Annotated in this window: 50 protein-coding genes, 1 tRNA gene and 1 pseudogene (1 of these 52 running past the window's edge); 32 read left to right on the top strand and 20 right to left on the bottom strand. The window is 65.1% G+C overall.

The features are described from left to right. From FXB38_RS29650 to FXB38_RS29640, 3 genes are all read left to right on the top strand, one after another. Window positions 1-731: the 3' portion of a 2'-deoxycytidine 5'-triphosphate deaminase gene (locus tag FXB38_RS29650; RefSeq protein WP_148754499.1), read on the top strand. It extends 406 nt beyond the left edge of the window; 731 of the gene's 1,137 nt are visible here — the last part of the coding sequence; its start codon lies beyond the left edge, outside the window; its stop codon occupies window positions 729-731. A gap of 197 nt (window positions 732-928) precedes the next feature. Beyond that, window positions 929-1,981, top strand: coding sequence for a hypothetical protein (locus tag FXB38_RS29645; RefSeq protein WP_148754497.1), 1,053 nt, complete (start codon window positions 929-931; stop codon window positions 1,979-1,981). Between the two features lie 166 nt (window positions 1,982-2,147). Continuing rightward, window positions 2,148-3,590 carry an MATE family efflux transporter gene (locus FXB38_RS29640; RefSeq protein ID WP_148754495.1) on the top strand — a complete coding sequence of 481 codons (1,443 nt, stop codon included), beginning with the start codon at window positions 2,148-2,150 and terminating at the stop codon, window positions 3,588-3,590. Here FXB38_RS29640 and FXB38_RS29635 read toward each other — a convergent pair. From FXB38_RS29635 to FXB38_RS29615, 5 genes are all read right to left on the bottom strand, one after another. Then, a complete protein-coding gene (locus FXB38_RS29635) occupies window positions 3,587-4,024 on the bottom strand; it encodes a hypothetical protein (RefSeq protein WP_187435228.1) in 438 nt (145 codons plus the stop codon). The two genes, FXB38_RS29640 and FXB38_RS29635, sit on opposite strands and share 4 nt — an antisense overlap. Window positions 4,025-4,124: 100 nt before the next feature. Further along, on the bottom strand, window positions 4,125-4,520 hold the full coding sequence (locus tag FXB38_RS29630) for an SRPBCC family protein (protein WP_148754491.1): 396 nt from the start codon (window positions 4,518-4,520) through the stop codon (window positions 4,125-4,127). Window positions 4,521-4,658: 138 nt separating this feature from the next. Continuing rightward, window positions 4,659-5,018 carry a VOC family protein gene (locus tag FXB38_RS29625; protein ID WP_187435227.1) on the bottom strand — a complete coding sequence of 120 codons (360 nt, stop codon included), beginning with the start codon at window positions 5,016-5,018 and terminating at the stop codon, window positions 4,659-4,661. Between the two features lie 56 nt (window positions 5,019-5,074). Next, window positions 5,075-5,914, bottom strand: a complete 840-nt coding sequence (locus FXB38_RS29620) for a helix-turn-helix transcriptional regulator (protein ID WP_148754488.1) — start codon at window positions 5,912-5,914, stop codon at window positions 5,075-5,077. A 9-nt stretch (window positions 5,915-5,923) separates the two neighbouring features. Beyond that, the gene (locus FXB38_RS29615) at window positions 5,924-6,502 is read right to left on the bottom strand and encodes a methylated-DNA--[protein]-cysteine S-methyltransferase (protein WP_148754486.1); all 579 of its coding nucleotides are present in this window, start codon (window positions 6,500-6,502) and stop codon (window positions 5,924-5,926) included. Window positions 6,503-6,677: 175 nt separating this feature from the next. On the opposite strand from FXB38_RS29615, the gene FXB38_RS29610 reads away from it, so the two are divergent. From FXB38_RS29610 to FXB38_RS29555, 12 genes and pseudogenes are all read left to right on the top strand, one after another. Next, window positions 6,678-6,751 (top strand) — tRNA-Gly (locus tag FXB38_RS29610). Window positions 6,752-7,148: 397 nt separating this feature from the next. Further along, window positions 7,149-10,259, top strand: coding sequence for a VCBS domain-containing protein (locus tag FXB38_RS29605; protein ID WP_148754484.1), 3,111 nt, complete (start codon window positions 7,149-7,151; stop codon window positions 10,257-10,259). Between the two features lie 163 nt (window positions 10,260-10,422). After that, the gene (locus FXB38_RS29600) at window positions 10,423-11,004 is read left to right on the top strand and encodes a helix-turn-helix domain-containing protein (RefSeq protein WP_148754482.1); all 582 of its coding nucleotides are present in this window, start codon (window positions 10,423-10,425) and stop codon (window positions 11,002-11,004) included. A gap of 10 nt (window positions 11,005-11,014) precedes the next feature. Continuing rightward, window positions 11,015-11,479, top strand: a pseudogene (locus FXB38_RS29595) (GNAT family N-acetyltransferase). An 87-nt stretch (window positions 11,480-11,566) separates the two neighbouring features. Further along, window positions 11,567-12,610, top strand: a complete 1,044-nt coding sequence (locus FXB38_RS29590; protein ID WP_148754480.1) for a LacI family DNA-binding transcriptional regulator — start codon at window positions 11,567-11,569, stop codon at window positions 12,608-12,610. 125 nt (window positions 12,611-12,735) lie between these two features. Continuing rightward, window positions 12,736-14,190, top strand: a complete 1,455-nt coding sequence (gene xylB, locus FXB38_RS29585; protein ID WP_148754478.1) for a xylulokinase — start codon at window positions 12,736-12,738, stop codon at window positions 14,188-14,190. Next, a complete protein-coding gene (gene xylA, locus FXB38_RS29580) occupies window positions 14,191-15,513 on the top strand; it encodes a xylose isomerase (RefSeq protein ID WP_148754477.1) in 1,323 nt (440 codons plus the stop codon). 8 nt (window positions 15,514-15,521) lie between these two features. Next, on the top strand, window positions 15,522-16,280 hold the full coding sequence (locus tag FXB38_RS29575; RefSeq protein ID WP_148754475.1) for an ATP-binding cassette domain-containing protein: 759 nt from the start codon (window positions 15,522-15,524) through the stop codon (window positions 16,278-16,280). Then, window positions 16,280-17,350 carry an ABC transporter permease gene (locus FXB38_RS29570; RefSeq protein WP_187435226.1) on the top strand — a complete coding sequence of 357 codons (1,071 nt, stop codon included), beginning with the start codon at window positions 16,280-16,282 and terminating at the stop codon, window positions 17,348-17,350. The genes FXB38_RS29575 and FXB38_RS29570 overlap by 1 nt, the downstream gene beginning before the upstream one ends. A 93-nt stretch (window positions 17,351-17,443) precedes the next feature. Next, the gene (locus tag FXB38_RS29565) at window positions 17,444-18,376 is read left to right on the top strand and encodes a sugar-binding protein (RefSeq protein ID WP_148754471.1); all 933 of its coding nucleotides are present in this window, start codon (window positions 17,444-17,446) and stop codon (window positions 18,374-18,376) included. A gap of 88 nt (window positions 18,377-18,464) precedes the next feature. Next, window positions 18,465-19,442, top strand: a complete 978-nt coding sequence (locus tag FXB38_RS29560) for an aldo/keto reductase (protein WP_148754469.1) — start codon at window positions 18,465-18,467, stop codon at window positions 19,440-19,442. A 3-nt stretch (window positions 19,443-19,445) separates the two neighbouring features. Beyond that, entirely contained in the window at window positions 19,446-20,294 is an 849-nt protein-coding gene (locus tag FXB38_RS29555) for an amidohydrolase family protein (protein ID WP_148754467.1), read from the top strand. A 176-nt stretch (window positions 20,295-20,470) separates the two neighbouring features. Here FXB38_RS29555 and FXB38_RS29550 read toward each other — a convergent pair whose 3' ends face one another. The 3 genes from FXB38_RS29550 to FXB38_RS29540 form a co-directional block, all read right to left on the bottom strand. Further along, window positions 20,471-20,836 carry a nuclear transport factor 2 family protein gene (locus FXB38_RS29550; protein ID WP_148754466.1) on the bottom strand — a complete coding sequence of 122 codons (366 nt, stop codon included), beginning with the start codon at window positions 20,834-20,836 and terminating at the stop codon, window positions 20,471-20,473. A gap of 154 nt (window positions 20,837-20,990) precedes the next feature. Next, window positions 20,991-21,341 (bottom strand): RidA family protein, encoded by a 351-nt coding sequence (locus FXB38_RS29545; RefSeq protein ID WP_148754464.1) that lies wholly within the window; start codon window positions 21,339-21,341, stop codon window positions 20,991-20,993. Between the two features lie 99 nt (window positions 21,342-21,440). After that, a complete protein-coding gene (locus tag FXB38_RS29540) occupies window positions 21,441-23,114 on the bottom strand; it encodes an FAD-binding dehydrogenase (RefSeq protein WP_148754462.1) in 1,674 nt (557 codons plus the stop codon). 251 nt (window positions 23,115-23,365) lie between these two features. Here FXB38_RS29540 and FXB38_RS29535 point away from each other — a divergent pair, with 251 nt between their 5' ends. The 5 genes from FXB38_RS29535 (at window position 23,366) to FXB38_RS29515 (ending at window position 27,749) form a co-directional block, all read left to right on the top strand. Then, window positions 23,366-23,887: a Clp protease/crotonase-like domain-containing protein gene (locus FXB38_RS29535; protein WP_187435225.1), complete on the top strand. Its 522-nt coding sequence runs from the start codon at window positions 23,366-23,368 to the stop codon at window positions 23,885-23,887. 106 nt (window positions 23,888-23,993) lie between these two features. Further along, complete coding sequence (locus FXB38_RS29530) at window positions 23,994-24,188, top strand: hypothetical protein (RefSeq protein ID WP_148754458.1); 195 nt, start codon at window positions 23,994-23,996, stop codon at window positions 24,186-24,188. Between the two features lie 24 nt (window positions 24,189-24,212). Beyond that, window positions 24,213-24,803, top strand: a complete 591-nt coding sequence (locus FXB38_RS29525; protein ID WP_148754456.1) for an SCO family protein — start codon at window positions 24,213-24,215, stop codon at window positions 24,801-24,803. A 205-nt stretch (window positions 24,804-25,008) separates the two neighbouring features. Beyond that, complete coding sequence (locus tag FXB38_RS29520) at window positions 25,009-25,920, top strand: ABC transporter substrate-binding protein (protein WP_148754515.1); 912 nt, start codon at window positions 25,009-25,011, stop codon at window positions 25,918-25,920. A gap of 185 nt (window positions 25,921-26,105) precedes the next feature. Next, complete coding sequence (locus FXB38_RS29515; RefSeq protein ID WP_148754455.1) at window positions 26,106-27,749, top strand: lysine--tRNA ligase; 1,644 nt, start codon at window positions 26,106-26,108, stop codon at window positions 27,747-27,749. Window positions 27,750-27,893: 144 nt separating this feature from the next. On the opposite strand, the gene FXB38_RS29510 is transcribed toward FXB38_RS29515, so the two are convergent. Further along, window positions 27,894-28,547, bottom strand: coding sequence for a S24 family peptidase (locus FXB38_RS29510; RefSeq protein WP_148754453.1), 654 nt, complete (start codon window positions 28,545-28,547; stop codon window positions 27,894-27,896). A gap of 282 nt (window positions 28,548-28,829) precedes the next feature. Here FXB38_RS29510 and FXB38_RS29505 point away from each other — a divergent pair, with 282 nt between their 5' ends. After that, on the top strand, window positions 28,830-29,174 hold the full coding sequence (locus FXB38_RS29505; protein ID WP_148754451.1) for a DUF952 domain-containing protein: 345 nt from the start codon (window positions 28,830-28,832) through the stop codon (window positions 29,172-29,174). Beyond that, entirely contained in the window at window positions 29,171-30,268 is a 1,098-nt protein-coding gene (locus FXB38_RS29500; protein ID WP_148754449.1) for a quinone-dependent dihydroorotate dehydrogenase, read from the top strand. Before FXB38_RS29505 ends, FXB38_RS29500 begins: the two co-directional genes overlap by 4 nt. A 130-nt stretch (window positions 30,269-30,398) precedes the next feature. Here FXB38_RS29500 and FXB38_RS29495 read toward each other — a convergent pair whose 3' ends face one another. The 5 genes from FXB38_RS29495 to FXB38_RS29475 form a co-directional block, all read right to left on the bottom strand. Further along, window positions 30,399-31,724, bottom strand: a complete 1,326-nt coding sequence (locus FXB38_RS29495; RefSeq protein WP_148754447.1) for an MATE family efflux transporter — start codon at window positions 31,722-31,724, stop codon at window positions 30,399-30,401. 1 nt (window position 31,725) lies between these two features. Further along, a complete protein-coding gene (locus FXB38_RS29490; protein ID WP_148754445.1) occupies window positions 31,726-32,460 on the bottom strand; it encodes an MBL fold metallo-hydrolase in 735 nt (244 codons plus the stop codon). Between the two features lie 78 nt (window positions 32,461-32,538). After that, the gene (locus FXB38_RS29485; RefSeq protein ID WP_148754443.1) at window positions 32,539-32,841 is read right to left on the bottom strand and encodes a DUF6460 domain-containing protein; all 303 of its coding nucleotides are present in this window, start codon (window positions 32,839-32,841) and stop codon (window positions 32,539-32,541) included. Window positions 32,842-32,916: 75 nt separating this feature from the next. Continuing rightward, entirely contained in the window at window positions 32,917-34,605 is a 1,689-nt protein-coding gene (locus FXB38_RS29480) for a cisplatin damage response ATP-dependent DNA ligase (protein ID WP_148754441.1), read from the bottom strand. After that, entirely contained in the window at window positions 34,602-35,639 is a 1,038-nt protein-coding gene (locus tag FXB38_RS29475) for a ligase-associated DNA damage response exonuclease (protein WP_148754513.1), read from the bottom strand. Before FXB38_RS29475 ends, FXB38_RS29480 begins: the two co-directional genes overlap by 4 nt. 64 nt (window positions 35,640-35,703) lie before the next feature. Here FXB38_RS29475 and FXB38_RS29470 point away from each other — a divergent pair, with 64 nt between their 5' ends. From FXB38_RS29470 to pdeM, 4 genes are all read left to right on the top strand, one after another. Next, complete coding sequence (locus FXB38_RS29470; RefSeq protein ID WP_148754440.1) at window positions 35,704-36,630, top strand: class I SAM-dependent DNA methyltransferase; 927 nt, start codon at window positions 35,704-35,706, stop codon at window positions 36,628-36,630. A gap of 118 nt (window positions 36,631-36,748) precedes the next feature. Next, window positions 36,749-37,978 carry an ABC transporter substrate-binding protein gene (locus FXB38_RS29465; RefSeq protein WP_148754438.1) on the top strand — a complete coding sequence of 410 codons (1,230 nt, stop codon included), beginning with the start codon at window positions 36,749-36,751 and terminating at the stop codon, window positions 37,976-37,978. A gap of 50 nt (window positions 37,979-38,028) precedes the next feature. After that, entirely contained in the window at window positions 38,029-40,593 is a 2,565-nt protein-coding gene (locus FXB38_RS29460; protein ID WP_148754436.1) for a ligase-associated DNA damage response DEXH box helicase, read from the top strand. 151 nt (window positions 40,594-40,744) lie between these two features. Then, complete coding sequence (gene pdeM, locus FXB38_RS29450) at window positions 40,745-41,443, top strand: ligase-associated DNA damage response endonuclease PdeM (RefSeq protein ID WP_148754434.1); 699 nt, start codon at window positions 40,745-40,747, stop codon at window positions 41,441-41,443. A 113-nt stretch (window positions 41,444-41,556) separates the two neighbouring features. On the opposite strand, the gene FXB38_RS29445 is transcribed toward pdeM, so the two are convergent. Beyond that, complete coding sequence (locus tag FXB38_RS29445; protein ID WP_187435224.1) at window positions 41,557-42,417, bottom strand: LysR family transcriptional regulator; 861 nt, start codon at window positions 42,415-42,417, stop codon at window positions 41,557-41,559. 98 nt (window positions 42,418-42,515) lie between these two features. Between FXB38_RS29445 and FXB38_RS29440 the strand changes: the two genes are divergently transcribed. Next, the gene (locus FXB38_RS29440; protein WP_148754430.1) at window positions 42,516-43,424 is read left to right on the top strand and encodes a DMT family transporter; all 909 of its coding nucleotides are present in this window, start codon (window positions 42,516-42,518) and stop codon (window positions 43,422-43,424) included. Between the two features lie 13 nt (window positions 43,425-43,437). Then, a complete protein-coding gene (locus FXB38_RS29435) occupies window positions 43,438-44,211 on the top strand; it encodes an MBL fold metallo-hydrolase (RefSeq protein WP_148754429.1) in 774 nt (257 codons plus the stop codon). Between the two features lie 140 nt (window positions 44,212-44,351). Here the strand turns inward: FXB38_RS29435 and FXB38_RS29430 are convergent, their stop codons facing one another. From FXB38_RS29430 to FXB38_RS29415, 4 genes are all read right to left on the bottom strand, one after another. Next, window positions 44,352-45,122: a TIGR02186 family protein gene (locus FXB38_RS29430; RefSeq protein WP_148754427.1), complete on the bottom strand. Its 771-nt coding sequence runs from the start codon at window positions 45,120-45,122 to the stop codon at window positions 44,352-44,354. After that, window positions 45,119-46,036, bottom strand: a complete 918-nt coding sequence (locus tag FXB38_RS29425) for a sulfite exporter TauE/SafE family protein (protein ID WP_148754425.1) — start codon at window positions 46,034-46,036, stop codon at window positions 45,119-45,121. Before FXB38_RS29425 ends, FXB38_RS29430 begins: the two co-directional genes overlap by 4 nt. Window positions 46,037-46,342: 306 nt before the next feature. Further along, window positions 46,343-49,831, bottom strand: coding sequence for an SEL1-like repeat protein (locus FXB38_RS29420; protein WP_187435223.1), 3,489 nt, complete (start codon window positions 49,829-49,831; stop codon window positions 46,343-46,345). Between the two features lie 358 nt (window positions 49,832-50,189). Next, window positions 50,190-50,777 (bottom strand): PadR family transcriptional regulator, encoded by a 588-nt coding sequence (locus FXB38_RS29415; RefSeq protein ID WP_148754423.1) that lies wholly within the window; start codon window positions 50,775-50,777, stop codon window positions 50,190-50,192. A gap of 204 nt (window positions 50,778-50,981) precedes the next feature. On the opposite strand from FXB38_RS29415, the gene FXB38_RS29410 reads away from it, so the two are divergent. From FXB38_RS29410 to FXB38_RS29390, 4 genes are all read left to right on the top strand, one after another. Beyond that, window positions 50,982-51,368: a nuclear transport factor 2 family protein gene (locus tag FXB38_RS29410; protein WP_148754422.1), complete on the top strand. Its 387-nt coding sequence runs from the start codon at window positions 50,982-50,984 to the stop codon at window positions 51,366-51,368. Between the two features lie 38 nt (window positions 51,369-51,406). Beyond that, window positions 51,407-53,197, top strand: coding sequence for an acyl-CoA dehydrogenase C-terminal domain-containing protein (locus FXB38_RS29405; RefSeq protein ID WP_148754421.1), 1,791 nt, complete (start codon window positions 51,407-51,409; stop codon window positions 53,195-53,197). Window positions 53,198-53,267: 70 nt separating this feature from the next. Next, a complete protein-coding gene (locus tag FXB38_RS29400; protein WP_148754420.1) occupies window positions 53,268-54,476 on the top strand; it encodes an acetyl-CoA C-acetyltransferase in 1,209 nt (402 codons plus the stop codon). Between the two features lie 153 nt (window positions 54,477-54,629). Further along, window positions 54,630-56,846 (top strand): FAD-dependent oxidoreductase, encoded by a 2,217-nt coding sequence (locus FXB38_RS29390; RefSeq protein WP_148754419.1) that lies wholly within the window; start codon window positions 54,630-54,632, stop codon window positions 56,844-56,846. 452 nt (window positions 56,847-57,298) lie between these two features. On the opposite strand, the gene FXB38_RS29380 is transcribed toward FXB38_RS29390, so the two are convergent. Continuing rightward, window positions 57,299-57,607, bottom strand: a complete 309-nt coding sequence (locus FXB38_RS29380; protein WP_187435222.1) for a hypothetical protein — start codon at window positions 57,605-57,607, stop codon at window positions 57,299-57,301. Window positions 57,608-57,671: the final 64 nt, after the last annotated feature.

Genomic DNA, 57,671 nt, shown 5'->3' with positions numbered 1-57,671 from the left:
TCGCCGACGGCACCCGCCGCTTCGACATGATCGGCGCCGGCTATCACGGTCCACTCTATGCCGAGATCAGCCCGAAGACGTTTCCGGTGCTGGTCAGCGAGGGCTCGCGGCTGTCGCAGGTGCGCTTCCGCACCGGTGACGCCATCCTCGACGCCGACGAGCTCGACGCGTTACATGCGTCCGAGCGCCTCGTCGATGTCGACGATGCGGATCTTACCGGCGGCGTTGCCGTCTCGGTCGATCTGTCCGGCGAGAAGGGCACGGGTTTCGTCGGCTACCGCGCCAAGCGCCACACTGGTGTGGTCGATGTCGATCGTCGCTCCGGCTATGCGGTGGAAGATTTCTGGGAGCCGATCTCGGCGCGTCCCGACGGCAGCCTGATCCTTGATCCCGGCGAGTTCTATATCCTCGCGTCGAAAGAGGCGGTGCAGGTACCGCCCGATTACGCCGCGGAGATGGTGCCGTTCGATCCGCTGGTCGGCGAATTCCGCGTGCATTATGCCGGATTCTTCGATCCCGGATTCGGCTATGCCGGCGCCGGCGGCCAAGGCGCGCGCGCCGTGCTGGAAGTGCGCTCGCGCGAAGTGCCGTTCATCCTCGAGCACGGCCAGATCGTCGGCCGCCTCGTCTACGAGAAGATGCTGTCACGCCCCGACGCCATGTACGGCCAGCGCATCGGCTCCAACTACCAGGCGCAGGGCCTGAAGCTGAGCAAGCACTTTCGGGTGTAGCTGCATCCGCGTCCTCCGCCGTCATTCCCCGCGAAGGCGGGGAATCCAGTACGCTGCGGCCCATCGATTCAATCACAGCCGTCCCTGGAATACTGGATCGCCCGGTCTCCGCCGGGCGATGACAGCGAGTGCGTGTCCGGTTGCGCCGCCCCATCCGCGATGACACACTCCCGCAAAACAACAAGCCGGGAGCGAACATGACTGCCGCAGCAGATTCCGCGCAAGAAGCTCAATGGAAACGCTGGCGCGCGGTCGCCGACCTCTACCACGCTTATTTCACCGGCCTGATCCTTACCGTCGTCACCCGACGCGGCACGGCGGACGCGGCCGAATTCGTCTTCCGCGTGTTCCGCCGCCAGCAGCAGGAGCGCTTTCTGCCCGGCTTGCAAAAGCTAGGGCTCAGCCATTTGCCGCCGGCGGTGGCGGCTGCGCAATATCACTATCTCTCCAACTGGATCGGCGGCGTCCACGTCGAATACATGTATGAGAGCGACACCAAAGCCTGGATCCGCTATCCGCCGCCGCGCTGGATCTGGAAGGGCGCTGCGATCTGCGGCGTGCCGGGCGAAGTCTCGCGCGCGATGCTGCGCGGCTGGCACGCCAACAACGGTGCGGCGCTTGGCGATCTCCGCCTGGGCTTCGTCTGCACCAAGCAGAGCGTTGATGGGCAGGATGGGCTCGAAGGCTACTATCATCAATACGACCATCCGCTCGAGCTCGACCAGCGCCTGGTGTTCGCACGGCATCTCGAAGCACCGCTGTTCGACGCGAACGCCGCACCGGCTCTGCCTGTGTCGAGCTGGCCGAGGCCGCGGCTTGAAAAGGCCTATCGCAACTACGCGATGGAATATGTCCGCACCGCCGCGCCCGTGATGGTGCAGCTATTCGGGCCGGAAGATGCCGGCTATCTCCTGCACCTCACCGGCAAGCTGATCGGCATGCAGTATTTCGACGAGGTCGCAGCCGCGCTGTCGGCGACACGCGGTGGCGCGAGCGAGTTCGCATCGTTTCTCAAGGGGCTGTTCGCGGCGCAGGACGACGCAGCGGAGATCACGACGTCCGAAGGCAGCATCGAGATCAGCCAGCAAAGCTGGACGCTGATGGATGACGTCACCGATTATCATCGTGCCTGCGCGAAGGTGCTGGAAGGGCTGTTCGAAGGGCTCGCTGCGGGATGCGGCCGGCACATCCGGGTGCATTTGCGTCCGACAGCAGGCGGCCGGCCGCCGCTGGTCTGGACGGTCGGGTAATTCCACCACTTGAAATGCGCTGCCGCAGGGCACGCCTGCACCTGACGCAGGAGGAATCGGGGCCTGTCGTGCTAACACGTGCCTATCGCGCCTTCCGCGCGAGGAAATAGATTAGCACACCTATGCATTGCTGCGCCGCAAACGGCGCTTTTGCCCGGGAGAGGGAATGACGGACATCGCCGAAATCCCGGTCGATGAGCAGGAACGTCCGCTGCCACCGCCTCCGCGCCCGATGCGGAGCGCGCTGACCGATGGCCCGATCCTGCGCACGCTGCTCAGTCTCGCCTGGCCTAACGTCGTCGCGCTGTCCGCCGGCACCTGCGTGGTGATCGCCGAGACCTCCTATATCGGACGTCTCGGCGTGGAAGCGCTGGCGGCGATGGCGCTGGTGTTTCCGACAGTGATCCTGACCATGACGATGTCCGGCGGCGCCATGGGCGGCGCGGTCGCTTCGGCCATCGCGCGTGCGCTCGGCGCCGGCGATCGCGAGCGTGCCGGGACGCTGGCCGCGCATGCGCTCCTGATCGGCATCACCTTCGGCGTCGTCTTCATGCTGGGCATGCTGATCTTCGGACCCCAGGTGCTCACGATGCTCGGCGGCCGTGGTGAAGTGCTGACGCATGCGATCGCCTATACGCAGGTGTTTTTCGGAGGTGCCGTGCTGCCCTGGCTTCTCAACACCATGGCGGGCGTGCTGCGCGGCACCGGCAACATGAAGCTGCCATCGCTGTTGATGCTGAATTCCGCGGTCATGCAGGTCGTGCTTGGCGGCACGCTGGGCCTGGGGCTCGGGCCCGTGCCGCAGTTCGGCATGCGCGGTGTCGCGGCGGGCTCGCTGATCGCCTATTCGATGAATATCTGCGTGATGGGCTGGTATCTGTTTTCGGGTCGCGCGCGCGTGATTCCAAAACTGCGCGGGCTGCGCATCCAATGGGCGATGTTCTTCGACATCCTGAAGGTCGGCGCGATCGCCTGCTTCTCGCCGCTGCAATCGGTGCTGACGATCTCGATCTTCACCCACCTGCTGGCCAAGTTCGGCACCGCGATCCTCGCCGGCTATGGCATCGGCGCGCGGCTCGAATTCCTGCTGACCTCGATCGCATTCTCGTTCGGCATCGCGTCGGTGCCGATGATCGGCATGGCGGTGGGTGCCGGTCGCATCGCCCGCGCCCGGCGCATCGCCTGGATTGCAGGGGCGAGTGCTTTCGTCGCTGTCGGCGCGCCGGCCTGCCTCGTTGCGCTGTTCCCCGACCTCTGGGTCAACATATTTACGGACAGCGCCACCGTGCGCGCGACCAGCCATCAGTATCTGTCGACGGTCGCGCCGTTCTACGCCTTCATCGGCCTCGCTTCGACGATGTACTTCTCGTCACAAGGCGCGGCCAAGGTGATCGGCCCGGTGCTGGCGCAGACGGCGCGACTGACCTACATCGCGACCTGCGGCTGGTGGCTGTCGACGCATGACGCCACTGCGCAAAACTTCTTCTGGCTGGCCGCGAGCTCGATGGTCGTGCTCGGCCTGCTGTCATGCTCCAGCGTGGTGCTGACGCGCTGGGGGCCGCGCGCGACGAAGCCGGCCGTGCGTCCGGCGCTGTCGGTTGTAGACTAGCGATGCTTGTGGCGGCGATGACCGCCGCCGCCGAGATTGGCGAGCCGCATCAATTGCGGGATCATCGCCATCATGTCGCCGCCGCCGCCCAGCATGCCCGTGATATCGCCGTCGCCCATCGGTGCGTAGCCACCGTAATTGGGCGCGCCGAACCCGCCGCCCATACCGCCGCCACCCATCACGCCACCGAGCCCGCCGCCGCCATTCTCCATCATGCGGCCCATCATCGGCCCCATGGTTTGCATCAGCATGGCGAAGCGGCGCTTGCCCATCTTCGCCTTCATCATCTCCAGCATCGGCGCCATCTGGGTCATCATTTCCTCGCCGCCGGTACCTCCGCCGCCGAGGAACTGCGCCTTGGCCGGCGTGCTCGCGGCCGAAAAAAGCAGCAGCACGGCGGCTGCCTGGCAGATCACCTTGTCCGCACCTCTCATGGCATGCTCCTCGCGTGCGTGGCGCCGCCGGGAGAGCGAGGCCAACCGGACGCACGCGGCCATGGTTACGGCCGAGAACGGCGGCGCTCTGTGAGAAAAATCACGCAGCCGGAAAGGCCTTGTGCATGGCGATCACGGCCTCCCTGGTCTGCCCCTGAACGTAAGGCGCGAGCTCGTTGGGCAGCATGTCGATAATCCAGACCAGGCGGCATTTCGCCTCGCCGTCGGCGATCACCTGCACCGAGGCGCTGTAATGCGTCAGCCGTTCGCTGTTGATTGCGTAGACCAGCCGTTGTCGCGCGTCGTCGCAATCGACCAGCACCTCGCGTGCGACCGAGCCATTGGCGAAGGTGACGAAGCGTGCATCGCCGTCGAGCTGGCAAGCGGTGACAAAGCCCGGCACCAGCCGCCGATGCAGCGCGCCGAAATCGCGCACCGCGTCCCAGACACTGCAGGCCGGGGCGGAGAGGGGGACGTCGTTGTGGATGGAGGCCATGGAGGTGTCCTTGATTGAGAAGGTAGGGTGGGCAAAGGCGCAACGCGCCGTGCCCACCATTTATCGGCATCGTCGCGCGACATTTGGTGGGCACGCTTCGCTTTGCCCACCCTACGAAATCTCGTGCGCAGTGAGCGTTCACACGCAAACCGCCTCGACATTGTTGCCATCAGGGTCGATCAAAAACGCCGCGTAATAGGTCGGGCTGTAATCCTTGCGCGGCCCGGCGCCGCCGTTGTCGCGGCCGCCGCTCTTCAGGCCTTCGCTGTGAAACGCCTTTACCGCATCGTGATCCCCGGCGCGAAACGCGATATGCGCGCCGTCTGCCTTGCGGCCCTTGTTCAGGTGCAGCCAGAGCGCGGGCTCGCCCTTCGGCCCGAACCCGGCATAGCCGTCGCCGCTCGAGCACAGGACATAACCGAGCGGCGTCAGCACCGCCGTGTAGAAGCGCGTGGCGGCGTCGAGGTCGGCAACCCGCAGTCCGATATGGTCGTACATGGTCATCTCCATTGCAAAGCGCGCCGCGTGGTGGCGCGCGCCGGAGACGACCCTAGTCAGTTGAGGGCAAGCCGCTCTTGGAGAATCTTGCGCTCGCCCTTCGCAGCCTGCCGGAACTTGGTCGGCGACACGCCCGCGGCGCGATGAAACGTGCGGACGAAGTTGGAGAGGTCGCCGAAGCCGACGTCATAGGCGATGTCGGTGACCGCGATGTCGTCGTCAGCGAGCAGGCGCGCCGCGTGCCGCAGACGCGAGCGCACCAGATATTGATGCGGGGTGACGCCGAGCACGTTGGAGAACAGCCGCAGGAAATGGAACGGGCTCAGATCGGCGAGACGCGCGGCCTGTTCGAGGTCGATCTCGGCATGCGAGTTGTCGTCGATCCACAATGCCGCCTCGACCGCGCGGCGGCGGTCGCGTGTGGTCGGCGTAGCCGGCTTGCGCGGCTTGCCCGAGACCATATCGACAAAGCGGCCGGCGAGGATCTGGCCGATCTCGTCGAGGCCGAGGTCGCTGTTGCCATCTGCCGCCGTCTGGGCGAGCTCGCCCAGCACCATCAGCTCGGGCAGCGGCGGCGTCGCGCCGACCTGCCACGTCTCGCGTCGCCCGCCGAGCGCCTCGACCAGCTCCTCGCTGAAGAAGAACGACAGGCAGACGTCGCCGCAGACATGCTCATGCGTGCAGGTATATTCGTCGCCGGGCGCGCCGACCAGCAGCGATCCCGCCACCAGCTCGAAGAAGCCGGCGCGGCAATGGCAGCCGAAGCTCCCGGAGCGGACATAGGCGATGGAATGACCGGTGCGGCACTCGGCAAACGGCTTGTCGCCCGGTCCCGCGTCGCAGCGAAACTCGGAGACCGTCATCGCTTGTGACGTCAGCAGCGTGGTCGCATCCATCGCACCTATCTAGGTGGGTGAGCGCGGCGGGGCAACGGGCAGCAGCACCTCGAACAGCGTCTTGCTGGCGATCGGATGAGCGCCCTCAAGCGCCAGCAGCCGCCGCTTGGAGATCACCCCGCCGTAAGGCGAGATCCTGTCGGCATAGCCGCCGGCCTCGATCACCCGGTGGCAAGGCACGATGATCATGTAGGGATTCCGGGAGATCGCCTGCGCCACCGAATGCGCGGCGCCCGAAGCGCCCAGTGCCTTGGCGATCTCGTGATAGGTGCGCGTCTCCCCGCGCGGGATGGTGCAGGCATATTCGTAGACCCGCCGGTCGAAGGCGGGCACGCCGCCGGCGTCCAGGCTGACGTCGGAAAAGTCGGGATCACTGCCCTGCAGCAAGGTCAGGATGCCCTCGATCGCAAGCTCGGTGTTGAGCGGGACCGCCTGCTCGCGCGCCTCGGGATGGACCTGAAAAATCCGGCGGCGGGTGTCGATCTCCCGCACCTCCGGCAATTGCACGGCCACGACGCCGGAATTGCTCCAGACGATGCCGCAACGGCCTATGGCCGTGCCGAATATCGCGTAAGCACGCCCCACCATGCGCACGCCCCACACGCTGTACGTTCCTCAACCCGGCAGCGATCATAACACCGCCACAATCCGGCGCACCTGGAATCTTACCAGGACGTTAACAACCGTCCGGCCTGACGCGCCAAAGCGCTTGGCGCCGGACACCGTCTCGGCTAATCAGGACGGACGCGGGACACGCGCATCCGCGGGCGTAGTTCAATGGTAGAACGGCAGCTTCCCAAGCTGCATACGAGGGTTCGATTCCCTTCGCCCGCTCCAACGCTTTGCCGGAACTTGGTGCACTTCGCTGGATCTTTGGCGACGATTGCTATGCGGAAGTACCGTAGAGGTTGAGCCGAGCCTTGCGGCCAAGGCCCCCAGAGGAACTAGGCGGCACCAAGACGCGACAGATAAAGTAGCCGATCGAAGCGGTAGTTTCGATGGCCTGCTCGCGAGTGGGCATTGTCGTTCGAATCATACCGCAAGTCATGCACCACTAGTCGCAGCGTTGTCGCGATGATGCGTCGAGCCACATCAAGCGTTCGTCATTCAGGGGCAATAAGCTTGCTTTGGTCGGCAGTTTGGTCAGCAGGGACTTATTGGCGCCCGCGTTTTTGCTTCTGATCATCGAACAAACATTCGGGTCCGGCCTGTTGTCGGGCAAACGGAGGCATTGATGACAAACTCAGCACCTGTTTTCACCGCCGATGGTGGCAGCGACGGTTCCGTCACGCGCGTGTCGACCGGCGCAACCGGGGCGCAGGCGGATGGCCAAAGTCACCAGCCCGTGTTCTCGCCCGACGGCACGAAAGTGGCGTTCGAATCCTATGCCGACAATCTGGTGCCCGGCGATACCAACGGTCAACCCGACGTCTTCGTGAAGGACCTGACGACTGGCGCCATCACGCTCCTGTCGACCAGCGCCAGCGGGGTACAGGGGGATAGCTGGAGCTACCAGCCGGTTTTTTCGCCCGATGGTACCAGGCTGGCGTTCGCGTCTGCTTCCGACAATTTGGTGCCGGGCGATACCAATGGTGCTTACGACATCTTCGTGAAGGACCTGACGACCGGCGCCATCACGCGCGTGTCGACCAATGCCAGCGGGGCGCAGGCGGACGGCTTCCAGAGCACCAACCCGATATTCTCGCCTGACGGCACCAAGGTTGCGTTCTATTCCGATGCCGACAATCTCGTGCCGGGCGATACCGACCATGTGCGCGACATCTTCGTGAAGGACTTGACCACTGGCGCGATAACGCTCGTGGGGGCCAGTCCGTACAACGGGGGAGACGGCAGCGGCGGGGATCAGAATGGCTTTACCTTCGCCCCCTCGTTCTCGCCCGATGGCACCAAGATCGTGTTCGGGTCCACCACAGGAGGTGGCGCCATCAACGATATCTACATCAAGGATCTTGCCAGCGGGGTCACCACACTGGTGTCGGACAGCGCCAGCGGCGTTCATGGGAATGGCGGCAGCTACGACCCGGTGTTCTCGCCTGATGGCACCAAGGTGGCGTTCTATACCTTTGCCGATAATCTTGTGCCGGGGAGTTCCAATATCGGAATCGGCAACATTGTCATCAAAGATCTGACCACAGGCGTGGTCACGTTGGTATCGGCCAACGCCGACGGAGCTCCGCAGGACAACGGCGAAGCCCAGAAACCCGTGTTCTCGCCTGATGGTACGAAGATTGCGTTCTATTCCTTCGCCGACAATCTCGTGCCGGGTGTCAATGGCTATGAGATTTATGTGAAGGACCTGATCACCGGCACCGTCAAGATTGTCTCGACCAACGCGAGCGGCGCGCAGGCAAACGGCTACAGCCAAGCTCCCGTGTTCTCGTCTGATGGCACCAAGTTGGTATTCGAATCTTCAGCCAGCAATCTCGTGCCGGGCGATACCAATGGCACTGAGGACATATATGTGAAGGATATTGCTCCGCCGTCCGTCACCGAAGCGAAGCTGACGGACAATGGCGCCGCCCATGTTTCGACATCGGGGGCGGCGTTTTTTACCGACGCGGACAAGACCGACACTCACACGATCTCGGTGGCATCGCAAAGCGGCGATCTCGGCACACTCACGGCCACGGTCGACGATGCCGATGGCAAGGTGACGTGGAGCTATGATGTCTTTCACGCCAACATCGCTCCGCTCGCGGCCGGACGGACCCATACCGACGCCTTCACCTTGACCCTCGACGACGGTCACGGCGGTTCCGCGACACAGAGCGTCACCGTGACGCTGACAGGAATCGATGATGCGCCCGTGATCGGCTCGGGCGCGACGGCAACCTTCGCGGAGAATGGCACTGATGTCACCTACCACGTCGCGGCGACCGACGTCGACAGCCCCGCGCCGACCTATTCGCTATCCGGTGCCGATGCGGCTCTGTTCAACGTGTCGGTGACAGGCGATGTGACGTTCAAGTCTGCGCCCGACTTCGAAGCGCCGAAAGACGCAAACCACGACAATGTCTATGACGTCACCGTAGCTGTCAGCGACGGGGAGAAAATCACCACAAAGAACCTCGCGATCACGGTCACTGACGTGAATGACACCGCTTCCGGCGGATTTCTGATTGTCACGGGCTCGACGGGCTTCGCATCGATCGATGGGGCAACGATCAGTATCGGCGTGAGCGGGAATCTGCATGAGACCGGCAGCAGCGGTGTCATTAGCAACAGCCTGATCAGTGATCTCGGTTCGCTGAACGAAACCCAGGCGACCCTCGCGCTCGCGAACGATATCATCTTCGGCGGTTCCCTCGGTGTGATCGTCGCCCATGGCGGCACCATCACCTTCGACAATGTGCATCTCGACGGGATTTCGCTCGATGCGGCATCCGGCGCGCTTATCGAATCCGTTGCAGGCAGCACCAACACCTTCAACAACGTGACGCTTAATGCTGGCGCCGTGTTTGACGACAGTGCCGGAAGCGTTCTGAACGTCGGCGGCCTGTTGAACAACGGCGGCAAGATCGAGCTCTTCAATGCCACCAAAACTGTCTTGACCGGTGACATCGTCGTCATCGGCAACGGCGAGATCAAGCTCGATCCGGGCTCTGTGATCCTGAACAGCAGTGCGCATCACACGCTCGACCTTGAGGGCGGCACGATCGATGGCGCCGGCACGATCGGGAACGGCGACCATGGCCTCACTTTGAATATCGGCTTCGCCGGCACGCTCGATGCGAACGGGTCTCAACCGCTTGAAGTGAACACCGGCAATTCCGTCACCAACAACGGCCTGATCGAAGCCACGCACGCCTCGCTCAGTTTCGACGACGCCGTTCTCAACGGATTTGCTACGATCACCGCCGATCAGGGCGGCGCGATCGACTTCAGGAACGGTTTGACAAGTAACGGCCTCGTCGATGTCCGCGCCGGCAGTGAGGTGGATGTCTCAGGCAACCTCGTCAACAACGGCACTGTCCTGGATAGTGGCGTGCTCAAGGTCGATGGTTTGAGCGGGACTGGAACTGTCTACGTCAGCGACGGGACGCTGGCGGTCGCTGGTAATCTCAGCAGCAATGTCGTTCTGACTGGTAGGGATTCATTTGTATTCGGGCCCGATGCCAAACAAACATCGGGTGTCATTGCAAACTATACGCCAGGCGCGACGCTGGTGCTGGATGGCTTCGATACCAAGGTGAACGTGGCCCTCAACTATCAGACCGATGTTTTGACACTGACCGATGCGGACCATCATGCAATGACGCTTCACCTAGCACCTGGATCCCTGATCCCGCAGGTCCACGGCGCGGCGTCGGATTTTCTTGTTTAGCGAATTTCGGCTCTGCTTTGACCGAGGCCGCAAACCTTGCCGCGCGGCGCGCAAAAATTCCAATATATTAGCCCTTCGCTCCCGGCACGCGCCGCTCCTCCGGCCTAATCTCCTCCCGCCCGGCGGATGCGGTCCATGTGCCGGGCGATGTTCGGATGAGGCCATGGACCAGCAAAAACTCGACAGGGCGATCGGTCGGCGCTTGAAGACCTTGAGGACGCAGGCCGGCATGACCTTGAACGAACTCGCCAGCCGCTCCGGTGTCAGCCGGGCCATGATCGGGCGGGTGGAGCGGGCGCAGAGCAGTGCCACGGCGGCGCTGCTGAGCAAGCTCTGTGCGGCGCTCGACGTCTCGCTCAGCGACGTCGTCGCGCTCTCGGAGAAGCCGCCGGAGCGGCTGACGCGGCTTGCCGACCAGCCGCAATGGCGCGATCCCGACAGCGGCTACCGGCGGCGCCATGCCTCGCCGGCCGATGCGGCGAGCGGCATCGAGATCATCGTCGTCGACCTGCCGGCCGGCGCGCGCGTGTCCTACAGCCCCTGGGGCCGCAACGCTTTCACCCAGCAACTGCTGATGCTGGAGGGCGCGGTCTGCGTGCATATCGACGCCAAAGCCGTGCGCCTGCGCGAGGGCGACTGCTTCGACTTCGACGTCATGCGCGCGGTGACCTTCGAGAACGAAACCAAGCAGGATGCGCGCTACGTCATCATCACGCGGCGCGGCACCTCCTACGGGAAGATGTGAGACCCTGACGATGCAGATCCGCATTGGCGACACCTTCGATCCGCGCGTCGTCGCGCTGCTCGACCACCACGTTGCGGCGGCGCGGGCGCAAACCGCGCCGGGCAGCGCGCATGCGCTCGATCTCGCCGGGCTTCGCGCCAGCGACGTCGCGTTCTGAACCGGCTGGGACGGCGAGACGCTGGTCGCGACCGGTGCGCTGAAGACGCTCTCGGCCGACCACGGCGAGGTGAAGTCGATGCACACGCTCCAGACCACGCGCCGGCGCGGCTTTGGTGGTCTGATGCTCCGCCACATCATCGCCGAGGCGCGCAAGCGCGACATCAAGCGGTTGAGCCTCGAGACCGGCTCGTGGGACTATTTCAAGCCCGCGCACGCGCTCTATCAGGCGCACGGTTTCGTGCCTTGCGGCCCGTTCGAGGGCTATGTCGAGGACCCCAACAGCCTGTTTCTGACACTCGATCTGAGCGGCCGCTGACGCCCTGGCGCAACCGGGGCTCGAAAAGATCGTCTTGCCCCTCAAAATGAGTTGCGCACCTCAAAACACCTCTGCTAGCCTTCAGGCATGGCCGAAGAGACCGTCTCCGCCGCGCTGACGCTGAAAGACATCGCCCGCGAGGCGGGTGTCAGCCTGGCGACGGTCGATCGCGTCCTGCACAACCGCCCCGGGGTGCGGTCCGATACGGTCCGCCGCGTCCAGGAGACCATCGCGCGCAATGCCTTTCAGCCGCACGTGGCTGCCGCCGAGCTCGCCCGCGGCCGCGTCCGCCGGTTTGCCTTCGTCATGCCGTCGGGGGCGAACCCGTTCATGCAGCAGATCGAGGCCTATCTCGGCGAGATGTCCGGCTGGCTATCGGCCCGGCGTCTCAGCGTCGAGATGGTCAATACGGATGTGTTCGATCCGTCCGTGCTCGCTGCAACGCTCGAGACGCTCTCGGGCGACTACGACGGCGTTGCCGTCGTGGCGCTGGATCATCCCGGCGTGCGCGCTGCGATCAACGATCTCGTCGATGCCGGCACCAAGGTGGTGACGCTGGTCTCCGACGTGCCGTCGTCGCGCCGCCACCATTATGTCGGCATCGACAACATCGCCGCAGGCCGCACCGCCGGCGCGCTGGTCGGGCGGCTGGTCGGGCAAAAGTCCGGCAAGATCGCCATCATCGCGGGATCGCGGGGCCTGCGCGACCATGCCGAGCGCATTTTTGGCTTCAACCAGGTGATGGCATCGGAATTTTCGCACCTCGACTTGCTGCCCCTGCTCGAGGGGCGCGACGAGGACGACCGATCCGAGCAGCTGATATCGCGGCTGCTCGGCAAGCATCCGGACATCATCGCCCTCTACAATGTCGGCGCCGGCACGCAAGGCGTGGCCAAGGCCCTGACCGAGACCGGCCGCGGCAAGCAGATCGTGTTCATCGCCCACGATCTCACGGCGATGACGCGAAAACTGCTGCTGCAGGGTACGCTGGACGTCGCGATCTCGCAGAATCCAGGGCACGAGGCGCGCTCCGCCGTGCGCGTGCTGCTGTCGCTCGCACGCAACGAGCCGATCTTGAGCGAACAGGAGAATATCCGCATCGACATCTTGATGCGGGACAATCTGCCGTAGCCGCAAAGGGCGCGCGGTGCCTTGTGTTTTGAAGTGAGTGACTGCGGAAAGCGCGACGTCAATTCGTGCACCGCGGCAGCGTGATCCCGAACAGATCACGCTCAAACGAAGAGGGAGGGACGAGTTTGTATCTCGGAGTGGACATCGGTACGTCCGGTGTGAAGGCGGTGCTCGTGAGCGAAACCGGCGCGGTCGTCGCGACGGCAGCGCGCGAGCTCGCTCTGTCGCATCCCGCGCCGCTGTGGTCCGAGCAGGATCCCGACGCCTGGGTCGATGCGGCGATCGGCGCGGTCGACGTTCTCGCGCAACATCATCCGCGCGAGGTCACGCAGGTGCGCGGCATCGGGCTGTCGGGCCAGATGCATGGCGCGACGCTGCTCGGTGCCGACGGACGCCCGCTGCGGCCTGCGATCCTCTGGAACGATGGTCGCTCGCACGCCGAATGTATCGAGCTCGAGCGCCGCTGCCCCTCGCTGCACGCCATCGCCGGCAATCTGGCGATGCCCGGCTTCACGGCGCCAAAGCTGCTCTGGGTGGCGCGGCACGAGCCTCACATTTTCGAACGCGTTGCAAAAGTGCTGCTGCCAAAGGCCTATGTGCGCTATCGGCTCACCGGCGAGATGGCCGAGGACATGTCGGACGCGGCCGGCACGCTGTGGCTCGATGTCGGCCGGCGCAGCTGGTCGGCGGAGCTGCTCAAGGCCACCGGGCTCGACCTGCATCACATGCCGCGGCTCGTCGAGGGCAGCAATGCGAGCGCAATGCTCGCGTCCGAATTCGCGCAGCGCTGGGGCATGGCGAAGGACGTCGTGGTCGCCGGCGGCGCCGGTGACAACGCCGCGAGCGCGATCGGCCTCGGCGCAATCGCGCCCGGCGATGCGTTTCTGTCGCTGGGAACCTCAGGTGTGGTGTTCCGCGTCACCGATCGCTTCGCGCCGGCGCCGGCCTCGGCGGTGCATGCGTTCTGCCACGCGCTGCCGGGTCTCTGGCACCAGATGGGCGTGATGCTGTCAGCGGCCGCCTCGCTCGCCTGGCTTGCCGGCGTGATGGAGACTCCTACCGCGGCCCTGCTGGCGCCGCTCGGCGAGCGCGTCGAGGGGCCGAGCCCGGTCAAATTCCTGCCCTATCTCGACGGCGAACGCACCCCGCACAACGATGCCGCCGCGAGCGGCGCCTTCGTCGGCTTGCGCGCTGCGACCGGGCGCAGTCAGATCGTCCAGGCCGTGCTCGAAGGCGTCGCCTTCGCCGCGCGCGACAATCTGGCGGCACTGAGCGCGGCGGGCGGCGCCATCGCCGAGCTTGATCTGGTCGGCGGTGGCTCGCGCTCGCCGCTGTGGGCGCAGATCTGCGCCGACGTGCTCGGCATTGCCGTGCACCGCGTCGAGGAGGGCGAGGTCGGCGCAGCGCTCGGCGCCGCGCGGCTCGGCCGGCTTGCGGCCACCGGCGACGATCCCGCGCAAGTGTGCACCCGCCCGCGTCGGCTTGCCAGTTTCGTGCCCCGCGCCTCCGCTGTGTCCGCCTACGACGAGGCCTATCGCCGCTGGCGCGAGCTTTACCCCGCATTGAAGGAGAGTCTTTAAGTGAACGCGTCAGCTAAATTCTTCGATGCCAGCGCACCCATAGCCTTTGCCGGCAAGGACGCGGGAAATGCGCCCGCCTTCCGCTGGTACGACAAGGACCGCATGGTCCACGGCCGCAGGCTGGAAGATCACTTGCGCTTTGCGGTGTGCTACTGGCATTCGCTGTGCTGGCCGGGCGGCGATCCCTTCGGCGGCGAGACGTTTCTGCGGCCCTGGCACCACGGCTCCGATCCGATGGCGATGGCGCGCGCCAAGGCCGATGTCGCCTTCGAGCTGTTCCGCCTGCTGGATGTGCCCTTCTTCACCTTCCACGACGTCGATGCGGCGCCCGAAGGTGCTTCGCTCCGCGAATCCGTCGCCAACCTCAACGCCATCGCCGATCTGTTCGAGGCGAAGATGGCATCGGCCAAGGTCCGCCTGCTCTGGGGTACGGCAAACCTGTTCACGCATCGCCGTTACATGGCGGGCGCCGCGACCAATCCGGACCCCGAGATCTTCACCTATGCCGCCGGCCAGGTCCGCGCCGCGCTGGAGGTGACGCATCGGCTCGGCGGCCAGAACTATGTGCTGTGGGGCGGCCGCGAGGGCTACGAGACGCTGCTCAATACCGATCTCAAGCGCGAGCTCGACCAGCTCGGCCGCTTCGTCTCGCTCGTGGTCGAGCACAAGCACAAGATCGGCTTCAAGGGCCCGATCCTGATCGAGCCGAAGCCGAAGGAGCCGACCAAGCATCAATATGATTTCGACGTCGCCACCTGCTACGGCTTCCTCGCACGCTACGATTTGCTCGAGGACGTCAAGCTCAACATCGAGCAAAACCACGCCATCCTCGCCGGACACTCCTTCCATCACGAGGTCGCGCTGGCCGAGGCGCTCGGCGTGTTCGGCTCGCTCGATATCAACCGCGGCGACGATCTGCTTGGCTGGGACACCGATCAGTTCGCGATGAACGTGGGCGAGCTGGCGCTGGTGTTCCACGAGATGCTGAACCGCGGCGGCTTCAACTCCGGCGGACTCAATTTCGACGCCAAGATCCGCCGTCAGTCGATCGACCCCGACGATCTCATCCATGCTCATGTCGGCTCGATGGATGCCTGCGCGCGGGCGTTCCTCGCTGCTGCCGACATGCTCGATGCCGGCGCCCTCACGGCGCCGCTTGCCGACCGCTACGGTGGATGGGCGGGCGGCGAGGGCCGGGCCATTCTCGCCGGCCAGCGCTCGCTCGCCGATCTCGCCGATCGCGCGATGGGTCCCGGCTTCGACCCGCAGCCGCGCTCGGGACGGCAGGAATATCTGGAATCTCTCGTTAACCGCTACATCTGAGGTCGCTGATGGCAAGTGCTGACGCAACACCGGTGCTCGAATTGACCGGCATCGGCAAGGAGTTCGGCGCCATCCGCGCGCTGCATGATGTCGATATGCATGTCCACCCGGGCGAAGTGGTCGGCCTGATGGGCGACAACGGCGCCGGCAAGTCGACGCTGGTCAAGATCATCGCCGGCAATTTCCGCCCCAGCCATGGCGAAATCCGCTTCGGTGGCGATGCGGTCCATTTCAGCCGGCCCATCGATGCCCGCGCGGTCGGTATCGAGGTCGTCTATCAGGACCTCGCGCTCGCCGACAATCTGACCGCTGCCGCCAACGTGTTTCTCGGCCGCGAGCTGAAGCGTAAATTCGGCCCCATCGCTTTGCTCGACCACAAGGCCATGGCATCGCGTGCGCTGGAATTGTTCGGCGAGCTGCGCTCGGAGACGCGTCCCGACGATCTCGTCAAGCAGATGTCCGGCGGCCAGCGCCAGGCGGTTGCGATCGCGCGGACGCGGCTCTCCAATGCGCGGCTGGTCATGATGGACGAGCCGACGGCCGCTATCTCGGTCCGCCAGGTCGAGCAGGTGTTGAGCCTGATCCACCGCTTGAAGGAGCAGGGCGTCGCCGTGATGCTGATCTCGCACCGCATGCCCGACGTGTTCGCGGTGTGCGACCGCGTCATTGTCATGCGCCGCGGCGAGAAGCGGGCCGACAAGCCGATCCACGACACCTCCCCCGAGGAAGTCACAGCCCTTATCACCGGCGCGAAGGAGGCGGCGTGATGGCGATGCCCCTGGAATCCCCCGTCACGTTCTCGAACGTCGGCAAGATCAAATGGTGGCGGCGCGGCATCTTCGCCTCCCAGACCGGCTACGTCCTGCTGGCGCTCCTGGTGCTGATGGTCGTGATGCATTTTGCCAGCCCCTATTTCTTCACCGAGGGCAACATGCAGAACGTGGCGAAGAACTTTTCCTTCATCGCCATTGCCACGCTCGGAATCACCTTCGTCATCATCACCGGCGGCATTGATCTCTCCGTCGGCTCGATGATGTGTTTTTCTGCGATGATCACCTCTATGGTCATGATCGAGCTGTCGGCGCCGGGATCGGTGTTCGTCCATTTGGCCGCCGACGGCAAGACCGCCGTCGCCAATGTGCCCGGATTGATCCTTGTGATCTCGGTGCTCGCGGGGCTGTGCGCCGCGTTGATCGTCGGGCTCGTCAACGGCTTCTGCATTGCGGTGCTCGGGCTGTCACCCTTCGTCACCACGCTTGGCATGCTCTCGATCGTGCGTGGGCTCGCCTATGTCGTCTCGAACGGCCGCGGCAGCTTTCCCGGCGGGCCGGACGCCGATTATTTCTATGCGCTGACATCGGGTGACGTGCTCGGCGTGCCCGCTCCCTTCATCTATCTGGTGATACTCGCCGCCGTGATGGCGGTCGTGCTGCATCACACCAGTTTCGGCCGCCACGTCTTCGCGCTCGGCGGCAACGAGAAGGCGGCGGAGCTGACCGGCATCTCGGTCGTGCGGGTGAAGATCGAGGTCTACGTGATCTGCGCGCTCGCCGCGGGGCTCCAAGGCATCATCATCTCCGGCTGGCTCGGCTCGGCGCCCGCCAACATGGCGACCTCCTACGAGCTCAACGTGATTGCGGCCGCCGTGATCGGCGGCGCCAATCTGGCCGGCGGCATCGGCGGTCCGCTCGGTGCCATCGTCGGCTGCGTGCTGCTCGAAGTGATCCGCAACGGCCTCGTGCTCGCGCAGGTCAACTCCTACTGGCAGCAGACGCTGGTGGGCGTGATCATCATCCTTGCCGTGCTGGTCGACCGGATCCGCTCGCGCATGACTTAACCAGTTACTCCGGAAGGACAACGAAAGATCGTCTATCCGCCTGCCGGGGCATCACATCACAAATGGATAGGCAACAAAGTGTGGAGGGAAGAAATGAAGAAGCTTCTGTTGGCCGGCGTGACCATCGCAATGATGGCGACCCCGGCATTTGCCCAGACCTACAAGTTCGCCGTCGTGCCCAAGGCGATGAACAATCCGTTCTTCGATGTGGCGCGTGACGGCTGCCTGAAGCGAGCCAAGGAACTCGGCAATGTCGAATGCATCTACAAGGGGCCGATCGAGCACGAGCCGGCGACACAGGCCCAGATCATCCAGGACTTCATCACCCAGAAGGTGGATGGGTTGGCAATCTCGGTTGCCGACGTCGCAGCGATGACCAAGTCGATCGATGCAGCGGCTGCAGCCGGCATTCCCGTCATTACGTTTGACGCGGATGCGCCGGGTTCCAAGCGGCTTGCCTATATCGGCACCAACAACAAGGACTTCGGCCTCGCGCTCGGCAAGCAGTTGCTCAAGCTCCGGCCCGATGGCGGCAAATATGCCATGGTTTCCGGCGGCCCCGGTGCGAAAAACCTCGCCGAACGTGTCGATGGTGTCCGCGAAGCGCTCAAGGGCTCGAAATGGGTCGAGGTCCAGGGTTCGCCGACCTTCTGCAATGACGATTCCGCGCTTGCGATCCAGCAGATGTCGGACTTGCGTACCGCAACGCCCGACCTCGGTGCGATCGTGCCGGTCGGCGGCTGGCCGATGTTCGCGCCCGAAGGCTACAAAGCCTTCGTCAACAAGAACAAGAAGGATATCGACGCCGGCAAGTTCACGCTCGTCGTCGCCGATACGCTGAAGATGCAGCTCGAATTGCTGCGCGACGGCTACTCCAACGCGCTCACCGGCCAGCGTCCGTTCGAGATGGGCGAGAAGTCTATGGACACCCTGTTGGCGATCAAGAAGGGCCAGAAGGTTCCGGAAGTGATCTACACCGGCCTCGACCTGGTGACGAAGGACAACGTCGCTCAATTGTTGAAGTAGGAACGTTACCAGCCCGACGTTCCTGCGCTACACTCCCTCTCCCGCTTGCGGGGGAGGGAGTGCTTTTGCGGATTGGAAGGATATTGCAATGAAGCGTACGCGGTTGGCTAACGGTCTCGATGTTACGGCAATAGGCCTCGGCTCGGCGCCACTCGGCGGCCTGTTTTCGGCGGTCAGCGATGCCGATGCAGAAGCGACGCTCGCGGCCGGCTGGTCGGCCGGCATCCGCTTCTACGACACTGCGCCGCTCTACGGCTTTGGCCTCGCCGAGCGCCGTTTGGGCGCTTTCCTGCGCCAGCAGCAGCGGGACTCCTTTGCGATCTCGACCAAGGTCGGCCGGCTGCTGCGCCCGGATCCCAGTTCGACCGAGGACGATCACTACAAGGGCGCCCCTGCGCTGCGGCCGCAATTCGATTTCAGCTATGACGGCGTGATGCGTTCGGTCGAGGAAAGTCTCGATCGCCTCGGGCTCGATCGCGTCGACGTGCTGCTCGTGCATGATCCCGACGATCACTATGACGCGGCCGTCAACGGTGCTTTCCGCGCGCTGATGCGCCTGCGCGACGACGGCACGGTCAAGGCGATCGGCTCCGGCATGAATCAGTCGGAGATGCTCACACGTTTCGCCGAAGCCGTGCCGGTCGACTGCTTCCTGCTCGCTGGCCGTTACACGCTGCTCGACCAGGGCGCGCTGGATGCGCTGTTTCCGGTCTGCCGCGAGAGGGGCATCGGCATCCTGCTCGGCGGCATCTACAACAGCGGCATTTTGGCCAATCCGCACACCGGCGCGAAGTTCAATTATCAGGACGCCGACGCGGCACTCGTGGCGCGCGCACTCGCGCTTGACGAGCTCTGCCGCAAGCACGGCACCGAGCTGAAGGCCGCCGCGCTCCAGTTCTGCATGGCCCATCCGGCCGTGACGGTCGCGGTGATGGGCGCGCGCAACGCCGCGGAGGTTGCCGACAACATCGCGATGTCGGAGCGCACGGTGCCGCCGGCCTTCTGGCAGGAGCTGCGCGCGAAAAACCTCGTCGACGCGCGGGCGCCGCTGCCGGGCGGAGCGTGAGACATGCTCATCGATGCGCACCAGCATTTCTGGGATCCCGCGCGCGCCGACTATCCCTGGATGGATGCGCCTGAGCTCACGCCGATCCGCCGCGCCTTCGGGCCCGCCGATCTAGCTCCGCTGCTAAAGGCGAACGGCATCGACGCAAGCATCCTGGTGCAGTGCCGCTCCGCGCTTGAGGAGACCGAGGAATTATTGCGGGTCGCGCATGACACGCCCTCCGTCATGGGCGTGGTCGGCTGGGCCGATCTGACCGATGCCGCGCTCGGCGACACGCTTGATCGGCTGCGCGCGCTGCCGGGCGGCGCAAAGCTGGTCGGTATCCGCCACCAGGTCCACGACGAGGCCGATCCCGACTGGCTGTTGCGCGCGGACGTCCAGCGCGGACTCGCGGCGGTGTTCGCCCGCGATCTCGCCTACGACTTCCTCGTCCGCACCCGCGAGCTCCCCGCTGCGATCGCAACTGCAAAAGCTTTTCCGCACGCACGCTTCGTGCTCGACCACGCCGCAAAACCGCCGATCGCCGTTGGCGGCAGCGCGGAATGGTCCGACCGCATCGCGTCGCTCGCGGCCTGCGGCAACGTCTGGTGCAAGGTCTCGGGGCTCGCGACGGAAGCGAAGTGGACCGATTGGGACGCGGAGCGGCTGTTTCCGTTTGTCCAGCACGTCGCGAATAGTTTTGGCGAGGACCGCCTGATCTTCGGCTCCGACTGGCCGGTGTGCCTGCTGGCGGGCAGCTACGGCGAGATCAAGGCCGCGCTGGAGGCGTGCCTGGCGAAGCTAGATGCGAGCGTCCGCGACAAGGCATTTGGGATGAATGCTAAGCGGGCGTATCGGCTGGCCATCGTCTGAGCCGCGAACGCGCTGCTCCTACTCCCCTTGCGGGAGAAGGTGGCGCGAAGCGCCGGATGAGGGGTTCTATCCACAAATTCAATCTGCGGAGAGAGATCCCTCACCCCAGTGAGCCGTGTTCACGAGCGGAGCTGCCCTCTCCCGCAAGCGGACAGGGCACAGTAACGACAGCGCCCTCACGCCCCCGGAGGCACCTGATCCAAAAATCCCGTGATGCTCCTGATGCGGCCATCCTTCAGCACGGCGAAATCCGTGCCCTTGATCGGGCTATCGACGCCATCAGGTCCAAGACCCCAGCTGAAGCGCACATGGTCGCCATGGCCGTTGGGCTCGCCGATCAGGCTGAACTTGAAGTCGGGAAAGCGCTGCTGCACGCCGGCGATCAGGGCATCGATGCCGTCCCGGCCGTCACCCTTCATCAGCGGATCGACATAGCTCGCATCTGCCGTCCAGTTCTCGCTGAGCAATTCGCGGCGGCGATTTTGCGCGCGCTCGTTCCAGAGATCGATGTAGCGGCGGGCGATCGTGACGTGGTCGGTCATGAGACTCTCCTTCGATGGCGCCGTGTGGTTCGGCTGACCTGACTATCGAAGGTTCGCGCGCTGGGATCGATTACCTCGGAGATCATGCGTCCACAAAAAAAGAGCGCGATGACGGTCTCATCGCGCTCCTGTCGCCTGTTGGTTCCGCGCGAACCTACTTCGCCGCGGTCACCATGATCTCGACGGTGTATTGCGGCGCGGCCAGCTTGGCTTCAACGGTGGCGCGGGCCGGGGTGTTGCCGGGCGACACCCAGCCATCCCACACGGCGTTCATCTCCTGGAACGTCTTCATGTCGGTGATGTAGATCGTGGCCGACAGCAGTTTCGACTTGTCGGTGCCGGCCTTGGCGAGATGGCCGTCGATGGTCTTCAGGATATCCTGGGTCTGCTTGGTCACGCTTTCGCCGGCCGCATTGCTGGCGACGACGCCGGCGAGATAGACGGTGTTGCCGTGCACGACGACCTGGCTCATGCGCGGGCCGGTTTCAAGACGCTGAATGCTCATTAGGGGATCTCCTGGTGGGAATGGCGGCCCTGTCTAGCGCAGCACCTCGCGCTGTGCCACCCCCGGCACGCATGCGTTGCCCGGCACGCATGCGTTCGTTCAACGGCCAACCGCTTTCGCCGCCGCACGGCCGGCATTGCGGCCCGAGAACAGGCAGCCGCCGAGGAAGGTGCCCTCCAGCGAGCGATAGCCGTGCATGCCGCCGCCGCCGAAGCCGGCGGCCTCGCCCACCGCGTAGAGGCCGGGAATGATCTGCCCTTCCTCGCCGAACACGCGTGAGTCGAGATCGGTCTCGAAGCCGCCCAGCGTCTTGCGGGTGAGGATGTTGAGCTTGACCGCGATCAGCGGCCCCTGCGCGGGATCGAGAATGCGGTGCGGCGATGCCGTGCGGATCAGCTTGTCGCCGATGTAACGTCGCGCATTGTGGATATTCATCACCTGCGCGTCCTTGACGTAAGGATTGGCGATCTCGCGGTCGCGCGCCTCGATCTGCATCCTGATCTCGTCGAGCCTGAGCAGATCGTTGCCGGCGAGCTTGTTCATGGCGGCGACGAGATCCTCGATCTTGTCGCGTACGATGAAGTCGGCACCATGGCTTTTGAACGCCTCGACCGGCGCCGGCGCGCCCTTGTTGGTGGCGCGGCGCAAGGTCATGCGCCAGCTCTTGCCGGTGAGATCGGGGTTCTGCTCCGAGCCCGACAGCGCGAACTCCTTCTTGATGATGGCCTGCGTCAGGACGAACCAGGAATAATCATAGCCGGTGGACATGATGTATTTGAGCTGGCCGAGCGTATCAGACCCCGGGAATAGCGGCGCCGGCAGCCGCGTGCCCGTGGCGTCGAACCACATCGAGGAGGGGCCTGGCAGGATGCGGATACCGTGGCGCGGCCAGATCGGTGACCAGTTCTGGATGCCCTCGACATAGTGCCACATGCGGTCGCGATTGATCAGCCGCGCCCCTGATGCCTCGGTGATGCCGATCATGCGGCCGTCGACATGCTCGGGCACGCCGGAGATCATGAATTTTGGCGGCTCGCCGAGCCGCTTGGGCCAGTTCGCGCGCACCAGATCGTGATTGCCGCCGATGCCGCCGGACGCCACGATCACGGCTTGCGCCTTCAGCGCAAACTCGCCGACGACACTGCGAGACGAGCTCTTGCCGCGCTCGACGCTGTCGGGCGCGAGAATGGCGCCGCTGACGCCGTCCACCGTACCGTTGGTGATCGAGAGCGCGTCGACGCGATGGCGGAACCGGAAGATCAGCCGGCCGCTCTTCGCGGCTTCGCGCGCGCGGCGCTCGAACGGCTCGACGATGCCGGGTCCGGTGCCCCAGGTGACATGAAAGCGCGGCACCGAGTTGCCGTGGCCCATCGCGTCATAGCCGCCGCGCTCGGCCCAGCCCACCACGGGGAAGATCCGATGCCCCATCGCGCGCAGCCAGTCGCGCTTCTCGCCGGCCGCGAACGCCACATAGGCCTCCGCCCATTGGCGCGGCCAGAAGTCCTCGTCTCGGTCGAAGCCGGCAGTGCCGAGCCAGTCCTGCATCGCGAGGTCAAACGAGTCCTTGATGCCGAGCCGGCGCTGCTCCGGGGAGTTCACCAGAAACAATCCGCCAAACGACCAGAACGCCTGGCCGCCGAGCGACTGCTCGCCCTCCTGGTCGACCACGATCACGCGTTTGCCGGCGTCGGCAATCTCGGTCGCCGCCACCAGTCCCGATAGTCCTCCGCCGACGACAATGACGTCCGCCTGCTCAGTCGAATGCTCGGCCATGAGTTCCCCCCTGTAGTTATCCGGGATTGAAGCCAGCGGTTGCAACTGAGATCAAGGGCTTGTCGCGTAGGACATCGTTAACTTGTTCCACTTTGGGATCGAGGCGGGCCTGAGTGCAGCGCGGACGCAACACTGGATTTGAATTTGTTTTGAGTAAGCCCGCCTGCCTAGACAAAACCACGAAGTCGACCGACGCTAGACGAGCATCACCACCTGACACACAGATTCGCAAACGACCGGGGCGGGGGCCAATGAAGTTTCTGACGGGGTTGCTTGCGGCGATCGTGCTGGTCGCTTGCATGGGGGCGTCTCACGCGGTGGTTCGGATCGCGGATGACCGCGGCGGCCGGATCGGAACCTATGTCGACAGATATCAGGACCTGCGGCAATCAGGCGACACCGTCATCATCGACGGCCTCTGCGCTTCCGCCTGCACCATCGTCCTCGGCGCCATCCCGCGCGACCGCATCTGCGTCACCTCGCACGCGACGCTCGGCTTCCACGCCGCCTGGGATTTCGGCTCCAATGGTCGCGCCGTGACCAACTCTGAGGCGACCCACATGCTTTATTCGATGTATCCCTCGCAGGTGAAGCGCTGGATCTCACAGCGTGGCGGCCTCACGCCGCACATGCTGTTCCTGAGGGGCAGGCAGCTCCAGGCCATGTACAAGCCCTGCTACCTCGATGCGCAGGCTTCGGCCAGCAGGCCTTTGCGCCGATCTGCTCCGCCAGCGGAAGAGTTGGAGTCGGCCCGGGGCCAGCTCCTTCACTGATATCCTCAGCATGACGGAATCCGGCCTGCCAGCGGCGCCTTGCCCGCAGGCGGGCCAAAGCCTATCTGAAGGCTAGGGAACCGGGGCCTTCGCTCCGGTCATTGTCATGGCTCAGCCACTGCACACCGTACATCCGGTATCGGACAATTCGCCCACTGCCGGCCGACTGCCGGCCGTGCTGTTGTTGGCCGGCGCCTGTGTTGCCGGGCTCCTTGTGATCGGCGCGCTCGCGCTCTGGTTCCATTACGGCTCCCAGGTGTTCTTCGAAATGATCAGGACCGGCTTTGCCGCCTGCTTCTGATCCGCGACAGGAAGTATTCCGCTCATGAGCTCCACCGCCCGTCCGCTGGTGATTGCGACCGCCTTCGCCTCAAGCCTCGTCGTCGGTCTGCTGGTGCTGTTCTGGGCCATGGGCGGCGTCAGCAAGGTGGCGCAGCCAGCCGCGATCGGCGGCCCGTTCCAGCTCACCGACCAGAACGGCAAAGCCGTCACCGACAACAGCCTCAAGGGTAAGCCGACGCTGATCTTCTTCGGCTACACCCATTGTCCCGACGTCTGCCCGACCTCGCTGTTCGAGCTGTCGGAACTGCTGCGCGCGATGGGCAAGGATGCCGACAAGGTCAACGCCGTCTTCATCTCGGTCGATCCCGAGCGCGATACACCCGCGACCATGAAGGACTATCTCTCAAGCTTCGATCCGCATCTCGAGGGCCTTAGCGGCGATCCCGCCGAGACCGCCAAGGTGATCACCTCTTACCGGGTCTATGCCAAGAAGGTCCCGACCAAGGACGGCGACTACACCATGGACCACACCGCGCTGATCTATCTGATGGACCGCGACGGCCGTTTCGTCTCGCCGTTCAACCTGAAGCGGAGCCCCGAAGAGGCCGCGACGGAGCTGAAGCGGTATCTTTGAAGGCCTCGTCCAGGCGAAGCTGCTTCCACATCGTCATGGCCGGGCTTGACCCGGCCATCCACAATCTTTTGTGCAGCACCAAGAACGTGGATGCCCGGGACAACCCCGGGCATGACGACCGCGTAGTCACAATCGGCGCTCGCGTTCCCGGCCGGATGGTCTATAAGGCCCTCCGATCCCAATGAAATTCGTTCATTTCCGGCCGATGGCTTCATCGCAACAGGCGAAATCGTCCAAATCTGCCCATGGCTTGCTGACGGGGCTGGCCGTTGCCGCGTGCCTGCTCGCGGGCCTGCCGGGCGCTCGCGCCCAGGCACCGTCGAAGCAGCCTCCCGCGCCACCTCGAGCCGCCCCCCAGGCCGTGCCCGGGTTCTGGGACCCGCGGCGGCGCCCGGAGCGGCCCGACCTGTCGCGCCTGACGGTGATCCGCTTCCTGACCGAGACCGATTATCCGCCGTTCAACTACACCGGCGCCGACGGCAATCCGGCCGGCTTCAACGTCGATCTCGCCCGCTCGCTTTGTGAAGAGGTCAAGGTTACCTGCACCGTGCAGATGCGCCGCTTCGAGACGCTGGTCGATGCGCTCACCTCGAACCGGGGCGATGCGATCATTGCGTCCATGGCGGTGAGCCCGCAGCTTCGTGCACGCGTCGATTTCACCGATCCCTATTACCGCGTGCCGGCGCGTTTCGCCTCGCGCAAGGATGCGGTGATGCCGGAGATCCGGCCCGAATATCTCGAAGGCAAGAAGGTCGGCGTCATCGCGGGCTCCGCGCATGAGGCCTATCTCAAGGCGATGTTCACCGACGCCGAGTTGCACGGCTATCCCAATGACGATGCTTTGCGCGCCGGCTTGCGCAAGGGCGAGGTTGATCTCATCTTCGGCGACGCCATCTCGCTGGCGTTCTGGATCAACGGCACTGATTCCGGCGATTGCTGCGCCTTCTCCGGCGGTCCCTTCGTCGAGAGCCGCTTCTTCGGCGAAGGCATCGGCATCGCCGTGCGCAAGGGCAACGACGTGCTGCGCCAGGCCCTGAACTGGGCCCTGTTTCGCGTCTGGGAAAAAGGCCGCTACACCGATCTGTGGCTGCGGTATTTTTCGGTGAGCCCGTTCTAACCCGGTCGCTGCTTCCTCCGCCGTCATTGCGAGGAGCTCTTGCGACGAAGCAATCCAGGCTGTTTCCGCAGTGACGGTCTGGATTGCTTCGCTACGCTCGCAATGACGGTGTGAGAGGCAACACCGCCCCACAAAATTGCATTCTGCCCGGAAATCGCTATTTTCCGCGGGCCGGAGGCCCCTTGATGTCCGTTATCGATCCCAACATGAGCCCGAGCGATCTTCGTGCGCTCGCCGAACAATCCAACGCCTGGCCGTTCGAGCAGGCGAAGGCCATTGTCGCGCGGCTCAAGAAAAGCCCGAAGGACGAGGTGCTGTTCGAGACCGGCTATGGTCCGTCCGGCCTTCCGCACATCGGCACGTTCGGCGAGGTCGCGCGCACCTCGATGGTGCGCCATGCCTTTCGTGTGCTGACCGAGGACAAGATCAAGACCCGCCTGCTTGCCTTCTCCGACGACATGGACGGCTTGCGCAAGGTGCCGGACAATGTGCCCAACAAGGACATGCTGGCGAAATATCTGGGGCGGCCGCTCACCGCGGTGCCCGATCCGTTCTCGAACGAGCATCCGTCGTTTGGTGACGCCAACAACGCACGCCTGCGCGCCTTCCTCGATCATTTCGGCTTCGACTACGAGTTTGCAAGCTCGACCGTCTATTACAAGTCCGGCCGCTTCGATGCGACGCTGCTCAGGATGCTCGCGGCCTATGACCAGGTGATGGCGATCATCCTGCCGACGCTCGGGCCCGATCGCCGCGCCACCTATTCGCCGTTCCTCCCCGTCAGCAAGACCACCGGCATCGTGCTGCAGGTGCCGATGATCCGCCGCGACGTCGCGGCGGGCACGGTGACCTATGTCGATCCCGACACGAACCAGGAAGTCGAGACGCCGGTGACCGGCGGAAACGTCAAATGCCAGTGGAAGGCCGACTGGGCGATGCGCTGGGTCGCGCTCGGCGTCGACTACGAGATGGCCGGCAAGGACCTGATCGATTCGGTCAAGCTGTCCGGCGCGATCGCCAAGGCGCTCGGCGGCACGCCGCCCGAAGGCTTCAACTACGAGCTCTTCCTCGACGAGAAGGGCCAGAAGATCTCGAAGTCGAAGGGCAACGGCCTCACCATCGACGAATGGCTGCGCTATGCCTCGCCGGAATCGCTGTCGCTGTTCATGTATCGCGAGCCGAAGGCGGCGAAGCGGCTGTATTTCGACGTCATCCCGCGCAATGTCGACGACTACCAGCAATTCAGTGACGGCTTTGCCAGGCAGGACGACAAGCAGCAGCTCGGCAATCCGGTCTGGCACATTCACTACGGCCATCCGCCGAAGGCCGATATGCCCGTGACGTTCCAGCTGCTCTTGACGCTGGTGTCGTCGTCGAACGCGGAAAACGCCGAGACGCTGTGGGGCTTCATTGGCCGCTACCGTCCCGGCGTGAGTCCGCAGACGCATCCGAAGCTCGACGCGATGGTCGGCTACGCCATCAACTATTACCGCGACTTCGTCGCGCCGACGAAGCAGTTCCGCCAACCGACCGACGTCGAGCGCGCCGCGTTGCAGGATCTGCGCGATGCGCTGTCGCAGCTTCCGCAGGAGTCCTCCGCCGAGGACATTCAGAACGTCGTCTACGAGATCGGCCGCCGCGAGCCGTTCCTCGACCAGGTCAAGAAGGGCAAGGACGGTCGTCCCGGCGTCACGCTCGACTGGTTCAACATGCTCTACCAGGTGCTGCTCGGCCAGGAGAAGGGCCCGCGCTTCGGCTCGTTCGTCGCGGTGTATGGCGTGCAGAACGCAGTCAACATGATCGACGGCGCGCTGGCGCGGAGTGCGTAGACCATCCACGGTGTCATCGTCCGCCTTGTGCGCACTTGCGCACTGGAGCGGACGATCCAGTATTCCAGAGGCAGCCGTTATAGAGTCGACAGCTCGCGGCGTACTGGATTCCCCGCTTTCGCGGGGAATGACAGCGGCGCAAGCTCACTGGCTCGCCCACACAATCCGCGCGATCCATGCAACATCGCTCGCTGCCATCGTCCGCTCTCCCTGCGTCGCATCGAGCGGCTGCAATTCCAGCGCCTTCGCCGTGCGGCGCTTCAGCATCGCGAGCATCATTTCGCCCGCCTTCGCCTTCACCACGACGCGATCGCCCTTGCGGATCGGTGCGCCAGGCGAGACCAGGATGACGTCGCCGTCGCGATAGGCGGGCGCGAGCGCGTCGCCGGAAATCTTCAGCGCAAAGGCGTGGTTGTCCTCGGCGTTCGGCAGCGCGATCTCGCCCCAGCCCTTGCCGGACGGAAAGCCGGATTCGTCGAACGCGCCGCTTAAGCCTGCCTGCGCGAAGCCGAGCAGCGGCACGGCACGGCCGTCGCCAGCATCATCACCGATCAGCCTGGCGAAAATGTCGATCGAGGACTCCGCGGCCGCCAGTGCCTTCGCGATCGATTCGGTCGAGGGCCAGCGCGCGCGGCCGTCGGAGGTGACGCGCTTGGACTTGTTGAAGGTGGTGGGATCGAGCCCGGCCCGCTTGGCAAGGCCGGACGACGACAGCCCTGCGCGCGCAGCCAGTTGGTCCAGCGCGGCCCAGATCTGGTCGTGGGTCAGCATCCTCTGCGCTTTGGCCTGCTTGACCATGGAAGGTCCAGCCCGTCGCAACTCAGGAAAACTGTCCTCAAATCAACCGGTTTTCCGTTTTTCGCGCAAGGGGCGACGAGGAAAGCGCTTTCAAGCGAAGTGGGTACCGGTTCGCGTCAAGAAAACGCGTCAAAACAAATTTAGAGCCCCGTTCCGATGAAATCGGAACGGAATAGGCTCTAACTCTTGAGTTCGAGAGGTGTGGCCTTTACGGTCGCGCCCGGGTTTTCAGACCCGTAAGAGACGAAAAACCCCAAGAGACTCAAAGGGCTCCAGTAAGCATTGGTCAAGATCTACAAAATCTGTCCGGCCTCGGCCTGGCGCGAGGCGGAACGGCAGGGCGTGTACCGGGGCAGCGCGGATGACGAGCGCGATGGATTCATCCATTTCTCGACCGCCGCCCAGGTTCCGGAGACTTTGCGCAAGCATTATTTCGGCCAGCGTGCGCTGTTCCTGGTCGAGATCGACGGCGACGCGCTCGGAGCCGAGCTCCGTTGGGAGCGCTCGCGCAATGACGAGCTGTTTCCGCATCTCTATGGCGAGCTCGATCTCGGCGCGGTGCTCTCGGTGATCAATCTCAACATGCGCTCCGATGGCAGCCACGACACCCCGGAGCTTGCCCCGTGATCCGCGCTTTCGACGCCTTCTCGCTGCCGGTGTTGCGCTGGCTCGATCCGGAGGACGCGCACCGTCTTGCGATCCAGGGACTGCGCTTCCTGCCGCCGATGAAGCCGCGGCCGGACGATCCAAAACTCGCGGTGCGCGCCTTCGGGCTGAACTTTCCCAACCCGATCGGCATGGCCGCGGGCTTCGACAAGAGTGCGGAAGTGCCGGACGGGCTGCTGCGATTAGGCTTCGGCTTCGTCGAGATCGGCTCGGTCACGCCGAAGCCGCAAGCAGGCAATCCGCGACCGCGACTGTTTCGCCTCGAGCGTGACGAGGCCATCATCAACCGCATGGGCTTTAACAATGATGGCGCGGAAGTAGCCCTGCGCCGGCTGGCGGCCCGCGCGCAACATGGCGGCATCGTCGGCGTCAATGTCGGCGCCAACAAGGATTCGCCCGACCGCGTCGCCGACTACGTCAAGCTGATCGAGACCTTTGCGCCGGTTGCGAGCTATTTCACCGTCAACGTGTCCTCGCCCAACACGCCGGGGCTGCGCAATCTGCAGGAAGGCGCGCTGCTCGACGATCTCCTCGGACGCGTGATCGATGCGCGCGATCGGGTGCGCGAGAGCGCCGGCGATACGCCGGTGCTGCTGAAGATCGCACCCGATCTCAGCCTTGCCCAGCTCGACGACGTCGTGCAGGTCGCGCGCTCACGCAAGGTCGACGGCATGATCGTGTCGAACACGACCATCGCGCGGCCGAGCACGCTACGCGAGGAAATGCGGTCGAAGGAGCAGGGCGGCCTGTCCGGCCGGCCGCTGTTTCGCCTGTCGACGCGCATGGTCGCCGAGACCTATGTGCGCGTCGAGGGCGCGTTCCCGCTGATCGGTGTCGGTGGCGTGGACTCCGGCGGTGCGGCGCTGACAAAAATCCGCGCCGGTGCCAGCCTGATCCAGCTCTATTCATCGCTGGTCTACAAGGGCCTCGGCCTCGTCGACGAGATCAAGCGCGATCTGACCTCGACGCTGCTGCGCACGGGGCGGGATTCGCTGTCCGAGATCGTCGGCGCCGATGCGGCGACGCTGACGGCGGAAGACTGGCCGGGGATGTAGCGCGGTCTCGTGCCCCGGACGCAGCGCAGCGCTTCTTCAGCGGTGCGCTGCAGAGCCGGGGCCCACAAGCCGCTGGGTCCCGGCCCTGCGGAGCAGCGTTTCACGCTGCAGCGCGTCCGGGACACGATCGCTACGATTTCGGGAACGTCGCCCGATACAGCGCCGGATACCGTGCGCCCTGCAAGCCGCCGCGGGCGACATAGAACGTGATCAGCGCGCACCACAGCCCGGCATTGCCCAGGGATTGCAGCGCCCACCACACGCCTGCGAATATCGCGAGCGAGGTCAGCATCAGGTTTCGCATCTCGCGCGCCCAGGTGGCGCCGACATAGATGCCGTCGAAGCCGAAGGCGAATACGCCGGGGATCGGTGCCAGCACGATGAACACCAGGAATTCGCGCGCGGCGCGGCGGACGTCTTCGCTCGCGGTCATGAAGTTGATCAGGTTCGGCCCGAACAGCGCGAACAGCACTGCGACGACGATGGCGAAGCCGAGGCCCCACAGCAGCACCAGCCGGGTCGAATCGGCAAAGCCCTTGGCGTCGCGGGCGCCAAAGCTTCGGCCGCAGAGCTGCTGGGCGGCGTTGGCGAGGCCGTCGAGGAAGAAGGCGCTGACCAGCAGGAAATTGTTGAGCACGGAGTTCGCGGCCAGCGTCACGTCGCCGGCGCGCGCGCCTTTGGCGGTGAAGAACAGGAAGACGGTGATCAGCGCCGCGGTGCGGATCATGATGTCGGAGTTGACCGCCAGCAGTCGCATCAGCTTTGCGCGATCGAGCAGCGTTGCGCGGGGAACGTCAAAGCCGCCATACGCATAGCGCCGGCAGACGATGACGCCGAGCACGAAACCGATACCCTCCGACAGCAGGGCGGCGATCGCCGCACCCGCAATGCCGGTGTCGTAGACCAGCACCAGCAGAATCGTCGCCGCCATGTTGATGAGGTTGATGACGACCTGGAGCGCGAGCGCCGGATTGGCGCGGGCCTGTCCGACCAGCCAGCCGAGAATGACGTAGTTCGCGAACGCGAACGGCGACGACCAGATCCGGATCACGAAATAGGTTTTTGCGGCGCGCGTCACGCCCGCGCTGCCGCCCATCAGGTCGAACAGCACGCCGGCCAGCGGCAATTGCAGCGCGATCAGTGCGGCGCCGATCAGGCCGGCGACGATGAAGCCGCGCACCAGGATCACGGTCTGCTCGCGGACCTCGCCCGCGCCGAGCGCCTGGGCGGTGAACGCCAGCGTGCTCATGCGCAGGAAGCCGAACAGCCAGAACAGGCAGTCGAAGATGACGGAGGCCATCGCGACGCCGCCGAGCAGCGCGGCATCGTCGAGCCGGCCGATTGCGGTGGTCGAGACCACGCCGATCAGGGGCGTGGTGAGGTTCGCGACCATCGCAGGACCTGCGATGGCGAACACCTGGCCGGAGCCGACCCTGGGATGAACGGGCGCGTGCATGTCAGAACACCAGCACCATGCCGTCTTCGGCAGCGAGATGTTCGATGTCATCGAGACGCGACAGCACGTCGTCGCTCATATGGGTGAGGACAAGACGTTTTGCGCCGATGGCTGGCAAATGCTGTTCCAGGGTTTTCAGGCTGAGATGGTTCTTGACCACCTTGTCGTACATATACGCTTCGGCAATGAAAAGGTCCGCGCCGTGCGCCAGCGGAAAGAGCGTCTCCGTCCATTCGGTGTCTGCGCTGTAGGCCAGCGTGCGGCCTTCGGCCTCGACGCGATAGGCGAGGAAGGGCCCGCCGGATTCGCCATGCACGACAGGATAGGGCGTCACATTCACCGGGCCGAAGCTTTGGCTTTGTTCGGGGGCGAGTTCGACGATGTTCAGTGCGAAGCGCTGCTTGGTCTTCGAGGAATGCTCGAACAGCGCTTCCATCACCTGCGTCAGCCGCGTCTCGATGCCTTGCGGACCCGCGATGGTGAGCGGCCGCGTCCGCCGCGAGAATTGGGCATCGAGCACAAGGAAGGGCAAGCCGGCAAAATGGTCGCCGTGGAAATGCGTGATCAGGATGAGATCGATGTCGTTGCGATCGATCTCGAGCCGCTTCAGCGCCGGCAGGGCCGACGCGCCGCAATCGATCAGGAAATTCGTTTCGCGCCCTGAAACGTGGAAACAGGTGTTGAGCCTGCCGCCCGAGCCGAAGGCATCACCGCAGCCGACGAAACGCAGTTGCATCTGCTGCGCACTCCCTGGAGCATGATCCGGAAAAGTGTGAAGCGATTCTCCGACAAGATCATGCTCAAAAATAACGACTTAGCGGCGCGGCGAGCCGAACACGCGCGACAGCAGCCAGATCGGGATCACGATAACCGCGCCGAGCAGGAAGTAGCGCCACAGCCAGCTCACGGCATCGAAGCCGAGATCCCACAGCCGCTGGAACAGCAGACGAATGCTGATGAGGATATTCCACGGATCGAAGCCGATCGCGGCCAGCACGACGCCGACCAGGATCGAGAGCAGCACCAGGCGAAACGCGACCGCCAGCGGCGAGCCGCCGAGAAAGCGGTGCAGGCCATCGCTGCGGCCGGCCGGCAAATCTCTGACGTCGTGGGCCATCTCAGAAAACTCCTCGCGGGGATTCGTCCCGATTATAGGTCACGGCGGGGGACATGGGGAACCCGCATTTCCCCGTCAATGGCCATCGGCGGATCCTGCAACCTTAATTGTTGGTAGGGATTCGTCCGCCTTCAGCATTCTTTCCAGCGTTTCCAGCCGGTCGGCCTCCCGCGGCGGCTTGTCCCAGCGCAGCCGGCTGATGCGGGGAAAGCGCATGGCGACACCGGATCTGTGCCGCGGCGAGCGCTGCAGCCCCTCGAAGGCGACCTCCAGCACCAACCCCTTGTCGCCCTCGTGCACGACATGGCGGACGGGGCCGAACTTTTCGGTGGTGTTGCGGCGGACGAAGCGGTCGATCTGCAGCAGCTCCTCGTCGGTGAAGCCGAAATAGGCTTTTCCGACCGGCACCAGCTCGTCGCCGTTCTCGGTCTCGGTCCAGACGCCAAAAGTATAGTCGGAATAATAGGACGAACGCTTGCCGTGGCCGCGCTGCGCATACATCAGCACGGCATCGATGATGTGCGGATCCCGCTTCCACTTCCACCACGGCCCTTTCGGCCGTCCCGGTAGATAGGGCGCGTCGCGCCGCTTCAGCATCACGCCCTCGACGGCGTCGGCATCCGCGCCCGCACCAGCGCTCGCGGGATCGGCGCGGGCGGCGGTGAGTGCGTCCCAGCTTGCGAAGTCGACGGTGGGCGACAGATCGATGCGGGGATCGCCAAGCTTTGCGACGAACGTCTCCAGCCGCTCGCGCCGTTCGGCGAACGGCAGCTCGCGCAGATCGTTCTCGTCGTCGCCGAGCAGATCGTAAGCGCGAAGGTGGATCGGGAACTCCTTGATCAGTCTTAGCGAGACGACCTTGCGGTTGAGGCGTTGTTGCAGGACGTTGAAGCTCTGGACGCGCCCTTCGCGCAGGATCAGCAGCTCGCCGTCGATCGCGCCCGGCAGGCGCAAAGACGGCACCAGGTCCGGAAAGCTCCCGGTGATGTCCTCGCCGGTGCGCGAATAAAGTCGCGGCGTGATTTGCCCGCGCTCGTCGCGGCCGGCCACCGCCTGCACGCGGATGCCGTCCCATTTCCATTCGGCGACGTAGTCGGCGGGATCGAGGCTCGCGAAATCGCCGTCCTCGATCGCATGCGCCAGCATCACGGGGCGGAACGGCGCGGGATCGCGATTGACCGGCTTTTCACCGCGGCCTTCCAGCCAGGCGAACAAGTCGAGATAGGGGGGGCTGAGGCCCGGCCAGATCAGCTCGACCTCATGCGGGTCCTTGTCGCCGAGCGCGGCGGCCGCGGTCTTCGCCAGGCGTGCGGAGATGCCGATGCGCAACGCGCCGGTGACGAGCTTGAGCAGCGCCCAGCGGCCGGTCTCGTCGAGCTCGTCGAGCCAGCGTTCGAGCTGCTTCGGCAATTCGGTCTTGCCGAGCGTGCGCAGCGTGGTGACGACCTCGGTGAGGGTCGGGGGAGGCGGGTTGTTGTGGGCGGCCAGGGCCGCCCGCGGCCACATCAGCGCCACCGTCTCCGAGAGATCGCCGACATAATCGTAACTCAGCCCGAACAGCACCTCATCCGTGCGCGACGCAATGAGATCGCGGATCAGCGCCGGCTTGGCATGCTTGAAGCTGAGCGCGCCGGTGAGCGCGGCCAGTGCGTAGCCGCGGTCGGGATCGCCAACTTCGCGAAAGTAGCCCGCGAGCAGGCGCAGCTTGTTGTTGCGGCCGGGCTCGTAGGCGAGACGGTCCAAGAGCTCGGCGAAGCGGTTCATGCCTCGGCCTCGCCCTGAACCGGCGTCTCGCTCTCCTCCTCCTCGCCATAGCCGACGAGATCGAGCGGCTGCGCCCGCAAGCCACGCGACTTGCACCAATGCACCAGCGCGTCTTCCTGGCCGTGGGTGACCCAGATCTCGCCGGCGCCGGTCGCAGTGATCGTCGCGGTGAGGCCGTCCCAATCGGCGTGATCGGAGATCACCAGCGGCAATTCGATGCCGCGCTGCCGCGCGCGGGCACGCACGCGCATCCACCCCGATGCGAACGCGGTGACGGGATCGGGGAAGCGCCGCGTCCAGATGTCGGATGTGGCCGAGGGCGGTGCGAGCGTGATGGTGCCGGCGAGCGCCGCCTTCTTCACGCCCATCACCGGCCTGAGCTCGCCGAGGTCGATGCCGCGGCTCTGGTAGTAATGCGTGATCGACTCCATCGCGCCATGCAGATAGATCGGCGCGTCGTAGCCGGCCTGGCGCAGCAGCGCGATCACGCGCTGGGCTTTGCCGAGCGAGTAGGCGCCGACCAGATGCGCACGCTCGGGAAACAAGGCGACGGAGGCCAGCAGCTTGTTCACCTCGTCCGCGGCGTCGCCATGGCGAAATACCGGCAGGCCAAAGGTGGCCTCGGTGATGAAGACGTCGCAGGGCACCAACTCGAACGGTACGCAGGTCGGGTCGGGCGCGTCCTTGTAGTCGCCGGAGGCGACAATGCAGGTGCCGTTGCAGGTGACAGCGATTTGCGCCGAGCCGAGCACATGACCGGCCGGGTGGAATTTCACGCTTGTGTCGCCGAGCCGGATTTCCTCGCCATAGCTGATGGTCTGCGTCGAGCCGGCAAAATTCTCACCATAGCGCAGCCGCATCATGTCCAGCGTTTCTTGCGTCGCCAGCACGGCGCCATGGCCCGCGCGGGCATGGTCGGAATGGCCGTGAGTGATCACGGCCCGCTCGACCGGGCGGATGGGATCGATATGGAATTTGCCGGGCCTGCAGCACAGGCCGTCAGCAGTTGGCAACAGGATGTCTTGCGGCCGCATGCCTGATATATAGGTCGCTCCACCGCATCTTCGAGTCGCCACCCGCTTCGCTTCCTGGTTCCCAATGCCGCTCCGCCTGTTTCTGACCTCCGGCGATCTCATGGCCGACCGCCGTTTCGAGTTCGCGCGCGACCTCCAGCTCAAGGGCGATCTGCCCGCCGCCGCCGATCTCATCGAACAGGCAATCGAGCTTGCGCCTGACTTCACCTCGGCCTGGTTCACGCTCGGCGAGATCCGCCAGCAGCTCGGCGAGCGCGACAAGGCGATTGCGGCGTTCCGCGAAGCGCGCCGGTGCGATCCCGGGGACCAGCACGGCGCCCGCCTGCATCTGATACGGCTCGGCGACACCGAGATGGCGGAGATGCCAAAAGCCTATGTGCAGGCGCTGTTCGACCAATATGCGCCGCGCTTCGAGCACACACTGGTCAACGATCTCGGCTATCGCGCGCCGTCGCTGATTTTCAAGGCGGTGCTGGCCGCCCGCGGCGCCGCGAAGAAGCCGGCCCTGTTCAAGCGCGCCATCGACCTCGGCTGCGGCACGGGACTCGCGGCAGCGGCCTTCGCCAGACAGGTCGACCATTTCATCGGCATCGATCTGTCGCCCGGCATGATCAAGGAAGCGCGCGCCACTACACTCTATGCTGAGCTCGAAGTCGCCGACATGATCGAGGGCCTGCGCAGCAAGGCCGATGCCAGCGCGAACCTCGTCGTCGCCGCGGACGCGTTCGTCTATCTCTCAGACCTTGCGCCGGTGCTCACCGAAGCCAGGCGCGTGCTGGTGTCAGGCGGCGTGCTCGCCTTCACGCTGGAGACGCATGACGGCAGCGGCATCGTGCTCGGCGAAGGCCTGCGCTATGCCCATGCGGCGGAATATGTCCGCGGCGCGCTTGCGAAGGCCGGGCTGAAGCTGCTGACGCTGGAGCCGGCGTCGCCGCGCATCGAGAACAACGAGCCGGTGCGCGGTATCGTCGTCGTCGCCGAGAAAACTTGAGTCTAGGCGCTAAACACCCGGCAATTTAAGCGTCATTGCGCCGCCCAGCGACGAACTTCCTACTTGCGAGCCGTGCCGCGAAGCCAGCACAATGCGCGCGTTAGGGAGAGAAACAACAATGACGACAAATCCATCGCGGCGCGATGTCAGCGCCGCCGCGCTCGCCACCATTGCCGCATCCGTCCTGCCCGCGCCCTCAGTCCGGGCCGCCGAGAAGAAATACGATTCCGGCGCCAGCGACAGCGAGATCAAGATCGGGCAGACCGTGCCGCATTCCGGTCCCGGCTCGCTCTACGGCGTGCTCGGGCGCATCGGCGAGGCCTATTTCCAGATGCTGAACGAGAAGGGCGGCATCAACGGGCGCAAGATCAACTTTCTCACCATGGACGACGCCTACAGCGCACCGAAATGCGTCGAGGCGACGCGGCGCCTGGTCGAGCAGGAGGAGGTGCTTGCGCTCTACGGCTCGCTCGGCACCGCGCCGCAGACCGCCGTGCACAAATACCTGAACTCCAAGGGCGTGCCGCAGCTGCTGCTCAACACCGGCGCGTCGAAGTGGAATAACCCGAAAGAGTTCAAGTGGACGATGGCGGGCCTGCCGCTCTATCCGACCGAGGCGCGCATCCTGGCGCGGCATGTCGTCGCCGTGAAGCCGAATGCCAAGGTCGGCATCCTCTACCAGAACGACGATTTCGGCCGCGACTTCCTCGGTCCGTTCAAGAAGGTGCTGGCCGATGCCGGCGGCACCGCATCGGTGATCATGGAGCAGACTTACGACCTGACCGATCCCACCGTCGATTCCCAGCTCATCAATCTCTCCAAGTCGGGCGCCGACGTGTTCTACAATATCTCGACCGGCAAGGCGTCGTCGCAGTCGATCCGGAAAGTCGCCGAGCTCGGCTGGAAGCCGCTGCAGCTGTTGTCGGCGGGCTCAACCGGCCGCTCGATCCTCAATGCCGCGGGCCTGGAGAACGCCGCCGGCATCGTCGCCATCCGCTACAACAAGGAAGTCGGCCTGCCGAAATGGGAAAAGGACCCCGACGTCATGGCGTTCGAGGAGCTGCGCAAGAAGTACACGCCGGCGATCGATCAAGACAACACCATCGCGTTCGCCGGCTACGGCCAGGCCGTCACCATGGGTGAGATCCTGCGCCGTTGCGGCGACGAGCTCACCCGCGCCAACGTGCTGAAGCAGGCCTCGACGCTGAAAGGCTTCCACTCGCCCTATTTCCTCGACGGTGTCACCTACGACTATACGCCCGACGACTACACGCCGATGAAGACGCTCTACATCTCGATCTTCAGCGGCAAAGATTGGGATATCTCGGACAAGCCGATGTCGGAGTAGGGGCTGCCCACCCCTCGACGAACCCGTCGCCACGGCTTACCTGTGAAGCCGTGCCGCCCCGCATCCTCAAAATCCCGGCCGAGCCGGCCACGCTGCTGCCCGACCGCTTCCAAAAGTGGTTTGCGGCCCGCGGCTGGTCGCCGCGCGAGCATCAGCTCGCACTGCTGGAGAAGGCGCGCGAGGACCGCTCGGCCTTGCTGATCGCGCCGACCGGCGCCGGCAAGACGCTGGCCGGATTTTTGCCGACGCTGGTGGAGCTGAGTGCCGCGCCGACCTCTCCCGCGAAATCCGTTGTCTCCACCGGCCGCGCCGTGCAACGCAGCGGCGGCCTGCACACCCTCTACATCTCGCCGCTGAAAGCGCTCGCCGTCGACATCGCGCGCAATCTGGAGCGGCCGGTCGCCGAGATGAGCCTGCCGATCAAGATCGAGACCCGCACCGGCGATACGCCGGTGTCGCGGCGCCAGCGGCAGCGGCGCTATCCGCCGGACGTTTTGCTGACGACGCCCGAGCAGCTCGCGCTGCTGCTGTCCTCCGATGACGCGCCGTTCCTGTTCTCCTCGCTCAGGCGCATCGTGCTTGACGAACTGCATGCGCTGGTGACGTCGAAGCGCGGCGATCTCTTGTCGCTCGGCCTTGCGCGACTGTGGCGGCTGGCGCCCGATATGCGCGCCATCGGATTGTCGGCGACCGTGGCCGAGCCGGAATCGCTGGCCCGCTTTCTGGTGCCGCAACCGAAAGACCAGGCCGTATCGGCCGACATCGTCATCGCCGGCGGCGCGGCGCCGCCGTTGGTAGAGATGCTGGATACACGCGAGCGCCTGCCCTGGGCCGGCCACAGCGCGCGCCACGCGCTTCCCGAAATCTACCAGCTGATCAAGGCGAACAAGACCACGCTGGTGTTCGTCAACACCCGCAGCCAGGCCGAGATGCTGTTCCAGAACCTCTGGAGCATGAACGACGACAACTTGGCAATCGCGCTGCATCACGGCTCGCTCGACGTCGCGCAGCGGCGCAAGGTCGAGGACGCCATGTCGGCCGGCAGATTGCGCGGCGTGGTCTGCACGTCCTCTCTAGACCTCGGCGTCGACTGGGGCGATGTCGACCTCGTCGTCAATATCGGCGCACCGAAGGGCGCGTCGCGCCTGATGCAGCGGATCGGCCGCGCCAACCATCGCCTCGACGAAGCCTCGCGCGCCGTGCTGGTGCCGGCCAATCGCTTCGAGGTGCTGGAGTGCCGCGTCGCCATCGACGCCATCGCCGAAAATGCGCAGGACACGCCGCCCCTGCGCATTGGTGCCCTCGACGTGCTGGCCCAGCACGTGCTCGGCTGCGCCTGCGGCGAGCCGTTTTTCTCCGGGGAGCTTTACGACGAAGTGCGTACCGCCGCGCCCTACGCCGATCTCACGCGGCAGGATTTCGACGACGTCGTCGACTTCGTCGCGTCCGGCGGCTACGCGCTGAAGACCTATGAGCGCTTCGCCCGCATCAAGCAGGACAAGGAGGGCCGCTGGCGCGTCGCCAATCCAAAAGTGCGGCAGAGCTACCGGATGAATGTCGGCACCATCGTCGAGGACGACATGCTGAAGGTGCGGCTGGTGCGCTCGCGCGGCGGTGGTGCCGGCTCCACGGGCGTGATCGCGCGCGGTGGCCGTTTGCTCGGCGAGATCGAGGAGGCCTTCATCGAGGGCCTCAGTCCCGGCGACACCTTCGTGTTCAGCGGCGAGGTGGTCCGCTACGAAACCCTGGTCGAGGATCAGGTCTTTGTCTCGCGCGCCCATGACAAGGACCCCAAGGTGCCGTCCTATATGGGCGGCAAGTTTCCGCTCTCGACCTATCTCGCCGAGCGTGTCCGCCGCCTGCTTGACGACGGGCGCGCATGGACCAGTCTGCCGGAGCAGGTCCGCGACTGGCTGTCTCAGCAGAAGGACGTCTCGCGCGTGCCTGCGGTGCGCGAGCTGTTGGTGGAAAGCTTTCCGCGCGCCAGCAAGCATTACATCGTCTGCTATCCCTTCGAAGGCCGCCTCGCGCACCAGACCCTTGGCATGCTGCTGACGCGGCGGCTGGAACGCGTTCGCGCCCGCCCGCTCGGCTTCGTCGCCAACGAATATGCGGTGGCGATCTGGGCGCTCGGCGACATGTCCTTCATGATCCGGCATGGCAGGCTCGATCTCGACGCGCTGTTCCACCCTGATATGCTCGGCGACGATCTCGAGGCCTGGCTCGCCGAATCGGCGCTGATGAAGCGCACCTTCCGCAATTGCGCGATCATCTCCGGCCTGATCGCGCGCCGCCACACCGGCGAGGAGAAGAGCCGCCGCCAGGTGCTGTTCTCGACCGATCTCGTCTACGACGTGCTGCGCAAGCATCAGGCCGACCACGTCCTGCTGCGCGCCGCGCGCGCCGATGCCGCCACCGGGCTGCTTGATCTGCGCCGCCTCGGCGACATGCTGACCCGCATCCAGGGCCGCATCACCCACCGGGAACTCGACCACGTCTCCCCGCTCGCCGTTCCCGTGATGCTGGAAATCGGCCGCGAGTCAGTTTATGGCGAAGCTGGCGACGAGCTGCTGGCGGAAGCCGCCGACGAGCTGGTCAAAGAGGCGATGTCGTAGAGAATTTGCCAGTGAGGCGCGCTGATCCATCCACATCGTCATGCCCGGGCTTGTCCCGGGCATCCACGACTTTGCCTCCACGGCAAGAACGTGGATGGCCGGGCACAGGCGAGCGGAAGCGACGCCGTTCGTCGAACGGCTATGCCCGGCCATGACGGAGCAAGCAGCATTTTCGGTGGCGACGACGCGCAGCGTCGACGTCGCAGGCGTCCCGTTTCACGCCGATCTCTCCGGCGCCCTGTTCTGGGACGAGCAGCGCCTGCTGGTCGTCTCCGACCTGCATCTCGAAAAGGGGTCCAGCTTCGCCACCCGCGGCGTGCTGCTGCCGCCCTACGACACGCTGGCGACGTTGAGCCGGCTCACTGCTGTCATCTCCCGCCATAATCCCAAAACCGTCATCGCGCTCGGCGACAGCTTTCACGATCGTTCCGCGCATGAGCGTCTGTCCGCGGATGACCGCGATGCCGTCGCGGCGCTCCAGAGCGGGCGCGACTGGATCTGGATCTCCGGCAATCACGATCCCATGCTGCCGCGCGATCTCGGCGGCACCGTCGCCGATGAAGTCGCGATCGGTCCGATCACCTTCCGCCACGAGCCGACCGGCGCGCATGGCGAGATCGCCGGCCATCTGCATCCCAAGGCCCGCGTCTCCGCGCGTGGCCGCTCGATGGAACGGCGTTGCTTCGCCAGCGACGGCATGCGCGCCGTGATGCCCGCCTTCGGTGCCTATGCGGGGGGCCTCAGCATCCGCGACGTCGCGTTTGCAAGAATATTTCCGAACAGCGGTTTTGTCGCGCACCTCCTCGGCGACCGCCGCGTGCACGCGATCGCCGCGTCACGGTGTTACTAGGCCGCGCTCTGTAGGGTGGGCAAAGCGGTAGCGTGCCCACCATCTGCAACACTCGCTGAACGATGGTGGGCACGGCGCTTTGCGCCTTTGCCCACCCTACCAATCCCGCAAATTCATGCCGCTTTCGCCTGCACGTCCTCGCAGAACTCCGCGAGGCGATCCGCCAGCCGCAGCGTCGCGGAGCTGGCGTTCGGCGCGGCCATCAGCGCCACCTCGGTGCGGTTGATCGGCGCAAAGCCGTCCTTCGCCGTCAGCACGCGATGGTCGGCCTGGATCGACATCTCCGACAAGATGCTGAGGCCCATGCCGGCGGCGACCGCGGCCTGGATGCCGGCGAGGCTCGATGACGAATAGGACATGTGCCAGGCCCGGCCGGCGCTTTCCAGCGCATGGATCGCGCCGGCGCGGTAGAGGCAGCCGGGCGGAAAGCCGATCAGCGGCACCGAGGACGCGTTGACATCGACCGGATGGCTCTTGCTGGTGACCCAGTGCACCCGCTCCGGCCACACCGCGATCGCGCCCTTCGCGCCGGCCTCGCGCTTGAACAGCGCAAGGTCGAGCTCGCCGCGTTCGAGGTCGCGGGCGAGATTCTTGCTCTGGTCGGCGCGCACATCGAGCCGCAGGTTCGGATGCGAGCGTGAGAACGCGCCCAGCAGCTTTGCCAGCCGATACGCCGCAAAATCCTCGGGGATGCCGAGCCGGATCGCGCCTTCGCCTTCGTCGCGCAGCACGTCGCGCGCCTCCTCGGCGAGCGTGAGCAGACGCCGCGCATAGGACAGCAGCCGTTCGCCGGCCTCAGTGGGGCGCACATCCTTGCCGTCACGGTGCAGCAGCACCTGACCGACATCCTCTTCCAGCCGCTTGATCTGCTGGCTGACGGTCGATTGCGTGCGGTGGACGCGCTCGCCGGCGCGGGTGAAGCCGCCGGCCTCGACCACCGAGACGAAGCTGCGCAGGAGCTCCAGATCGAGCATGGCTGCCTCCATTCGAAAAGCCACTGATTGCGAGTTAATCATTTAATTTCCAAATGACAAGCCCGATCCCTAGATCGAGGGCCTAGGAGAATGCCCCCATGTCCCTCGCCCCCTCGGTCGCCGTCCCACGTAGCCGCTTCAACACTTTGCCGCTCGCGATCGGACTGTTTTGCCTGCTCTGGAGCTATGCCTTTGTCGCCGGCAAGATCGGCGTCACCCATTGCCCGCCGCTGATCCTGCTCGCCGCGCGTTTCTCGCTCGCGGGCGTCTTGATCCTCGGTGCCACGGCTATCCGCGGCGACTGGTCATTGTCGTGGCGCGATGCCGTGATCTTTGCCGTGCTCGGCATCGCCAACAACGCGCTCTATCTCGGGCTCGGCTACACCGGCCTGCAATCGGTCTCCGCCGGCCTCGGCGGCCTGATCGTCTCGGCCAACCCGGTGTTCACGGCCGCGCTCGCGGCGCTTTTGCTCGGCGAGGGCATGACCTGGCGCAAGGCGAGCGGCCTCCTGCTCGGCATCATCGGCGTCACCCTTATTGTCTGGCATCGCCTGTCGGTCGGCACCGACAGCCTGCACGGCATCCTCTTCACCCTGGCCTCGCTCGCGTCGATCGTCGCCGGCACCATCCTGTTCAAGCTGCTCGCGCCCAAGGGGTCGCTGTGGATCGGCAACGGCGTGCAGAATCTCGCCGCCGGCATCGTGCTGACGCCGGTCGCGCTCACCTTCGCCGACGTTCACGCGATCGATTTCACGCCGAGGCTGATCGGCGCCTTCGCCTTTCTCGTGCTTGGCGGCTCGATCCTGGCCTACTGGCTCTGGTTTCATCTCCTGAAAGTGTGTGGCGCGACCGCGGCCAGTGCCTATCATTTCCTGATGCCGCCGCTCGGCATGCTGTTCGCGTATCTCGTGCTGGGCGAGCACGTCGAAGCGCGTGACTTGCTGGGGATCATTCCGGTGGCGCTCGGCATTTACCTGGTGACGCGCCCCGCAAAGCCCGTCGTGTAAGAGGAGGTCCCTCATGCCTGTTTCCATCACCCTGATCGGCGGCCCCACCGCGCTGATCGAGATCGACGGCTTTCGCCTGCTCACCGATCCCACTTTCGACGCCCCCGGCGCCTATCAGCTGCCGCATGTGAAGCTGGAGAAGACCATCGGTCCCGCGATGAAGGCCGATGCGATCGGCCCGATCGATGCCGTGCTGCTCAGCCACGACCAGCATGCGGACAATCTCGACAATTCCGGCCGTGAATATCTGCTCAAAGCACCGCGCGCGCTGACGACTGAGGCCGGCGCCAGGCGTCTCGGCGGTCATGTCGAGGGCCTTGCGCCCTGGGCGACCGCGCATCTGAAAGACGACGACGGCAACACGCTGACCATCACCGCGACGCCGGCGCGCCACGGCCCGGCCGGCATCGAGCCGCTGTCGGGCGACGTCATCGGCTTCGTGGTGCAGTCGAGCCGCAAGGATACGCGCCCGGTCTATATCAGCGGCGACACCACCTGGTTCGACGGCGTCGCCGAGGTCGCGCGCCGCTTCAAATGCGGCGTGGTGCTGCCGTTCGCGGGCGCGGCGCAAACGCGCGGGCCGTTTCATCTCACCATGGACACCAACGACACCATCGAGACCGCGCGCGCCTTCCCCGACGCGATGATCGTGCCCGTGCATACCGAGGGCTGGGCGCATTTCCGCCAGAACAGCGAGGACCTGCGCAAGGCATTCGACGTGCTCGGGTTCGGGACGCGGCTGCGGCTGCTCGAGCCGGGCGTGCCGACGGTGGTGGAGGCGCCGTGATGTGAGGTGCGGCGAACGCTCTCCTCGTCGTCATGGCCGGGCTTGACCCGGCCATCCACGTCTTTATTGCCGAGTGTAAGAACGTGGATGCCCGGGACGAGTCCGGGCATGACGGTGTGGTGGCAGTTTGCGCGCCTAACTCAATCCTTCCTGAAAACAATCGACGCCATCCATCCCGTCATCAGCGCCATCGCCGCCGTGACCAGGCCGTAGACCAGCCCGTTCTGCCGTGCGGTGTTGGCCACGAACTGTTCAAATCCGACCTTGACGATCTCGAACGCGGTCTCGGTCTTGCCGACGAAGGCGCCATTCGCGAACAGCTTGATCTCGACCTCATAGGTGCCGATCGGGACCTCCGCCGGCAGCGGGATGCCGGTGCGGAACAGCGTCGGCGTCAGGAACGTCACCGCACTCGCATCCTCGCGATAGAGCCCGCGCTGGGTGCGCAGGCGGATGAAGGCGGAGCGGAACGCATCGTTCGGCACCACGTCGGCGTAGTCGCCGCTGACGCGCTGGGTCAGCAGCACGTTGTTGAGCCCGATCTGCTGCCGCCGCGCGATCTCGGGCGAGGTGATGCTGTCGAACGGGCGATTGGCGAACAGCGCCAGATAGCTCGGCACCTGCAAAAACTGCCGGTAGTCGGTGTTGATCCAGATGCCGAAGGTGCGCTCCTTGCGCCGCGTCACCATGTCGGCGCGCGGGCCCATCACGGTGACCACGAGATCGTAAGCCGTGCGGTCGGCGGGCGTGGCGGCATCCTTCTCCACCGAGCCGAACAGCACCAGCTCTTCGCCGGAATAGTTCGGCGTCACCGTGACGCGATGGTTGGAGACCGACACGATCAGCCGCTCGGCCCGCGCGGACGTGCCGAGCAGCAGGACGAGGAGAGCCGCAGCGAGCGCACGCATCATCCGCCCACTCCCAGCTCACGTATGGTGAAGAGGTCTTCGGGGCGGATCACCAGCGCGACCGCGAAGCGGACGCCGACCGATAGGATCAACAGGCCGAGCAGCAGCCGCAACTGCTCGCCGCGGATCTTCTGGCCGGCGCGGGCGCCGAATTGCGCGCCGGTGACGCCGCCGACCATCAGGATCAGCGCCAGCACGGCGTCGACGAGGTGATTGGTCGCCGCATGCAGCATGGTTGCGAACAGCATGGTGACGAGCGTCAGGACCATCGAGGTCCCGATCACCGTCGAGGTCGGCACCCGCAGGATATAGATCATGATCGGCACCAGGATGAAGCCGCCGCCGATGCCCATGATCGCGCCGACGAAGCCGATCACGATGCCGATGACGACCACTGGGATCACCGACAGATAGATCTTCGAGCGCTTGAACCGCATTTTCAGCGGCAGGCCGTGAATCCAGTTGTGGGTTCGCCGTGGCGGCACGGCGCCGCGCCGGGTCCGCATCAGCGCGCGCAAGCCCTCGGAGAACATCAGGCTGCCGACCGTGCCGAGCAGCACCACGTAAGAGAGCGCGATCATCAGGTCGAGCTGGCCGAGCGCGCGGAGCTGCGTGAAGGTCCACACGCCCAATGCCGTTCCGGTCACGCCGCCGCACAGCAATACGCTCGCCAGCGCCGGATCGATCGCGCGCCGCCGCCAATAGGTGAGCGCGCCGGAAAACGACGAGGCCGCGATATGGCTGGCGACGGAGGCGACCGCGACCGCCGGCGTGATGCCGATGAATATCAACAGCGGCGTCATCAGGAAGCCGCCGCCGATCCCGAACATGCCGGAGACGAAGCCGACGGCCGCGCCCATCGCCAGCACCAGGAACACGTTGACCGGAAGATCGGCGATCGGAAGGTAGAGCTGCATCGGACCCACGCACCGGCGAGACGGATCGATTTCGCGGAGCGCTCGCAGGAGGGCATGCCGCGCCCTTCAATAGCGGAATTTGGTGCAGGGCGGGACCGGGAAATTTGCGCGTGGTGAATGGGAGAGAGGGATCAGATAGCTGCTTCACTGCGCGCCGAGGATTTCGTCTCCTTCTCCGCTGTCAGGCCCCGGCTTGACCGGGGCATCCAGTACGCCGCGGCTTCTCCGCATCAAACCGGCGTCTCTGGAATACTGGGCGCCCGGTCAAGCCGGGCGACGACAAGAGGGGAGAGCGTACTAGACCGATCAATGCGCAGCCGACGCCGATTTCTTCGTCGCCACCGGCTTCGGCGCGGGTTTGCCGTTCGCCTGCGGTGCGGTGTCCCAGCCGCCGGCGGGCCCCTGGACGTTGACGGCGTCGTCGGGCTGCGGCTCGGCGCTGAAGGTCTGGATCGCGAGCTTGGCAGCGGCGAGCGACTGCGGGTCGAGGCGCTTGGCGACGTCGTCGCGCTTGGTCGCCGCGTCCGCGTCGCCCTGTCCGGCCGCAAGGGTGAACCATTTGTAGGACTCGGCGAGGTTCTGCTCGACGCCAATGCCGCGGGCATAGAGGATGCCGAGGTTGAACTGGCTGTCGGCGACGCCGCGGTCGGCGGCCTTGCGGAACCACTGCGCCGCGCGCTTGTAGTTGGCGCCGCGTCCGCCGCCGTCGGCGTCGAGCACGGCGAGATTGTGCATCGCCTTGGCGTTGCCGCGCTCGGCGGCCTGGGTGTAGTAGCGGCGGGCGATGTCGGCGTCTTTCTTCACGCCCAGGCCCTTTTCGTAGAGCGTGCCGAGACGGAAGGTCGCGGGCACCACGCCGGCCTGCGCCGCGCGATCGTACCACTTCGCCGCTTCGTCGTAGTTCGCGGCCACGCCCTTGCCCTCGGCAAAGCGCACGCCGATCTCATAGGCCGCGGTCGCATCGCCCTTCATCGCGGCGGTGCGCAGGCCCGGGCCCGCGATGCCGTCGGGCAGCTTCTCGCTCGGCGGCACCTGGACGACGCCGAGCCGCGCACGGCTCATGCCCGACAGTGCACCGGTGACGTCGCTGGAGGGCGCGGGTGGCGCCACGGCGGGAGCGGGCGGAATTTCGACCGAGGCCGTTCCACTGGGGTTCGTTGCAGCCGGCGCCGCATTGTTTTGGGACTGCTTCCCGATCGGCGTCGGCGAGGTCATCGACGGCGTGACCTGCTCGGGGGCGGCGGGCTTGCTCTCGACCGGCGGCGCCTGCGGTGCGGGCTGGCTCGACGTGTTCTCCATCGCCTGCGGTGACGGCGGCGCGCTGCCGCCTTCGAGCAGGTTCATCGCCATCTTGAAGGTGCCGAGCACGATCACGACCACGCTAGCGCCGACCAGCAGTGAGCGGATCTTTGAGGTAATGGTCGAGGCGCCTTGCTGTGCTTGTCCCTGTCCCTGTCCTTGGCCCTTGTCCTTGACGCGGGCCGCGAGCGCGGCCTTGACGCCGCGGGCCGGCTTCTCCGGCGGTTGCGCGGCGGCGGCTTGCGCGGCGCGGCGCGCGGCCGCGATGAAGCTCGACGACGACACCGGTTCCTTCGGCGCGGCGGGGATTTCGCTGATCGCGCTCTCGGACGCGGCAATGCGCTCGGACGGCGTGGCGGGGCGGCCGTTCGGACGCGTGCCGGGCTCGAGCGGATGATCCGGCGGCAGGTCGGGCGCGATCGCGGCGCGGGCGGGCGCCGTGTGCGGCTCGAGGATCTCGCTGATCGCACGCGGCGGAACCGGCGCCATCGGCACCGACGGCGGCGCCGCGGGCGCGGCAGCATGGAATTCACGCGGCGCAGCGACGAAGGTCGAGTGCGCGGGCTGCTGCGCGGCAGCCGGATTCGGCAGCTCGGGCTTCGGATCGTATTTCGGTTGCTGCGGCTGCGGCGGCCGCTGCTCGCGCGCCATCTGCGCCGGCTCGACCGGCGCGGCCATTGACGCTTGCGCGGGCATGGGCGCAGCCATCGGCGCAGGGGCCGGCGGCGCGGTGCGCACCGTGCGCAGATCGCCCTCGATCATCGAGAGACGATCGACGACATGGCCGAGCGTGTTGTGCACGGCCTCCAGCGAATCCTGCGTGCTGCGGTTGGTTTCGGCCTGGCTGTAGCGGATGTCGGACAGCTCGCGCTTGACGAGATCGACCATTCCGGAATCGGGAGCCGGCGCCGAGCTTCGGCTCTCGGCGAGCGCGGAATAGGTCGCCTGCTGCCGCTCGAGGTGGCGCAGGATGTCGTGCAGCCCGTCCTCGACACGGCTTAGGTTTCCGCCGCGCGAATCGGAGGCGGCCTCGATCCGCTCCAGCAGGTAGGAGACCCGCTGCTCGAGATGCGCGAAGGTCGAGGCCGAGTCATTGCCGACCTGCATGCGATCGAAACGGTCGGATAGCGCGCGGATTGCGCTTTCCAGATGTTCGGTGCTCTCGGCCGGTTGCGGCCGCTCGCGCGTTTCCAGCGCGGCGGTGAGCGCGGCGATGCGCTGCTCCAGCACGGCAAAGCTGTCGCCGCGGTCCGAGGAGCGATTGACCTGGTCGACCTTGGACGACAGCAGCTGCACGTCCTCGGAGAGCCGTGCCAGCGCTTCGTTAGAGGCGACGTTCGAGACGATGCCGCGCAATGCCGAGATCGCGCCTTCGAGCTGGCGCACTGTCGTGGGGTCGTCATTGGCGCGCAGGATCAGATCGAGCTTGGCGCCGAGATTGCGGATCGCCTCGTCATAGCCGGTGAGCTGCTCGGCCGGCGTCAGCGTGCGCAGCACCTGCTTGATGTCGGCGAGCGCGCGCTCGATGCCCGAGAGCACCTGGCCGTCGGTGCCATTGGAGCGGGTCTCGTCGATGCGACGGTGCAGCGAGCGGATCTCGTTCTCGATCGATTCGATCGCGCGGCGCGGCATCGCCTCGGTGATGGCGTTGCGGATCTCGGCGAGCTCGGCGCGGAAGCCGTTGATGGCCTGCTCGGTATTATCAGGCCGCTGCAGCGACTCGATCTGGTTCGTGATCTTGAGCAGATGGCGTTCGAGCGACGAGAAATCCGGCCCCGGCTGCGGTGGCGGCGGAGCATAGGCGGGCGCGGGCGGCGCCATTGGCGGCGCATAGGGTGCTGCCGAGGGCGCGATCGACGGCGCGGCACGCGGCGGCATCTGCCGCGGCGTGAAGCCGTCGAGCTCGCTCTGCCGTGCGGTGATCTCGGCAACCGCGACGTCGAACGACGCGGGGCTCAGGGGCGGCGAGCTGCGATAGACTTGTGCGGCCGCGCGCTCGACCGCGTCGGCCTGGCGCTGGCGCGTCTCGACCGGCGCGGCGCGCTGTGCCTGCGGCTGCTGCGCCTGAGGGGGCCGCGAGATCTGCGACAGGCGGGCATCGAGCCGTGAGATCGCGTCGTTGAGCTGGCGGGCGACGCCCTGCTCGCGCGAAGCGTCTTGTCGTGAAGCGTCTTGTCGTGACGTGTCCTGGCGCGGCGCGGCGGGCTTTGAAATCCGTTCGATCTGCTGGGTGATCGCGTCGAGCCGCTGATGGATGTCGGCGACTTCGCGGCTTTCCTGACTCGGCATCTGCTGCGCGCGCGGATCGGGACGCAGGTTCTGACGCTCGTCCTGACGCTGCTCGTAAGGCCCGCGAAAGTTCGGCGGGGCAGTCTCGCCGAGCGTGGAGTTCAGCCAATCGTTGAGTGACATGCCGGCGCGACGCGCAGCAGCTTCGGCCCGCTCCCTGACGGACGGATCGATACCGTCAACACTCCACGATACGCGCGAATTCATGACTCTGTCCGGTTCCGACTCCGGCGCCCCACCCGGCGCCTCCAGTCTCCCCACGCGTCCCGGTTGTAAGACAATCGAATTCGGCGCGGGTCGTCTGCCTCGAAAACCGACTTTTTCCTGTTACGGTAAATAACGGGTTAAGGAACGCAGTCCCGGTGTCTTAAAGTTGGGCGGCGGGAAAGAGGGGGCGCCACCGGTGTCATGCTCCGCGAAAGCGGGGCATCCAGTACGCCGCAGCTCCCCGGCTCTAGCCGCGCCGCCTCTGGAATACTGGATCGCCCGCTCCAGTGCGCAAGTGCGCACAAGGCGGGCGATGACAGCGGAGGAAATGGCGAGAACTCGCGCAGGGTTGGCCCGCTCAGCCTTTCTCCCGCTTGCCGTCGTCCAGCGGGACCACCGTGCTCTTGCCGTTCATCGCCGACAGCGCCTCGAGCGCTTCCTCGCAGAAATCGGCCACCATCTGCTCGTGCCGCGCGCCGAGGCGGAGCAGCAGCAGATTGCCGAGGTCGAGCACATCAGATGCCGTCCCCTCGGGAAAACGCTTCTTCAGGATCCGCTCGTAATTCTCGTGCCGGTCGCGGTGATGCTCCAGGCGGTCCATCAGGTCGGTGCGGATGGGCTCGATGTCGATGCTGTCGAGCGCATGCAGCCGCACCAGCAGGTCGTCCTTGATCGAGGGCGGGGTGCTCGGTCGCGCGGACCAGTGCCGCAGCGCTGTTCGACCTTCCGGAGTAAGCGTATAGATGAGCTTATTGGGCTTGCCGGACTGGACGACCTCGCGGCCCTGGATGTAGCCGCGGTCGCGCAGCTTGGAGAGCTCGCGATAGATCTGCTGGTGGTCGGCCTTCCAGAAGAAGCCGATCGAGGAATCGAAGGTCTTGGCGAGCTCATAGCCCGTCATCGGACGTTCCGTCAGGCATGCGAGGATTGCGTCGCCCAGCGCCATATGACTTGCCTCCCTGTGACCTTAACCAAGCAGCTTGACTTTATGCGTATCGACGCATATGCGTCAATGTGCATATGCGGCCACCCAAGGTCGGAGCTCAAGAACCGACCAGAAAACGCAGCGGAATCAACCTCTCGCTACTGTGCATGGGGTTGTTTTCGAGTTCTTGCCAAGGCCTTTGATCCACGGGAGGCAATCCTGACAATGACCGGCCTCGACTCCTGGTACGCCTTCATGAAGTCCCATGATGCGAAAGCGCTCTGGGACCTGCTGCATCCTGACGCCATCTTCGAAAGCCCCGTCGTGCACTCGCCGCAGCGCGGACGCGACATCACCTTCAAATATCTCGCCAGCGCCGAGAAGGTGCTCGGCGGTCCCGGCTTCAGCTATGTCGGCGAGTGGACCAGCGCCGACGGCGCCGTGCTCGAATTCAAGACTGTGATCGATGGCATCGAGATCAACGGCGTCGACATCATCAGCTTCGATGCCGAGGGTCGCATCACGAATTTCAAGGTGATGGTGCGCCCGCTCAAGGCCATCAACATGCTGCATCGCCTGATGGCGGAGCAGCTCGCCGCTGCTCAATCATAATTCAGCATCATCACTTCAAGGCTTGCCGGGAGACCACCATGCCGATCTACAAAGCCCCTGTCGAAGACATGAACTTCCTGCTCAACGACGTCTTCCAGATCGACCGCTACGACAATCTCGCCGGCTTCTCCGATGCGTCGAGCGACGTGCGCGAGGCGATCCTGAGCGAAGCCGCCAAGCTCGCCGAAGAGGTGCTCCAGCCGCTCAATCGCGTCGGCGATCTCGAAGGCTGCAAGCGCGCCGATGACGGCAGCGTCACCACGCCGAAGGGTTTCAAGGACGCCTTCAAGCAGGTGGCCGAGGGCGGCTGGCTTGGTCTGTCGGCACCGACCGAGTTCGGCGGCCAGGGCCTGCCGGTGACGCTCTCGCAGGCGGTCAACGAATTCCAGATCTCCGCCAACATGGCGTTCTCGATGTATGGTGGCCTCACCATGGGCGCGACCGCCGCGCTGATCGTTCATGGCACGCCAGAGCAGAAGCAGACCTACGTGCCCAAGATGGTCGCCGGCGAATGGACCGGCACCATGAACCTGACCGAGCCGCAGTGCGGCACCGATCTCGGCATGCTCCGCACCAAGGCGGTGCGCCAGGCGGACGGCAGCTTCGAGATCACCGGCACCAAGATCTTCATCTCAGCCGGCGAGCATGACCTCGCCCCGAACATCATCCACCTCGTGCTCGCCCGCATCGAGGGCGCACCCGCCGGCATCAAGGGCGTGTCGCTGTTCGTGGTGCCCAAATTCCTGGTGAATGCCGACGGTTCGATCGGCGCTCGCAACGGCGTCGTCTGCGGCTCGATCGAGCACAAGATGGGCATCCACGGCAATTCGACCTGCGTGATGAACTACGACGGCGCCACCGGCTGGCTGATCGGCGAGGAGAACAAGGGCATGCAGGGCATGTTCGTGATGATGAACGAGGCCCGCCTCGGCGTCGCGGTGCAGGGCCTCGCGCAGTCCGAGGTCGCCTATCAGAACGCGGTCGCCTACGCCCGCGAACGCATCCAGGGCCGTTCGCTCACCGGCGTGAAGGCGCCGGATAAGCCGGCCGACCCGATCATCGTGCATCCCGACGTGCGCCGCACGCTGCTCTCGATCCGCGCCTTCAACGAGGCCGCGCGCGCCTTCGTGATGTGGACCGCGCTGAAGAGCGACGTCGCCCATCGCTCCGATGATCCGAAGGACCGTCAGGCCGCCGACGATCACATGGGCCTGATGACGCCGGTGCTGAAAGGCTTCCTCACCGATTACGGCTTCGCCAACGCGGTGCAGGCGCAGCAGATGTATGGTGGCCACGGCTACATCGCCGAGCAGGGCATGGAGCAGTTCGTGCGCGATGCGCGTATTGCGATGATCTATGAAGGCGCCAACGGCATCCAGGCGCTCGACCTCGTCGGCCGCAAGCTGCCGCGCGATGGCGGCCGCGCCATCATGGCATTCTTCGGCGAGGTCATGGCCTTCGCCAAGGAGAACGGCGGCGACGAGGTATTGAAGCCTTTCATCACTCCGCTCTCGGCTGCGCTCGGCCATCTCCAGCAGGCCACGACGTGGCTGATGCAGAACGCGATGGCGAAGCCGGACAATGCCGGCGCCGCCGCAACCGACTATCTCCATCTCTTCGGCTTCGTCGCGCTCGGTTACATGTGGGCGAAGATGGCGAAGGTGACGAATGCCAAGATTGCCGAGAGCGGGGCGACGCCCTATCTCTCGACCAAGCTCGTCACCGGCCGTTTCTTCATGGAGCGGATGCTGCCGGAGACCGCCGCCAATCTCGCGCGCATCCAGTCCGGCTGCGCCACCATCATGGAACTGCCGGCGGAAGCGTTCTGAGAATTTTCGCTTCGCCAATCATCTCGATCGCGTCGCGGTCGTAACCAATCGCTGCAATCAGGAGGCTCCCATGGCAGATGCCTATATCTACGACCACGTCCGCACCCCGCGCGGCCGCGGCAAGGCGGACGGCGCGCTGCACGAAGTCACCGCGCTGGCGCTCGCCACCGTGCCGCTGAAGGCGCTGAAAGACCGCAACAATTTGCCGGAAGATTCCGTCGATGACGTCATTCTCGGCGTGGTCGATCCGGTCGGCGAAGCCGGCTCCGACATCGCGCGCTTCGCTGCGCTCAAGGCAGGTCTCGGCGAGGCCGTCCCCGGCGTGCAGATCAACCGCTTCTGTGCTTCAGGCTTGGATGCCGTGAACTTTGCGGCCGCGCAGGTGATGAGCGGCCAGCATGAGCTCGTGATCGGCGGCGGTGCCGAATCGATGAGCCGCGTCGGCATCGGCGCCTCCGGCGGCGCCTGGCCGATGGATCCGTCGATGGCGGTGCCTGCCTACTTCATGCCGCAGGGCGTCTCGGCCGATCTGATCGCCACCAAATACGGCTTCTCGCGCGACGACGTCGATTCCTATGCCGTGCAGAGCCAGCAGCGCGCCGGCAAGGCCTGGGACGAAGGCCGCTTCAACAAGTCGGTGGTGCCGGTCAAGGATATCAACGGCCTCACCATCCTCGCCAAGGACGAGCATATGCGGCCCTCGACGACGATGCAGTCGCTCGCGCAGCTGCAGCCGTCGTTCACGATGATGGCGCAGATGGGCGGCTTTGACGGCGTCGCGGTGCAGTCGCATCCCGAGATCGAGCGCGTCAACTACGTGCACCATGCCGGCAACTCGTCCGGGATCGTCGACGGCGCCGGCGCCGTTCTGCTCGGCAGTAAGGAAGCGGGCTCGAAGTACGGCCTCAAGCCGCGCGCAAAAATCCGCGCATTTGCCAATATTGGCTCTGAGCCGGCGATGATGCTGACCGGTCCGGTCGACGTCACCGAAAAGCTGTTCGCACGCTCCGGCATGAAGACGTCGGATATCGACCTGTTCGAGCTCAACGAGGCCTTTGCATCCGTCGTGCTGCGCTATATCCAGGCCTTCGACATCGACAACGCCAGGATCAACGTCAATGGCGGCGCCATCGCGCTTGGCCATCCGCTCGGCGCCACCGGTGCGATGATTTTGGGCACCGTGCTCGACGAGCTCGAGCGTACCAACAAGTCCACCGCCCTGGTCACGCTGTGCATCGGCGGCGGCATGGGCACCGCGACCATCATCGAGCGCGTGTAACGAGCTGCGTAGGGTGGGCAAAGCGAAGCGTGCCCACCACTGCTGTCTCCGCAAATGATGGTGGGCACGGCGCAAGAGCGCCTTTGCCCACCCTACGAGATCCCGATCAACCGCCGCGCCGAAGACTGGCTGCGGCACCGAGGAGCAACCAACATGGCCTACAAGAACTTCAAGGTTGAGACCGATTCCGACGGCATCGCGCTCGTCACCTGGGACATACCGGGCCGTTCGATGAACGTGCTCGACGAGACCTCGACCAGCGAGCTTGACGCGATCGTCAAGGCAACCACCGCTGACGCCGCGGTGAAGGGCGTCGTCATCACCTCGGCGAAGGAGGCGTTCTGCGCCGGTGCCGATCTGTCGATGCTCGAAGGCATGAACCAGGCCTACGCAAAGGTCTTTGGGGAGCAGGGCGAGACCGCGGCGAACCAGATGCTGTTCGACCAGAGCCGCCGCTTCTCGCAGGTGCTGCGCTCGATCGAAACGTCAGGCAAGCCGTGGGCGGCCGCGATCAACGGCCTCGCGCTCGGCGGCGGTTTCGAGATCACGCTGTGCTGCCACTATCGCGTGGCGGCGGAGAATCCCAGGACGCGCCTCGGCCTGCCCGAGGTCAAGGTCGGCCTGTTCCCCGGCGCCGGTGGCACGCAGCGCGTGCCGCGCCTGGTGCCGCCGCAGGACGCCATGACGATTTTGCTCAAGGGCGATCCGGTCACAATCGAGAAGGCCAAGGCGCTGAACCTGATTCACGCCATCGTTCCGGCTGCCGATCTCGTCAAGGCGGCGAAGGATTGGATCAAGGGCGGCGGCAAGGCCGTCGCGCCCTGGGACGAGAAGGGTTTTAAGCTGCCCGGCGGTCCCGTGTTTTCCAAGGCCGGCATGATGATGTTCCCGGCCGGCAACGCCATCTATCGCCGCGAGACCTACGACAACTATCCGGCCGCGCGCGCGATCATGAGCTGCGTCTATGAAGGCCTGCAGTTGCCGATCGACGCGGCGCTTCGCGTCGAGTCGCGCTACTTCACCTCCGTGCTGCGCTCGAAGGAAGCGGCTGCGATGATTCGCAGCCTGTTCCTGTCGATGCAGGAGCTGAACAAGGGCGCGCGCCGTCCGAAGGACGTGCCCGCAACCAAGGTGAAGAAGGTCGCCGTGATCGGCGCTGGCTTCATGGGTGCGAGCGTCGGCTACGTCTCGGCGCGGGCGGGCCTCGACGTCGTCCTGATCGACCGCGACCAGGAGAGCGCCGACAAGGGGAAGGCGCATGCGCAGAAGGTGATCGAAGACCAGATCAAGAAGGGCCGCGCCAAGCCGACCGACGCCGAGGCGCTGCTCGCACGCATTACGCCGACGGCCGACTATGCCGCGTTGAAGGACGTCGACCTCGTGATCGAGGCCGTGTTCGAGGACCGCAAGGTCAAGGCGGAGACCTTTGCCAAGGCGCAGGAATATCTCAAGCCCGACGTGATCTTCGCGTCGAATACCTCGACGCTGCCAATCACCTCGCTCGCCGAGGGCTTCAAGGACCAGGGCAAGTTCGTCGGCATCCACTTCTTCTCGCCGGTCGAGAAGATGATGCTGGTCGAGATCATCAAGGGCAAGAACACCGGCGATGTCGCACTCGCGACCGCGCTCGATTACGTCCGGCAGATCGGCAAGACGCCGATCGTCGTCAACGACAGCCGCGGCTTCTTCGCCAACCGCTGCGTCGGCCGCTACGTCGCCGAAGGCAACGAGATGTTTTTGGAAGGCGTGCCGCCGGCGATGATCGAGAACTGCGCCAAGATGGCGGGCATGCCGGTCGGCCCACTCTCGCTCTCGGACGAAGTCGCGCTCGACCTCGGCCTCAAGATCATGAAGGCGACCGAAGCCGATCTCGGCCCCAACGCCATCAACCCCGACCAGAAGAAGCTGATGGTCGAGATGGTCGAGAAGCAGGGCCGCCTCGGCCGCAAGAACAGCAAGGGCTTCTACGACTATCCCGAGAAGGGCAAGGGCCAGAAGAGCCTGTGGCCGGGCCTGTCCGCGCTGCAGCCGAAGCAGCTCGATCCTGACACGCTCGACATCGAGGAGCTGAAGCAGCGCTTCCTGGTGGTGCAGGCGGTGGAGGCCGCGCGCACGGTCGAGGATCACGTCATCACCGACCCGCGCGAGGCCGATGTCGGCTCGATCCTCGGCTTCGGCTTCGCGCCATTCACCGGCGGCACGCTGTCCTACATCGATTTCATGGGCACGAAGAAGTTCGTCGAGCTCTGCCACAAGCTGGAGGCGAAATACGGCTCGCGCTTCACGCCGCCGAAGCTTCTCGAGGACATGGCTGCGAAAGGTGAAACTTTCTACGGCCGCTTCGCGCCGAAGAAAGCGGCTGCTGCCTGAACTCAGTGCGGTACCGGACATAACGGAAAGGCCGGATCATCGATCCGGCCTTTTTCACGTCCAGGCCCGTCATCACGGTTACGTCACGATGTTCCCGGGTTGTGGAACCCGTCACAGATTCCGCGTAGGAACCGTGCCAGAGTTGAGGGGCCGTTCTGTCGCGCAATTGTCATAGGCGCGTCAAAACAGCGCCGTTCTTTTGCTCGGTCTTGGCACCACTCTTGCTGATCGGCCGGGTAACGAACCCTGGTGGGACATTTGCCGCTCCCTCGGCAAGTTGAAGACGAAATAAGAAAGTGTCCTCGATGAACTCTTTGGTGTTGCGGAAGACCGCGCTTGGTCGCGATCTCGCCGCGAAATATGCTGTTTCGCCTGCGCTCGGCCGCGTCTCGCCGCAACAGAAGCCGGCGCGTTTGCGCCGCAAGGGCCCGCTGTTCTGGGCAGCTCTGGCGCTACTTGTGCTCTCGGCGGATTTTCTGCTCGCTTGCCTCGCCTGGCTCGCCGTCGACCTCGTCATGGGTTGAGATCTCGCGCGCATGTAGAAAATAGGCTGCAGCGAAATAGGCGAGCTGGCAGACGGCAAGACAGATGGCGATGACGATCACACCGGCGATCATCCCGAATTCGTAAATGCGAAGAATTATCGCCAAGAAAACTGCGATTGACGGCGAGATCACAACCAGCGCCCAGATCCTGAAAACGTAACCTGTCGCTACTCCCACCAACGCACTTGCCACGATCAGAACGAAGGCAATCGTCAAGTTCAACTCCGATGAGAGTCCCAAATAATCTTCAACAATTCCGCCAAGTTCGCGCGCTTCGCGG

It is taken from the genome of Bradyrhizobium cytisi, from assembly GCF_008123515.1.
In the GTDB taxonomy this organism is placed as follows: domain Bacteria; phylum Pseudomonadota; class Alphaproteobacteria; order Rhizobiales; family Xanthobacteraceae; genus Bradyrhizobium; species Bradyrhizobium cytisi.
This window is presented reverse-complemented; position numbering and strand designations above follow the sequence as displayed.

Coding starts and splice junctions, on each gene's coding strand:
- FXB38_RS29645 (WP_148754497.1), top strand. CDS start 929: ATGACTGCCGCAGCAGATTCCGCGCAAGAAGCTCAATGGAAACGCTGG.
- FXB38_RS29640 (WP_148754495.1), top strand. CDS start 2,148: ATGACGGACATCGCCGAAATCCCGGTCGATGAGCAGGAACGTCCGCTG.
- FXB38_RS29635 (WP_187435228.1), bottom strand. CDS start 4,024: ATGAGAGGTGCGGACAAGGTGATCTGCCAGGCAGCCGCCGTGCTGCTG.
- FXB38_RS29630 (WP_148754491.1), bottom strand. CDS start 4,520: ATGGCCTCCATCCACAACGACGTCCCCCTCTCCGCCCCGGCCTGCAGT.
- FXB38_RS29625 (WP_187435227.1), bottom strand. CDS start 5,018: ATGTACGACCATATCGGACTGCGGGTTGCCGACCTCGACGCCGCCACG.
- FXB38_RS29620 (WP_148754488.1), bottom strand. CDS start 5,914: ATGGATGCGACCACGCTGCTGACGTCACAAGCGATGACGGTCTCCGAG.
- FXB38_RS29615 (WP_148754486.1), bottom strand. CDS start 6,502: ATGGTGGGGCGTGCTTACGCGATATTCGGCACGGCCATAGGCCGTTGC.
- FXB38_RS29605 (WP_148754484.1), top strand. CDS start 7,149: ATGACAAACTCAGCACCTGTTTTCACCGCCGATGGTGGCAGCGACGGT.
- FXB38_RS29600 (WP_148754482.1), top strand. CDS start 10,423: ATGGACCAGCAAAAACTCGACAGGGCGATCGGTCGGCGCTTGAAGACC.
- FXB38_RS29590 (WP_148754480.1), top strand. CDS start 11,567: ATGGCCGAAGAGACCGTCTCCGCCGCGCTGACGCTGAAAGACATCGCC.
- FXB38_RS29575 (WP_148754475.1), top strand. CDS start 15,522: ATGGCAAGTGCTGACGCAACACCGGTGCTCGAATTGACCGGCATCGGC.
- FXB38_RS29570 (WP_187435226.1), top strand. CDS start 16,280: ATGGCGATGCCCCTGGAATCCCCCGTCACGTTCTCGAACGTCGGCAAG.
- FXB38_RS29565 (WP_148754471.1), top strand. CDS start 17,444: ATGAAGAAGCTTCTGTTGGCCGGCGTGACCATCGCAATGATGGCGACC.
- FXB38_RS29560 (WP_148754469.1), top strand. CDS start 18,465: ATGAAGCGTACGCGGTTGGCTAACGGTCTCGATGTTACGGCAATAGGC.
- FXB38_RS29555 (WP_148754467.1), top strand. CDS start 19,446: ATGCTCATCGATGCGCACCAGCATTTCTGGGATCCCGCGCGCGCCGAC.
- FXB38_RS29550 (WP_148754466.1), bottom strand. CDS start 20,836: ATGACCGACCACGTCACGATCGCCCGCCGCTACATCGATCTCTGGAAC.
- FXB38_RS29545 (WP_148754464.1), bottom strand. CDS start 21,341: ATGAGCATTCAGCGTCTTGAAACCGGCCCGCGCATGAGCCAGGTCGTC.
- FXB38_RS29540 (WP_148754462.1), bottom strand. CDS start 23,114: ATGGCCGAGCATTCGACTGAGCAGGCGGACGTCATTGTCGTCGGCGGA.
- FXB38_RS29535 (WP_187435225.1), top strand. CDS start 23,366: ATGAAGTTTCTGACGGGGTTGCTTGCGGCGATCGTGCTGGTCGCTTGC.
- FXB38_RS29530 (WP_148754458.1), top strand. CDS start 23,994: ATGGCTCAGCCACTGCACACCGTACATCCGGTATCGGACAATTCGCCC.
- FXB38_RS29525 (WP_148754456.1), top strand. CDS start 24,213: ATGAGCTCCACCGCCCGTCCGCTGGTGATTGCGACCGCCTTCGCCTCA.
- FXB38_RS29520 (WP_148754515.1), top strand. CDS start 25,009: ATGGCTTCATCGCAACAGGCGAAATCGTCCAAATCTGCCCATGGCTTG.
- FXB38_RS29515 (WP_148754455.1), top strand. CDS start 26,106: ATGTCCGTTATCGATCCCAACATGAGCCCGAGCGATCTTCGTGCGCTC.
- FXB38_RS29510 (WP_148754453.1), bottom strand. CDS start 28,547: ATGGTCAAGCAGGCCAAAGCGCAGAGGATGCTGACCCACGACCAGATC.
- FXB38_RS29495 (WP_148754447.1), bottom strand. CDS start 31,724: ATGCACGCGCCCGTTCATCCCAGGGTCGGCTCCGGCCAGGTGTTCGCC.
- FXB38_RS29490 (WP_148754445.1), bottom strand. CDS start 32,460: ATGCAACTGCGTTTCGTCGGCTGCGGTGATGCCTTCGGCTCGGGCGGC.
- FXB38_RS29485 (WP_148754443.1), bottom strand. CDS start 32,841: ATGGCCCACGACGTCAGAGATTTGCCGGCCGGCCGCAGCGATGGCCTG.
- FXB38_RS29480 (WP_148754441.1), bottom strand. CDS start 34,605: ATGAACCGCTTCGCCGAGCTCTTGGACCGTCTCGCCTACGAGCCCGGC.
- FXB38_RS29475 (WP_148754513.1), bottom strand. CDS start 35,639: ATGCGGCCGCAAGACATCCTGTTGCCAACTGCTGACGGCCTGTGCTGC.
- FXB38_RS29470 (WP_148754440.1), top strand. CDS start 35,704: ATGCCGCTCCGCCTGTTTCTGACCTCCGGCGATCTCATGGCCGACCGC.
- FXB38_RS29465 (WP_148754438.1), top strand. CDS start 36,749: ATGACGACAAATCCATCGCGGCGCGATGTCAGCGCCGCCGCGCTCGCC.
- pdeM (WP_148754434.1), top strand. CDS start 40,745: ATGACGGAGCAAGCAGCATTTTCGGTGGCGACGACGCGCAGCGTCGAC.
- FXB38_RS29445 (WP_187435224.1), bottom strand. CDS start 42,417: ATGCTCGATCTGGAGCTCCTGCGCAGCTTCGTCTCGGTGGTCGAGGCC.
- FXB38_RS29440 (WP_148754430.1), top strand. CDS start 42,516: ATGTCCCTCGCCCCCTCGGTCGCCGTCCCACGTAGCCGCTTCAACACT.
- FXB38_RS29435 (WP_148754429.1), top strand. CDS start 43,438: ATGCCTGTTTCCATCACCCTGATCGGCGGCCCCACCGCGCTGATCGAG.
- FXB38_RS29430 (WP_148754427.1), bottom strand. CDS start 45,122: ATGATGCGTGCGCTCGCTGCGGCTCTCCTCGTCCTGCTGCTCGGCACG.
- FXB38_RS29425 (WP_148754425.1), bottom strand. CDS start 46,036: ATGCAGCTCTACCTTCCGATCGCCGATCTTCCGGTCAACGTGTTCCTG.
- FXB38_RS29420 (WP_187435223.1), bottom strand. CDS start 49,831: ATGAATTCGCGCGTATCGTGGAGTGTTGACGGTATCGATCCGTCCGTC.
- FXB38_RS29415 (WP_148754423.1), bottom strand. CDS start 50,777: ATGGCGCTGGGCGACGCAATCCTCGCATGCCTGACGGAACGTCCGATG.
- FXB38_RS29410 (WP_148754422.1), top strand. CDS start 50,982: ATGACCGGCCTCGACTCCTGGTACGCCTTCATGAAGTCCCATGATGCG.
- FXB38_RS29405 (WP_148754421.1), top strand. CDS start 51,407: ATGCCGATCTACAAAGCCCCTGTCGAAGACATGAACTTCCTGCTCAAC.
- FXB38_RS29400 (WP_148754420.1), top strand. CDS start 53,268: ATGGCAGATGCCTATATCTACGACCACGTCCGCACCCCGCGCGGCCGC.
- FXB38_RS29390 (WP_148754419.1), top strand. CDS start 54,630: ATGGCCTACAAGAACTTCAAGGTTGAGACCGATTCCGACGGCATCGCG.